The sequence below is a fragment of the Paenibacillus radicis (ex Xue et al. 2023) genome (genome assembly GCF_024722015.1).
Taxonomy (GTDB): domain Bacteria; phylum Bacillota; class Bacilli; order Paenibacillales; family NBRC-103111; genus Paenibacillus_S.
The window spans coordinates 1-43,277 of sequence record NZ_JANQBD010000045.1 but is presented as its reverse complement, the minus strand read 5'-3'; the positions used below and the strand labels follow the sequence as shown (position 1 = coordinate 43,277).

Here is a 43,277-nt window from a genome sequence, read left to right as displayed (position 1 = left end):
CAGCTCCCGCGCCTTCGCTTGGGCTACACCCTCATCCTTTGTAAAGTCTGAATATTCAATTAACTAATTTTTCTTATCGATCGTCCCGATGGATAAACCTGCCTTACACAAACTTCTTGACGCTACCGATATCAGCCAAAATACGTAGAATTAGCATGAGGAATTCCAGCTATAAGACTTGGAACGCTATGTTCGGAGTAACTAACTTGACATTTTCCTGATAATTGCACGGAGTGCGCCAGACTGCCATGCAATGCCGTAACCGAGCCCCGAGCCACGAACCCGATACCCGCGATGAGTACGCGCTGGAAAGCGACCTCATCTTATTCATCACTAAGAATATACAAGAATATGCAAAAAAGCCTTCAACTATTAAAGTGGAATTAAGGGCTCTTTTGCAACCATCTATTCAGGATAAAATGATGGAGGGGTTGTCTCAAAATGACTTTTGGGACAGCCCCTTTTTGTAATAAAGCAGGCATATATGAAATTAGGACAAGGACCCAAGACATAGCCTCAAGGCAGGTCCTTGTCCTTGAACTTCGCTCTGCTGGCGGCTGACTTAAGGTGTCGCGGTGGTTGCGGACGCCAGCCAATCCTGCAGCGTTGCTACAAGCTCAGGATGCTTGCGGCTTCTCGCCAAGAAGCCTGCCCCATGCTGCGGCATTGGATCTTGATCCGTAGGCTGATAGCGCAGATCGACACTCCAGCGCACCTCATTGGAGTTATTAGGCGTAGACATGTGAATACACCGGTCGTTAAACAAAATAGCGGAACCGGCTTTCACTGGCAGCGCAACAGTTGCTGTTGGCCCGAGCTGACTTTCCTGCAGTGCCGTATAACCGGTTCCTGTCGTAGTCTCCCGGTGCCATTCGAGCACTCGCTGCTTATGTGTCCTTGGCTTAATGTGTAAGCATCCGTTCTCGTGAGTGGAATCTACTAATGGAATCCAAACCGTGATTACAGGATTCGCATTGGCGTCAGGCCAATAGGATTTATCTTGATGCCATGGTACTGCGCCTGCGGCTACTCCTGGTACTTTGGGGCGAACGTTGTATACAGGATTGGAGAAGATTTCACCGCCGATTAAGGATTCTACCGCATCCAGAAGCTTGGAATTGCTCATCAGCTCAAAATAACCCGGAATACGGTCTCTCCAGCTGCGTCCATATTTCAAGAAATGCTCTTCAGTCAGTCCATTAAAAAGCTCGGCCAAACGATATTTAAAGGGGCGCTCCTCCAGCTTATCCTTGATTAACCCAGCCTCGTACAGGTTATCGGCAATTTGCGCCACTTTGGTACTCATCGCCTGCTTGGGACCTTCCAGCTCCTCCGCTGATAAATATTGGTCCAATACAAGATATCCTTCCTCATTATAAAATGCCATTTGTTCCGGTGTTAAGCTTCCTTGAGATCGTGTCATCCTTCGAATCACTCCTTAATAATAATGGTAATCGTTCATGATTTCATTATAAGAGGATTGGATGAGGAAGTATTTTGACAGTTGATCAATCATTTGTCATTTTTTCCGGTCATTGTGGCCGAGTCTGAAAGCTGTGGGGGAGATGCCATAGTAACTGGTAAAACGTTTGGAAAAATAATGGATTGAAGAAAATCCTAACAAGTCCGATATATCAGAAACGGAACGAGAGCTTTCCAACAGCTCGGCAGCGGCTTGCTTCATGATCGCTTTTTGAATAAAGCTTTTGGGAGACATCCCGCTCATTTTCTTGAACGATTCATGAAGCTGCGTTTTACGTATGCCCGATTGGCGCAAAATGTCGGTATAATTAATTGCAGGATTTTGCTCAATCAAGTCCATTAAACGTTGAATACGCGGGTTGAATGCATCCTGGCTCAGACAGTCTGAATAGAGCTTAAGCAACCACCCATGCAGCAGGCTTCGTGTAATTTGTTGTTTATAGGGATTAGCTGCTTGATTGTGGGAGGATACGATACAGGCGAACATTTCTTGCATAACAGGATACTGCTGGAGCTGCATGACACTAGGAATAACATCAAGCTCACTGCATGAATGAACAGGGGTCAACAAGGAAGAGTCGAAGTCAGCAGGATTCCAGGCCAAATGTTTGTTTGTTGCCAGCGCCGGTTCCTGCCATAGCTCGCAATAAATATTGTAGGAACGAAACGGCTGGACGGGATCGGGATAAAAAGAATGTACCTGCTCCGGACGAATAAAAAATAAGGAGCCTTTGTTAACTGAATACAGCTTGCCGTCTACCCGTACTTTACCACGTCCCCCGTCAAATAAATGAAAGGCGTAGCAATAGCCAATACGATTCTCCGAGAAGTGTTCGCCACTAAAAAACTTGTAATGATGAGCAACTCTAATGGAAGGCGTTATGTCCGACAGCTTGTTCAAACTATCACTTCTCCTAACGGGAGCTCCCTATTCTATTGATATTTGTTTGCGGTGCCATTTGAAATGAGGCTAGTTTACTACAATCAAGGTTAATTTTAAAGGATTTATGTAGAAAAGTCCCAATAAAACATTCAGCAAACATTCAGCTAGCGCTCAACTGGTATTAATGTCCTTTTAAGGAAAAGAGTCTATACTTCTAATTGTAGGTAAAATCCATATAAAGGTGGACATGACAATGAAACCATTCGAAAAGAAAATTTTAACAGGTGCTATTGCAGCTAGTTTATTATTGGGTGGAGCCGGATTGCTGAGCCAAGCGAATGCAGAGAATGCAACGACTGGCAGCACGGATAGCAAGATCGGAACGAAAGCAGCGGCTAAGGGTGAGCGTGGAGTTCATCAAGCACCAGGCTTCCGCGGAGGCAATATTTTAGATGAAACGGCAACGTTGTTGAGCTTGGATAAAAATGCGGTCTTCGATGCTCTGAAGGAAGGTAAATCCTTGCTGCAGCTTGCTGAAGCCAACGGCTTGACTAAGGAAGTTTACTTGCAAAAGCTGACTGATGCCGAAAAAACAGCGATAGCAGCGGCCGTTACTGCAGGCAAAATTACACAAGCACAAGCTGATAAAGAAACGGCTGCTTTGGCAGAACGTTTGCAAAAGGACATAGAACGCGCAGGCTTCGGCAAACCGGGAGAGGGACCAAAAGGAGGATTTCCTGGAGGGCCAGGAGGACCAGGAAGACCGGGCGGACCGGGTAAAGATGGTGGTTTCCACGGAAGCAATATTTTGAAGGAAACCGCAACCTTGCTGGGGGTTGAGCAAAGTGTCGTCAATGATGCATTGAAAGCCGGCAAAACTTTATCTCAATTTGCTCAGGAAAAAGGGGTAAGCGAGCCCGACTATCTGCAAAAGCTGACGGATGCTCAAAATAAAGCGATTGCTGATGCGGTTACCGCAGGCAAGCTTACACAAGAGCAAGCAGACAAAGTGAAAACAGGGATGGCAGATCGTTTGAAAAAAGAGGTTACTAGCACGAAACCTATGGGCGATGGTAAAGCAGGCTTTGGCGGCAAACCAGGCTTCGGAATGGGCGGTTTCGGCAATGCAGAAGCATTGGCCAAATCTCTAGGCCTCACAGAGCAAGAGCTGCAAACCGGCTTGAAAGCCGGCAAATCCTTAGTGGAAATCGCTCAGGAGAAGGGCATTACCGAGGATCAATTGATTACTAAAATTAAGGATGGCTTGACTGAACATATTAAGCAATTTGTTGAACAGAAGAGACAGCCGCGTAACGAAACAACTAAATAAATAGTAGGAGAAGCCGGTTGCTATAAGCAGCCGGCTTTTTTTGTAGTTGCTCTTGGAAGCGCGGAAATAGTAAAATACTGATGTTTGGGTGATTTAGTTTAATGCTCATAAATGTATATAATATGAGGTGAAGGGATTTGAGTTTGGTGAATCAGGGAATAAGCATGAACTTACTAGAATTCCCCTATTTATCGTTACGATTAGTAGTTTTATATAATAAAGTGGAGGTGTTAGTTAAATTTATCAAGGGAGGTAGTTAAAGTGAAGAAAATTTCTACTATTCTATCGGATAAAACTATACTAATCGTTCCTATTGATATGGGAAGTCTTTCGGGTGGAATCCTACAAGTTAATTATACTTATGAGGTTGAATGAAATCTCCCCGCAGCAAGCTGCGGGGAATTAGACACGTTGAGATTATGAAGTTAGGTGGATGTGAATACCTTGAAAAATAAACCTAAAAAAATTATACTATTCTCTATTTTATTTGTTATGATAATAATTTCATTTTATGCTATTGGAACTATAAGTAAGGTTAACACTCCTAAAGTCGAAGCATTAATGCTTGAGGAATTACCAAATGGACAAAGTAAAATAATAAATTCTTTAACTACAGAAAAGGGAACGCTTGAGTGGCTTAATAAAAAACAGTCTGAATTAGTATTATTAATAGCAAAACAAACGAAACTAGAAAGTAATGATGTTCTTATTGTTTTAGGCCCTATGTCAAATTTAAAAGATACTGGCAGTTATAATATAGCGTGTTCAGTCGTTCTGAAAACGGAGTCAACATTTGAAGACAAAATAATTAATAAAGTATTAGAAGATATAATTAGTACTATTACACAAGATTCGGTCGATGCGAAGATTAGCGAAGAGAATATTAGTATAGTAAATAGCAATGGTGTTAAGCTTCATTAATTAATTATTTTAATGCTCTTGATTTGATATTCAACTAACTACGTGCTTAAGTTAAGCAAGTAAAGATCGCCTATTGATGATCTTTTTTTGTTGCCTCTCACATAAAATGCTGGTGATTTTCTCACCGACAATGACGTGAGCGTTTGTGTGCCAACCGTGCCGTTCTGGTGAGCGGGCAAAAAGTTGGACCACCTAAGTGATGAGTCCAACTTTTGTCCTCATCCCCGATTGTAACGAGGAGAATCGGGATGGAATGAAGTCTCGATGGTTGTACCCCAAACACATAATAAAAGGTAAAGTTAAAAGATTTGATGAAGTAAACTTCTGGATTAAAATAGGGGAATTAGAAGTGCTCGAAGAACAAGTACAGTAATCTTATTAATAGAGCATTCGAATAAAGCATTTTTAATTTTTTGTTTTTGCAATTATTTTGATCAATGTATTCTGTGAATGGCTTGTGAAGGATTAATTCAATTCAAAATCACAATGCGACTAACTCTCGTGTTGTGGGTTCTTTTTGTTTTAGTCCTACACATTTCCGTGAATCAATCACGTTCAAAGTGCGATTCATGTAAAGTTGTATTATCTGCTAAAACGAAAACCAGCTGCAAAAGCTACGAATTCCGATACTCCGTAGGTGTCATTCCCTCCAGCTTTTTAAAGATCCGAGTGAAGAAGCCGGCATCGTCAAAACCAACATAGCCTGCAATCCACGCGATTGAAGCATGATTTTTACTTAGCAGAAGCTTAGCTTCCTTGATCCGCTGCCGTTGCTGAAACTCCGTCAAAGTCATGCCTGTTTCTTTTTTAAACTGTCTCGATAAATGGGCTGGGTGTACGTGGCAGGTTCGGGACAGATTTTTCAGGTTCAGGGGCTTGTTGAAATGTAAGGTTATGTATTCGGCAGCTTTATGAACAACCTGGGAGTAGCCAGATGTGGTATGACTGCTTACCAAATCGCAGTAATCATCGGACATGACAGCCATAAGGCTGTTAAGGGAATGGATCGTTTCGCAGCGCTCGATTTTTTTGGCGAACCGTTCGGAGATTTGATGAAGGAAGTAGGGTTGGACCTTTCCTTTTTCAGCTGCGACCCGAAAAAGTGTGTTCAAAATGACCAGGGCATTTTTCATGGCTCGTACAGGCTGATTCGGAAATCGCTCATGAAAATCAAATAAATTTTTAACCTTGGTATGGATGCTTCTTAACATCGCTTTATCGCCTTGCGCAACGGCTTGCATCATTTCTTTTTCTATTTGATAGCGGACGTCAATAATATCGATGAAGGTTTCATCCGGCTGCGCCTGAATTAGTTCCAATCCGTTTTTTGTAGAGGCACTATTCGACTCCTGCTGTGGATTGTCAACTACCTGGACGGTGGCCTGTTGAATGAAACCGGCTTGATCCAAAATATTGGCAATGCTTTGAATTTTAGAGCCGCTGATCAGCTTTAACCCCCGGTAAAAATCCTCTAATTGTATATGCTCCTTTTGATCGATCTTTAAATTGGAGTTATCAGGAAATTGCATTAAAAAAGGGCCGATAATCATTAGCTGAGCTTCATCTTTCCTCATTAAACGTGATAGATAGGTAAGTCCCCAAGGGTTGGTATATAAGTAACACAGCTTGGATTCAGGCTCAGACTTCTGGCTCAAGGCTGCAAAGTCTTGCTGCTGTACATCCGATAAAAACTCGGGCAAAGGATCATGTACATGAGCAATTAACACAGAAGGCTTCTTATCCAAAATATATGTATTTATATCGGTCAATTGAAAAATCGTCAAGCTGATGATGGTTAACTCTAGAGATATTGTTGTCAATTCAATCATTCCTTAATCAAGTTAAAATCATTATATAAATGCAAATATCATCCTATAATATATCTCGCTTTCCTTAGTATAATTCATCTTACAAACGCTTACAAATATGATTTATATAAAGGAGCAGACGAATATGTTATATCCCATTGTTACGGAAACAAGAGGAATTATTGATCTAAACGGAATTTGGAATTTTAAATTGGATGAGGGCAAAGGCTTTCAAGAAAAATGGTTCGAATCTTATCTTACCGATACAATAACTATGCCGGTACCTGCCTCCTATAATGATGTTGGAGTTAGCTCAGCTATTCGAAATCATATTGGGTGGGTATGGTACGAGAGAGATATTACAGTACCGAGCCTAATGCTCTCGGAACGTATAGTGCTGCGCTTTGGTTCGGCTACACATACAGCCAAGGTCTATATGAACGGAACGCTTATTCTTGAACATCAAGGAGGCTTTACTCCGTTTGAAGCGGAAATCAATGCCTACCTGCAAACTGGCAAAAACCGCTTGACCGTCACTGTGAACAATATCGTAGATGAGACCACTCTTCCTATCGGAAATTATAGCGAAAAGGAAGTTACGGGATTAGGCAAAATAGTCCGAAACAACCCCAACTTTGACTTCTTTAACTATGCCGGTATTCATAGACCTGTTAAGATCTACACGACACCGCATACTTACATTAAGGACGTCAGTATCGTTACGGAGCTTAATGAAACAACAGGAGCGGTTAACTATGCAGTGGACACGGTTGGTGAGGCTCAGATTAGAGTTGCCGTGATTGATGAATCTCATACGATTATAGAACAAGCAAGCGGCCAGTCAGGAACCATTTTCATAAAAGATGCTAAGCTTTGGGAGCCTCTACAGGCTTATCTGTATACGCTTAAGGTGGAACTAGTTAAGGACGGACAGGTAATCGACAGCTATGAGCAGCCTTTTGGAGTTCGAAGCATTGAAGTGAAGGATGGCAAGTTTCTGATTAATAACAAGCCCTTTTATTTCAAAGGATTCGGCAAACACGAAGATTCCCCGATACATGGTAGAGGTTTTGATGAAGCGGCTAATTCGATCGATTTCCGCTTAATGAAATGGATTGGCGCCAACTCATTTCGGACAGCTCATTATCCGTATTCGGAGGAATTGATGCGCTTGGCTGATAAGGAAGGGCTTGTTGTAATTGACGAAGTTCCGGCAGTAGGCTTGCATCTGAATTTCATGGCGACGTTGTTTGGAGGGGCGCCGCGGCGCAAAACATGGGAAGAGCTCCAAACTCAGGAGCAGCATCAACAAGTGATTCGGGAGCTGATTGCTCGGGATAAAAATCATCCTTGCGTAGTCATGTGGTCGATAGCGAATGAACCTGCATCCGAAGAAGAGGGCGCTGCTGAGTATTTCAAACCATTGGTGGATTTGGCCAAAGAGCTGGACCCGCAGAAAAGGCCTGTTACAATCGTCACTCATTTGTGGTCAACACCGGATAAATGCAAGGTGGCGGAGCTTGTCGATGTGCTTGCATTAAACCGTTATTACGGCTGGTATACCGAAGGTGGGGATTGGGAGGTTGCCAAGCACAAGCTTCGTGAAGAATTCAAAGGCTGGAATGAGCGATGCCCAGGCAAACCGATCATGATGACGGAGTACGGAGCCGATACGGTTGCGGGCTTGCATGATGTCGATCCTGTTATGTTTACCGAGGAGTTCCAAGTCGAGTATTTGAAGGCTAATCATGAGATATTCGATGAGTTCGATAACTTTGTTGGCGAGCAGGTGTGGAATTTTGCTGATTTCAGCACAAGCCAAGGTGTGCTTCGCGTTCAAGGAAACAAGAAAGGGATTTTTACAAGAGACCGGAAGCCGAAATATGCAGCACATGAATTACGGAAAAGATGGCTTGCGATTCCAGAATTCGGGTACAAACAGTAACTTATTTTGCAGAAAGAGGTTTGCTTTAAGGAAAGACTTAGGGACGATATGATGTCGTCCTTAAGCTCTCTGTATATTGAAAAGGGTTACAATGTTTCAAACGATAATTTTCATTAGTGACAATTCAATAGCGGCAACAGGAGGATGCACATGAGTCATATAGCCAATCTAAAAACTGCTGAAACAGTAGCTACAGCTATGCAAATTAGAAAATTCGGTATGAGAGACAAGCTTGGATATATGTTTGGTGATTTTGGAAACGATTTCTTTTTTATTCTGGTAAGTTCATTTCTAATGGTCTATTACACAGATATATTTCATATTAGTGCTGCCACTGTAGGTATACTTTTTCTAATCGCCCGATTATGGGATGCTTTTGCAGATGTGACTTGGGGTCGCTTCATAGATACGAGAAAACCCGGCAAGCACGGGAAGTTTAAACCTTGGATTTATAGAATGTCCTTCCCGCTTGTTGTTTCAGGTGTACTTATGTTCGTGAAAATTCCGGGTATGTCCGACGGTTTCTATTTGGCGTATGCGTTTGTCACTTATCTTGTTTGGGGAACTTTGTATAGTACTGTAAATATTCCTTATGGCTCTATGGCCTCAGTGATTACAAGCGATCCTGTTGAGCGTACAGCATTATCTACTTTCCGAACGATGGGGGCTATGTTAGCTAGTCTAGTCATTAATGTGGCAGGTCCGCTGCTTGTATTTAAAGACAATAAGGCTGATGCTAACGGCTTTCTAACGGCTTCGATTCTGTTTGGAATTCTTTCCATCTCTTGTTATATAGCTTGTTATAAATTATCTACGGAACGTATTACTGCTAATGTAGAAGAAGACAAGAAGTTTAGTATGACGACAACGTTGCGCGCATTTTTGAAAAATAAGCCTTTACTCTCGATCCTCTCGGCTTCTCTGATTTTTATGATGTGTACGATGCTAATTGGTGCTGTTAACGTGTATTTGTTCAAAGATTTTTTTGGCAGTGCAGCTGCGCTAAGCTTAGTAGGCATTGTTCAAGTGGCTGCTGCATTTATTGCAATTCCATTAGCCAAACCTTTGGTCGCCAAATTTGGGAAAAAAGAAACGGCTGCAGTAGGAATGTCGCTCGCCGCGGTTGTGTATATACTGTTGTATTTCTTCCCGCATTTGTCAGCTGCTCAATTTATTGCGGTTTCAGCAGTCGGCATGTTTGGATATGCTTTCTTCAATATTGTGGTTTGGGCATTCGTAACCGATGTTATCGACTACCATGAATATTTAACAGGATTGAGGGAAGACGGAACGGTTTATTCTATCTATGCATTTTCACGTAAAGTGGGACAAGCCATCGCGGGAGGAGTTGGTGGTGTTGCATTGGCGGCGGTTGGCTATGATGCGGCTCGTCATGTTCAGACACAAGGAGCGCTTGACGGCATCTATGCTTTAGGCACCTTGGTACCGGGGATTATTTATGGAGTTATTTTTTTAATTCTAGTGTTTCTGTATCCATTAACTAAACAACGTACGAATGAACTTGCTGATCAGTTGGCCGATAAAAGAATAGTTTAGAATTGTACCCATAAAAGTGCCTTCAAATCAGAGGGTGCTTTTTATTTGTGTGCCTGAAGACCTGGAGCCTACGTTGTTTACACAATCTAAGGGAGGCAAACGGCTGTGAGTGTATGATGTATTTTTGCGAAAAAGCATCCGCATTTAGTTAACTTTTCATTAAAAAAACGAATTATTGAAGAAAAAGTAGAATAATGACGAAAATGTTTAGTATTTGTTGAGAGGTAAACTTTAAAATAGGAAACATAATGGTTGTAAAGAACTAATATCAGTTGTGAGAGGGGTTAATGATGGTTCTTAAGGACTATAAGCTTGTAGAAATTTAGAAGGAGGTTGTATGGATGTTTAAAGGCAAGTTCATCAACAAGTGGATCGCAATAGCTCTTACGCTCAGTCTGCTTTTTTCGCTGCAGCCTAATTGGTTTGCGGGCGAGGCGAAGGCGGCAACAGTAGGTGAGGATAAGGAAGTACGCTTCGGTGCCGGTACAAGACTTGGAAATTTGTCGTATGATGCAGACAATGCATTTCTAAATTTTAATATCGGGACGGCTGGATTTACGAAAATAAGCTCTTCCGGAACTATCGATTGGGCTGATGGTGGCGTATATCCTAATGGTGACGACGGAGCTGGAGTCGATCTTACAATCAGAGTCCAAGACAATCCAACCCTGCTGGCCCTAGCCCAGAGTGAACATGCGGAAGCAGTTGTAGGTTGGAATAGGCTACTTTACAACGAATTTGATTGTGTTCTCTTTTGGTGTAAGACACGAGTTACATCAGCAACTATAGAGATTGATGGTGTGAAATTATCTGATAGCTCGCATCAAGGGACCACATCCGCGAAAAGCATGAAACGTATAATAACACCTACATCTGTTATTAAGGTAGGAGCTAGTGTTGAAGGACAAGGTGCTGGAGCAGTTGGAATGTATATCAAGTTTCAGGATAAAACCCGTCCGAGGCTGACTGGCTACACGTTTACGGGTAACGGGGCCGAGAGAGACAATACGAAAATCAATCAGAAAGAATTGTATGTGAAACAAAATGAGAACATTACCTTTGCCTATGAGTTCAGCGAGCCGGTCAAACCAACGACATTGGTTGCAGGCAATGCTGATTATTTTCTGCGTCATCCGTTGTTTGTCAATCCAGACGGGACAGGCTTGCCTACTGCTGGCGAGCAGCAATATTTGAAGAATGAAACCTATACGACAGCAAATTTAGGAACGCTTCATCCAAGCATTGTTTACCGCTACACAGGATCAAAGTATCACCATAGCGGGAATCTTCCCCTTGAGCCAAAAATGACAGGAACTACCTCTGGTGTAGCTCCTATCGATATGACCCTGGAGGAGAAATTGAGATCGGCGGATTTAACGGATGAAGCTGGTAATGCAGCTGTCATTGAATTAATCAACAAAGCAAATAGCTCTAGCAATAGTTATTTGAGAAGTAAAACAGTTGATCCTTTTGACTTCAATCATGAGGGGTATCGTGTCATTATAGATGCGGTTGCACCTAAGTATACGAAGGTCGGCAACGGGATTCAGCCGGAAATTCTCACTGGGGTGACGTTGAACAAGGATGATACCTTTGATTTCACGCTCCAACTAACCGAAGAGGCTGTGGTGAAAACTGGCTGGAAGGTTGAGGAAACGTTCCTTTATCTCAACAATGGCGAGAAAGCCTATTATGTATCTGGACAAGGAACAGCTAATTGGACGTTCAGAACCAAGATTCCCACAGGACTTAAGGTTGAGACCCCGCTGTTGAAGGTCATCGCTTTATCGCATAATGACAAGCCAGATTTAACTGACACGAACGTCATTCAAGACTACGCGGGCAATATGCTGATTCAACCAGCCAATTATTATGGCATCCATGAGGATGGAGACCGATCTAATGTCAATTCCAAAATTGATGAGGCCAAGCTTTCCATAGACAATACGAAACCGGACATTTCCTTCCATTATGAATCATGGAACGGACAGGGCGAGCAGAAATTCTTAAAGTTCGAAAAGGTCACTATAGACGCCAATGATCCGCCCTTACTTATACCTTTCTTAGATCCGAATGTTAGCGAACGCGGCAAGGAAAAGCCGAGCAATGGCATCTATCGTCCTTCCAATATGACGGGGCCTGCTTCTCCATCTGTAGGTCTAGTCTACTACTTCTGGAGTCAAAGCCCAGCAGATCCCTTTGCTTCGAAAAGCGGCGATAATTTTGCAGCGGTAAAAAGGTACACTCTCGCGGGGAAACAGCCAAGAGAGGAACTATACCCTGGTGATGAATTTGCAAAATTTAATTTTAGTGTTGTGAATAACAAAACCAACATGATTGCCCCTCCGGCTGAGGCTTTAACGGAAGAGAACAGCGGTTTATGGTATTTACACAGCTGGACAGCTGATATGACTTGGGATTCGGCAAGAGAACTGATGCAATATGATAAGAAGAAGAGCTATGTACAGAGCCACCCGAATGAATATGAGGCTTGGAAAGCCGAGGCAGCAGGCTCTGAAGCGGAGAAAGTGTTTTATGCGGACAATAAAGCACTTGCAAAAGTCGGGCAATATGGCGAATTAGATGTTTGGCCGCTTACTGATTACAAAAAAGAAGATTCAAACTGGTCCTATAATGTGGCAATGATCAAGCTGGACAATAAAGCTCCAAAGATTACCATAGATCCGGCTGTTGGTGACAACACGGCTGATGTTAAGGTGCAGGTAACCATCTCAGACGATCAAAGCGGAGTTAAGAGAAGCTTTTATCAATGGATTAAGGAAGGTCAGGAACCGACTGAGCAATGGAATTCCATAGCGTCGGCAGCAGGACAGGTACTTTCTACCTTGAATGAGGTAATTGAAGATGGAAAGTACTCGTTATATATCAAATCCGAGGACTTAGCAGGCAATGAACGGGTTACCAAATCCGCTAATGCTGTAACCATCAACTCTAATGTTCGTATCCCTGTAAGTTTTTCACCTGAAGCTAATCCAAACTATGTTAAAAGTCATGATATTGAATTCCACATCAGCGGTCTCGGATCCACACAGAGTGTTACAGGAGCAAGCTACGGAAATTCCGTTTCTAATTCGACCTATGGGTCGCAGTCAAATTCCGTTAGTTCAGTAACTTACTCCACTTATTCCAGCCTCATGGCTGGTGTGCCGACTGTTAGTTATGCTTTCAACGACAGCACATTACGCCCAGCTAAGAGTACGGACTTTACTACATATTCTGAGGCTAATGGAAACCGGACCTACGTTGTCCCGGCAGATGTGAAAATGGAAGGTGAGCAGTACATTCATATTAAGGTGAGGGAAGCCGATGGTCGTGAAAATTACTTCTATAAGAAGTATTACTTCGATAATACTCCACCCAAGGTTACTTTCAGCACGAATGGAGTTGCTTATCCACTCTCTTCTCATAAGGTAATCGTAAGTGTTGAAGATGCCGTCAGCAAAAACGTGACTCTTAAGAAATACAAGTGGGTTAAGAATGGAGAAGCACCTCCTTCAGAGGACCCAGACAAATGGACGGATTTGCCCGCTACAGGTGAAACCGAAATTACTAATTCAACTTTGGCAGTCGGGGAAACTAAAGATTTCCAATTATATGTTTGGGCTAGAGACATTGCTGGAAACAGCATAATAACAGGCACATCCGGGTTCTTCAAGGTTTCCAAGAACGGAGGAGTGGAAGTGCCGCCAGCTGAAGGGAAGTCTGATTTGATCTATGTGTATGGAGACAATGAAGATGGATATACCGCTATTGTGAAGCTGAGTCTCGACACATTGGATAAAAGCGGCTATGAATATTCCGTATCTCCGGATGGTGGTCAAAGATGGTTGAAATGGCGCCCTTATACGAACTTTGTCTCAATTAAGGTACCTACGAATAAGGTAACGGATCTCCATATTAAGGTGAAGTATAAAACACCTGGCGGAGCAATTGGAAAGGAAATAGATTTAACGAGCGGTTCGGTTCAAGCCGCAGAGCCTATATATGCCTTGGCAACTCAAAGCACTTTAACACCGGTAAACCCGACCAAAGGGGTAGATATTGACATCGCGGCTCCACTCGGGATTAAAGTAGTGGCCTCGGCTGTGAATCCATCCGTTCCGGTTCGTACAAGCAATAAATTCAACGTTAAGACTAATGGCTACTATTCCTTTGACCTTACAGATACATCTGACGCCAGCAGAAAAGATACGCTATATGTTGTAGTCAGCAATGTGGATGGGGAAGCGCCTGTTGGCAGCATTACCAAATTAATCACAGCCAAGACTAACGGCAACGTTTCGGTAAAGCTCGATGCTTCAGAGCCTATCCTGATTACGAATAATGATGGTAAAGCTGTTCACACCTTCACAGAAAACGGGTCGTTTGAGTTTGAGTTTATGGATGAAGCGGGCAATACGGCCAAAGCACCAGTCACAGTTGACAATATTTACAAGGAAGGACCGCAGGTCAAGGTTGTACGCTCCTATGCATATGGAGAAAATGGAAGCCAGACTTTTAAAACGATCAAGGATGGAAACGGGAATGTCCTTCTAGCCTCAGGTGTGACTCTTGAAGTGCAGAACGTAAATTCTAGTTCCCCAGCCTTTAGAGTGCCGGATGGAAAAAGAGTAGTTTCGTTGCAGCAAAATGGTGTGGCCTCCTTTACGGTGTACGATGATTACGGCAATATGACGACGATCAAAGAAGAAGTAAACAATATCGTCTCAGCCGTTCCGAAAGTGGATCAAATCATCTATACGTTCGTGGACGATGCGGGTAACGAACTGCCGGCAGACAAGCTGGTGAATATCAACGGTCAGCCTTATGCGAAGGGCAATGTGAAAGTGACACTGAGCGGGCATATGGATGCACCGAATAAATTGTTTATGGGTGTTGTTCCGGATTTGGACAATTATACGAATCAGATAAGTGGTCAGGATGGGAAGTTTACTGTGTCCAAAATTTATTCGGCACAAGGCTCAACGCTTATCGGGTTAGTGGACGCATTAGGGAATGTCAATAAAGTTCCTGTCACCATCAAGGGACTTGATAACAAAGCACCTGAACTCCAGCTGAAAATGGCTACCGTGGCTGTTGCACAAAACAAATCCAACTTTGATTTCCGGGTAGATTTGGGCGGGTTCACAGTAAGTGATAATATCTCCCAACCGGATCAGATTAATGTTGCGATCAGCGGATTGGATCTAACGAAGCTTGGACGCCAACGGGTCACTTATACAGCGAAGGATCAGGTTGGCAATACAACAGTCGCCTACCAGGATGTAGTCGTTGTCGGTTCGGATGGCATGCTGATCTTTGCTAATGACATCCTCATTTCCAGCTCCAGCGGAGAGACGGCACTATTTAACACCAATAAGCTGACCTTTGGCATTTCAAGATACAATTTGATGGAGGTTAACGGTCAGGAGCGGGTCAATGAATGGGGAACCTTCGATCTGCTGTACCAGCCTGGCTTATATCGCGAAGGACAAATGAAATATTTGGCAAGCAAAGTTTCCTACAAGGAACTGCTGAACGGCCATTATGAAGTCACTTTCCCACAGGTTGGCTGGTATACGCTGATTGTAAGAAACCAGGAACGTGAACGTGAGTATGCAACCTTCTTTATTGGAAAAACGGAATAAAAAGAATGGCGGCAAGAAGATGAAGGATGGGACATGGGAGTGTCCCTTCTTCACTTGCAGTTATTGTTTTCAGAATGAAAGGATTAGGAGGCGCTCAAGTGAAGTTATTAAAAAGAACGCTTGTGCTTGTATTGGCTTTTATACTATTTTTCAGTTCTTTGTCCGGGGTTACAACCGTTCTTGCAGCAGAGCTCACTACACCAAAAGTAACGGTTCTACAAAATGATTTTATAAAAATTACGGTTGACAACAATACAGGACGCTTTGGCATCAGAACGGTAGAGGGTCAGCCGATCAGGAAAAATGATCAGAATGTTAACATGCTTTTCCGGGGGGATGATCCGGAAACATCGTTTACGACCTTTCGAATCGATGGTACCGATTATATTTTTGGTAATCCTTACAAATTTGCGGTGGATTTCTTCTCAGAGGTCACGAAGCCCCAAATTGTAGTAAACAATAACGGCACCAAACAGATTGAGACTATCTGGAGCATTAAAGGTGTTGAGATCAAACAAATTTTAATGCTATATGCAAGTGCAGCAGATAAGAAAAATGCGGGGAATGTAAATATCCGTTATGAAGTCGTTAACCGAAGCGGCGCTGTGGTACAGATGGGAACGCGCCTATTGCTGGATACAATGGTTGCCGGCAAGGACGGACCTGAGTTTCAGATTGGTACGGCTTATAAAGCGCCTCTAATGGTAGAAAGAAAGCTGGTACATAACCCGGAGAACGATCCGACGATTTCCGAAGAGGACAGAGCTTTGTACAAGCTGCCTCCTTATTGGGTGATGAGGGATAAGCTGGATTTGACTAATCCCTTGGCTACTAATGTTATAGCCTATGGATTTAACAATTTTGCTGAAAAAAATATTAATATCGTCGATGAAATGATCGTTGGACATTGGAATGGGTTAGCGAACACCAAGTGGGATTACACACCTAACCCTAATCTTGATTTTACAAGAGATACCAATGATTATGGAACGGCTGACTCAGCAGTTGCCTTCTATTGGCAGCCGAAGGCGCTTGCCGACAAGGCTGCGCAATCGTTTGAAACGGTATATGGATTAGGGGAAATCATTGAACCGGATAAAATCTTTTCCATCCGTTACATGGATACGCCTCAGCAGTTGGCCACATTGAGCGATAACAGCAATTATGTGGGTGAAGGTATATTCGATATTATCGCGGAAGTAGAAAATTTGGCGATGTTCGGTATGGAGCATTCCAATATTACCGTCAATATGGAATTGGAAAGCGGACTTAATTTCGTCAAGCTCGATGAAGTGGGCAATATAGTTCGGGATGCTAATGGCAAACCGGTCACAGAGACTTTCCGCAGCAAGGAGCTCGAATTCAAGAAGACAGCAACGCCGGAAGAGGCGGCACAAGGGATCAAGCCTAAGTATAAGCCGGGCGATTCGATTACCGCTTCTTATAAAGTACAGGCCAAAGGCAAGGCATGGCCTACAACCAAACAGTATATGCTTACTGCGAGAAGCCCTGAAACGCGTGCCAAGATTGAAGGGGTTGAGGATGAGGGAATTAAAGCGCAATATGAGTCCAATAAGGCGAACTTTATGCTGCTGCCTGCAATCGGACAAGCTGCAGCGACCTATGCTTACGGGCTTTCTCCTAAAGAGCTGTACAGCAGTGACGTGAAATATCTTACGGTTAACCTGACGAACATTGAGGCGTACAATGCAGGCAATGACGTTGCGCCGCCGAATTTCGACTTGTTTTTGAAAGAAAAGGTGACGGGGAAGCGGTACAAGGTTCCTGTCAAGCAATCGGTTATACTCCAAGCAGCAGATGACGGCTTTTCAGGGGATATGCGGATAACCTACAGAGGCGGGGATCTTGTTGACCGTGTAGGGAATGTAATCCAAGCAGGTCTTGGACCCGAACTGCCTCTCGGAGACTATCAGGTCCAAATCGATTTTAAGGGTGATGCCGGAGGTGACGAGGAGCTTGCTGCACTGTTCGATATTACGACTGGACAAACCTTTTCGGTAACGGATAATCAGCAATCACGGGTCAGAGAGGCGAATATTCTCGCCGTTTATAAGAAAACGGTTGATTTAAGCCATGTTAGTCTTCCATTAAGTGACCGGCAGCTGGCAGAGATTAATGAGGCCTTTCCCGGCAAGCCGTTCAAAAAGGGAGACGATTTATTCTCGGCGGTGACCAACTTCAAGAAAGCCAAAATGTTTGTAGGTGCAGCCAATAAAGCTTTGGATCCAAAATTTGATCTTGCCGAATATACGGGCAACGAATCATTGGCCGAAGTACCTGCCTACAACTATCAAATGTTTGGGTCGGATGAAGAAATGGCGGAATTTTTCGAGGATGAGGGGAAAGAATCGCTAGTCACTATCCGCGGGATGATTAAAGAGGTAGGAACCGGCAATGACAAGCAGGTCATTGTTGATACGAAAACTGAGCCTGCCATTATTAATGATTCCGTTGCTTACAAAGGGAAAGATATGGTGTTTGTAAGAGGGAAGCTCGATGTTTTCGGAATCAAGAACAATGTTAACGGTTATGACAGCATGCCTTTCTTTGATACGCTGTTTGTTAAAGGGGATGGAAGGCTTAGCGTTGCTAACAGCGGCTTCGTGTTCCATCAAGGGGAATGGACCCTGGATTTCTTTAATGGCTTCGATAAATCTTTAGGTGAAGAGCTTGTTATCGATAATGCGACTTTTCCCGATAGCGGAGACAATGAGGAAGATGACAGTCTGAATGGCGCGCTGAGCTGGGCGTCCGGAGCGTTGGGTGACCGGCTGAATCCGTTCAAGCAGCTGATGATAAGCCAAATCTATTTTAACAAACATACTTTGTTTACAGGACCAAGCTTTTATATTTCGGGCTTCAGTTTTTCTTTTAATGACTTTATTTTAAGACATGGCGGCATTTCCTTTGGCGGCAAGCTTTCCATGAAGGTTATAGACGCAGAGGTTCGCAACGTTATTTTTAATGACAAAGGCTTTGTAGGGGTCGAGGCTGATCTTAAATTCGATCTTAATAAAGAATTGGGTTTGTTCGAGCCTAGTGATAAGAAGCCGAAAAAATCCGAAGAGGCCAAGGAACCAAAGAAGCCAAGTGGTGAAATCAATATCGTTCACTACGTACAGGATATGTCGGAGCATGATATTGCTAACCGCTACGGGATTAAGTTCGATGCTCAGCTGAAAAGCATGCTGGAAATCAAGGCGGAGCTTGCTTTTAAAAAGGTTGCGGATGGGCGGATTTTGCCGGATGTCGTTGCATTTGGTACAACGCTTGGCAAGCCGGGCGTGCTTATAACTGGAGCGACCTATTTAACGGCTGTACGTGGAGCCGTAAGAGAGCTTGCTGATACGATCGCTGGCGGCTCCAAAAACGACCCGTTCCCGCTTGTCGTGCAAGCAGGAGTAAGCGTGAGATTCGGTATAGCACCGGCTTATCACTTCGGCGACATTGATCTTACAGTTAAGCGGACTGGACTAGCCTTGCTAGGGAAACTGGATTTCTCCACAGTACCTGAACCTGAAGGCGATCAGCTTCTGCCAATGCTAACCAAAGCACTTCTTGAGGCCCAATGGGTAACTCCATGGTTTGTAAGACTCGAGGCCGAGGTGGATATTGGCGGATTTGATATCATTATCGGCAAAGCCGGGATTTTCGTAGGGCAAAATCTGGAGAAGCACAGAACCGACTTTGAAGGGTATATCGGAGCCAGGGTACAGATACCTAGCAGTGTGCCGGTGGTAGGCGGAATGCCTCTGTCGAGCGTATTCTTCGGAGTTAATAACGAAAAGATATGGGGCAGTGTGGGGATTCTCTTTATTTCACTAGGCCTTACTTATTACTGGGGAGGCGGGGTTGAATTCGGCACCTCCGGAGAGGGCTTGCCTGAAGGCTTTATCCATCTGCTCGTTCAAGATCCGGAACGAGGGCCAAGGCTGCTTGTCATCGGGCAAGGTGTAGAGACCTTGGCGACATCCAGGATAGATACAGAATCAGAGAAGCATGAGATTGTCTACCGCAAAATAACAGAAGACATCAGCCATCTGGATACAGATAGCATGAATGCGGGAATCGGCGGCATAACCGTAAAAAATAGCGGACGTGTGCACGAAATCCCTATGAATAGCGTCAGCGGAAATGCCATTATCGAAATGGAATATGTTGATGAGAAAATGCCTAACTTTACCTTGAAAGATGCAGAAGGAAAAGTGTATCCGATTGTATTTGACAACACGAACACCAATCCTGCAGCTAATGCTTTCACTCAATTTATTGCAGCGAGCAATTCCAAAGATAAAGTGGATGTAAGAAAAGCTTATATCATTCTGCCTCAGGATAAGTTGAAAAATGGCGGAACCTGGACTTTGACGGCCGAATCGGGTGTTGATACCAGACTGCTTAACGTACCGGTCGCTCCTGGACTTAAAGATATTAAGTTGAACAAAAATGGTGCAGATCCTAACAAATTTACTGCTGCCTGGAGCGTGGAAAATGCAAAGCAGGGTGATACGATCAACCTGTATTTGACGAAGGATGCTGAGTCTAACCAAACGACTAAAGTAACGAGTGAAAAAGGAACAGTACTGGAGGTATTGCAGCCTGGCGAGCCTGGCCTTCTGATTGCCAAGGATTTGCCGGTTAATAAAAATGGCGGCATTACCGGCTCAACGACTAATGGAAGTGAAGTCATTGATGTTACACAAGTAGGGCTACTGGGTGACAAGGAAGATATCCGCGGCTTGCTGCAGCAAGGGGAATACTATTTGCGTGCTGAGCTGAAGTCTAGCGTTGCCTTCGGCACCAAGACATCAGCTGAGAAGTTCGAAATTATTGATCCTCTGGCACCAGCGGAAGTAAGCGAGGTTGCAATAGAGCCTGCAGGTAATGGATACTTTAGTCTGTCCTTCAAGCCTGCTCCTACCAAAGCGGGGCACCAAGACTATGAGCAAAGCTATAGAATTGAAGCACTGCAGGAAAGCAGCGGGAAGCTGAACAAGTATCCAAGCTTTGCGGAAATGCTGCTTACGAAGGATGAACTGGCCAAATATCTGAATAAAGCAACAGGTAAATATGAAGGGATTCCTGTTGGTGGGTGGACTGCATTGTCTACTTCCGACAAAATTGATGATACGAAATTAAACGGAGCCGTTCTTGATTTAAAGGATGTTCATTATACGGGTCTCGAGGTTGGACAAAAGTATGTAGTCGGAGTATCGGCAGCCAACAAACCAACCAAAGCCGTAGATAAAAATGAAAATTATCATTTCGCAGGAAGAATCAATAGTACAAATGAGCTTCTGCCGATTCCTGTCAAACCTGTTTTGAAAGCACAAACAACAAGCAGTCAGCTGAAAGCGTCCGAGCACTTCATTGAGCTTGTGACCAATCAGACAACGCAAAGCTTCAATTTTGTGTCGGATCAGCAGGATCTCGAGGTAGAAGCGTTCTACTCCGAGAAATCAATCGGCAAAACTACAGCTGTAAACAACAGCCAAGGAAGCCAAGGTACGATTAGCTTTGATCAGTTCAAGACAGATGGAACCTATGCGATCGAGCTAATTGCAAAGAACAAGAAAACCAAAGACGTTTCGGCGACGATGCTTTACTTAACCTTAGATACCAGCCCGCCAGTCTTGTATTTGGATGAGCCGGTTAACGGAGCCAGAGCCAAGAATGGGCAAGTAACGGTATCGGGTACAACGTCCAAGGACACGATTCTTACCGTCAATGGTACCCAACTGGTTGTACAAACGAATGGAAAGTTTAGTGGAAAGGTGAATGTAACACCTGGAGTGCCTAACGAGGAGCTAGTTATTATAGCTAAGGATGCTGCGGGGAATGAGAACAAAGCTTCCGTTGTCATCACTAATGATGGATTTAAAGTGCCGGTGGCTCTTGTGTTGAAAACATTGCCTACTTTAAAACCAGGGGGAAGCCAGGAGATTGCAGCCTTCGTGAGAGTTCCTGACGGTAAAGATGCATCGGGTAAGCCTAAATTCAGAGAAGTGGAAGTAACGGGCGAAGACAAGAAACGGTTAAGCTATGCTGTAGCGATGGGCGAAGCTGTTAATGTCGGAGAGAATGGGACTGTATCCGGTGTTGCAGTCGGCGCTAGTCTTATTGAAGGAACGTATACCATTTCTGAAGGTGTGTCTCTTCAATCTATGGTAGTTGCCTCCGTGGCAATGCCTGCGGCAGACGGTCTGGAAACTATTAGTGCGTATACAAGCAGCATTGAAGGAAATAACATTGCCACAAAGGTAATTGTTAACTCTGCCGGTGACATGGCTGGGCAGCAGCTTGTGTATAAGGTTTATCCTAAATCGATGACAGTTACAGAGACCGTGAAATATAAGCAAAACTTGAGCAGCTGGAGCATTCTGCCTGACAATGGACAGATTCTTGCAAGCTCAGGCGATTCCATAGTGGTAGCTAAACGTACCATTGGTGAGAATTTGGCAACGGCGGCATCTGGCAAGCTGTCTGCAAATGTGTGGTCTTCCGCAAGTTCTGGCGGTGGTGGAGGCGGAGGCGGTGGTGGCGGAGTCTTCGTTGGATCATCAAGCAGTCCGATGACCATCAATAATCTCTCCATTAACGCAGATCGCAAAGACGATAAAGTAGAAGCTTATATTAAAGCCAGAGATGTTGAATCGGCCAAAGAAATTAAGATTGCTTCCCAGGATAAAACGGTTCAAGGCTTTACGTTCCATTTTGATAAGGGAGCTGTGGAGCAAGCTATCAGCAAGCAGCAAACGATCAGCATTGAAGTGCCGATGGGCAAGCTGATGTTGACTCCAAATATGCTGGCCGGTATGGATCAGGAGCTGGTGATCAAGATTAATTCAAATGGTGAAGCTGCAATAAGAGGTCTAGCCGGTATTGCTGCAGATGTTAACGGCAGCTTGCTCGCATCAGGACAAGGCGCTTCTATCGAGATGAATATCCCGGAAGCCGGTTGGAGCTCCTATGTGAAAACTCGGGTAGCCGTACCTGAAGGGATGCAAGCCGGGGATATTACGGCAGTTATACTGCAAGGACCAGATGGAAATTGGACAACGGTGCCTTGGAAGCTGGCTAATGAAGGCGGCGCGGCCTATGTCGATGTTAGCCTGACCGGTAACGGTAATCTGGCCTTTATCCGTAATAACAGAACCTTTAAGGACGTCAGTGATAGCCATTGGGGTAAAGGAAGCATTTCCGAAGCAGCATCCAGACTGTTTGCTTTAGGGAAAGATGCTGACCGGTTCGAGCCGGACAGCCGAATTTCCAGAGCCGAGTATCCTACTCTGCTGCTTCGCGTAGCTGGGCTGATGAATAAAAATGCGAACAATAGCTTCAAGGATGTCGCTAATGATGATTGGTATAATCGCAGCGTATCCATTGCAGCACAGCTCGGAATTGTGAACGGCTTGCAGGATGGCTCCTTCGCTCCTCAAGCAACATTGTCTAGAGTAGAGGCGATGACGATGGCAGGACGGACGCTGAACGCGCTCGGACTTGGCCAGGATTTGAAGGATGAGGAAGTAAACAGCATATTAAGCGCGTATAAAGACCGGGATTTAATTCCGGACTGGGCTAAAAAGCCGGTAGCGTTGAGTATCAAGAATGGCATTATTCAAGGTGAAGACGACCGTGTCAATCCTCAGGATGCACTGACTCGGGCACAAGCGGCAGCAATTGCAGTAAGACTTGACCGATGGATAAGCGGTAAATAATCATCGAGGAGGTACCCACACAATTCGTATGATTTGTGTGGGTAGATCCCGTTTAAGCGATCTAAATCAATTGAGGCGGTGCAAAGATGGCTCCAAAGCAAAAAGCAATCTTCGGTTCTGCATTTATTGCATTATTAATTGCAGTACTTACATTTTCACTAGTATTCATGGCGAATGCCAGCAGCGATAAATGGACCGATCATGCGGATACATTATGGTATGATCCCGTGTATAATACATTCAAAATCGATACATCAGCAAAGCTGGCTGGGGTTGCCAAGCTGGTCAATGACGGTCGTACTGCAGATGGGGCGCCGATATATGGTTTCAGCGGCAAGGTGCTGGAAATTGACCGTGACCTGGATTTGGCGGCTTACCAGTGGGTGCCTATTGGATCGAAGGCCGCTCCTTTTAAAGGAACGTTAATTGCCAAGGGTGGACAAACCTATAAAATTTCCGGAATGAAAGTGTCGGGGGATTTGAATTATGCGGGACTTGTAGGATATATGGATGGTGCCACCGTAGGCGGCTTTGAGTTTACAGCTACCGGAAGTATTGATGTTGTTACCGTTAGCAACAGCGTGTACAACAATGTCTACGGGGACAATGGCGTTTATGTTGGCTCTGCTGTCGGTAAAATGATTAACAACAGTACAGTCTATAATATTACTAATCAATTGAATGTAAAGGTCAGCACAACTATTACTAACGTTTTTGCCGGTGGTATTGTCGGGTCGGGTGAAGGAAGCATTTCCAACTCCAACAATAATAAACCGGTTACGGCCTCAGGTATGGATACCCATGCGGGGGGAATTGTCGGTTACGGGGATGATGATGGGCTTAAAATCAAGAAGGTCATGAATAATGGTCCCATAGATGCAACTGGTAGCGGTAAGCTGCATGCCGGAGGTATCGCGGGCTTCGCTTACGGGTTCATTAAGATGGATGAAGATGCAACACCGATAAGCAATTCGGCTTCGATTAAGGTAACAGGCGGAAGCGGCGGTTACGCCGGTGGAATAGTGGGGAGGGCAGGAGCAGACATTACTTTCTCCAACAACACAACCAACACCGGTGCAGTAAGTATAGATTCTCCGCAGGCTAGTGGCACTTATGCCGGCGGATTGGCAGGCGCTATTACAGCTGAGCAGACTCAGCCTACATTCTCCATAGTGTTTACGAATTCAGCGGCCATCACTAACAAGGGCGGGACGAATGTACATACCGGGGGGATTGCGGGATTTGTTGGCAGCACCTTCAAGTGGGATAAAAGCTTTACTAACAACGTAAGTATTACAGCGGCAGGAACACAGCAATTATATAGCGGCGGATTAATCGGCAAGGTTTCCGGCGACATCTATTTTAACAGCGCAGCCAAAAATACTGGAGTTATTTCAGTTTCCGGCAGAACAGTATCACAAAAACCGGATGAAGCTTTCACAGGCGGAATCATCGGTTTTGCAAACAAACGTGTACTATTTGAAAGCTCAACAAACCGGGCGTATGAAAATAGCGCAGAAATCACCGTAAATGGAGGCACCGGCCTATATACGGGAGGCATTGTATCCAATCGAGCCTATGCCAGAGCATCTGGGGCTGTCAGCAATAATGTATACAGCATTGCAAAAATTGCGGTCAATGGACAATCGAAGCTATATACAGGCGGTTTTATCGGATTAGTTCCTGATGAAGGCGTCGATAAAGTAATATCAGGTGCCGAGTTTGCGAGTGAGATCGCAGTAACGGGTGCAGCCTCAGACCCAAGCAACACGATTAGCACCGGGGGAATCGTCGGTTATTATGTCAACCGAAGCGGCGCGGGCAGCATAGATAAAACCAAGTTTCAAGGTGTGATTTCCGCTGTAGGCGGAGCTGAAACCTATACCGGAGGGATTGCCGGCTATATGGATGGCGGTACGCTTTCGCAAGCTACAGTTGGAAATACCGGAACTACGGAAATCCCATTCGCTGCAATTACAGCGGAAGGAACGATTGGCGGAGTTGCCGGATATTCAAAAGGAACTATTAGTGGTTCAACGGTTAAGTTCATAGCTTTAACCAATAAGCTGAGCGGTGGATTCACAGGTGGAGTAGCAGGTAAGGCACAAGGGACAATATCCAACGCAGCTGTTGGGGTCGAGAGCTATGCGGATGGTTATAGTGTAAAGCTGGAGTCGACAGCCGACACCGTTACAGCCGGGGGCATTGCAGGACATAACGACAATGCTTTGAACGTTACAGGCAGTGCGGTAACTAACATTGGCCTTATCAATGAATTAGGAAGAAACGGATATACGTTGGGCGGTGTAGCGGGCTTCCTTTCAGCAGATGCGATTATAGGTGAACCAGGAACCCCTATAAAAGTGAGCAAGCTGGCAATCGATATTAAGTCTGCGAATAGTCAGATCGGTGGAGCTATCGGGATCAATCATTCGCCAAAGGTTTATGTACAGTCGGAAAACCTGACCATCAACATAGCGGCTGTTCAAGCTAAGGTCGGTGGTATTTCAGGAATTCAAGAAGTAACTAAAGGCAGCATACCAAGCGATGTTAGCACTAATGCCGCGCATCCGCTTAAAGCGAAGGGAATTACTATAACGGCCCAAGGGAATAATGCCCGAATCGGAGGCTTGTTCGGTGAAAATCTTGGAGATACGCCAAGAGGCTTCGCACATAATGTGAGCATCACCACGGAAGGTGCTTCGAACCAAATCGGAGGTATCGCGGGAAGAAATACGGGTTCCATTACGAGCAATGAAGCTAGAAACATTATTATAGCATCCAAAGGTACAGGCGCCGAGGCAGGAGGGATTGCTGGTCGATCTGAAGCTGCAGATAGTACGGTAGCTCCAGCATTGATCGTTAATTCATCGGTATATGCCGAAGAAGAGCCACTTATCACTGCAACAGGAGCTAGTGCATTTATCGGCGGTATTGTCGGTATGGCTAAGAGCACAGAGATTACAAATCCTGTCTTACGCGCTGAAGCTCCGGATTATGCGATGCTGGTTGTAAAAGCGGAGCATGTGATAGCTGGAGGAATTGCCGGTCAAATCGAGCAAGGTAAAATTGTTGGCGACGCAACAATGACGAATGTGGAGAATCTGATGGTTTCCACCTCGACCGATGCTCCTAATGCTTATGTGGGCGGAATAAGCGGATATAATCTCAAATCGAGAATGGAAAGAATCGTCGCTATTAATGTCAATCTGATCATCAATGGCGAACAAGCTATTGTAGGTGGTATGGCCGGTTACAATCAAAGCACAGCAACAGCCATTCTTGTGAACAATTATATAGCTCAGCTTAATCTTAAAGTGAATGCATCGGCAGCAGCCTCAACCATCGGCGGCATTATCGGTGTCAACGATAAGCAGAGCGGCGATCCGAGCACAGCTCCGGGCATAGCGGTCAGTACGATTCAGAACAGCCGTTATGTAGGATCGATTCAAGCATTCTCACCTTCAACAGTAACAGGGGGAATGGTTGGCGAGAACAGAAGCTTGATTGCCAACAACAGCATCACCGATAAGATTCCGGTCTCCTCCAAAGGAAATGACAGCACACTCGGCGGTCTGGTCGGTCTGAACACGGAAACAGGTACACTTTATTACACTTACAGCAACGCAAACCTTACGATTGAAGGGGAGAACACATTAGCAGGCGGGCTTGTAGGCTACAATAAAGGCCAGGTCATTACATCCTATGTGGATATCGATATTGCAAGCCGCGCTTATGGTACAGACGGAAACTCCGTGTTCCTCGGCGGTTTGATTGGAAGAAACAGTGGAACTATTGAGAAGTCTTATTCAGCTTCCAAAGTAACAGCCGCTGGTGTATATACGAATGTAGGCGGTTTGATTGGTGATCATGTAGAAGGCTCCATCACCGATTCTTATGCAGCCAAAGAAGTTATCGCAAGTGCAAATGGCTCTTATGCCGGAGGACTTCTCGGCAGAATTGCCAATGGTAAAGTGACTACCAGTTATTCAGCCGGTCAGGTTACGGCGGGGAATGGTGCATATGCCGGTGGCTTTGCCGGACGTTATGATAATCCGAGCAAGGAATTGCTTTACAAGAACTACTATGTAAAAGATGAAAACGAGCAAATCAATAATGATTTGCCGGATTTCGCAGAAGGAGACCATCGCTGGCTGCTTGTGCACGTGCGATTGAGTACGATTTTATCGTCCACGCTTAAAGAAAGAGACATATTCCCGGGCTTGTCAGGATGGGATTTTACTCAAGCCTGGAAGTACGGTTCGCTGAATGCCGACTATAAATATCCGGAGCTGCACCGCAGTGCCAACACAGGCGGAGACGGTGGCAGCGGCAACGATGTGAATGCCAACATCAACTGGTACATGCGGGATAAAGGCGCTATTAATTTTGATATTAAAACAGAAGCAGAGCTTGCAGGACTTGCTGCGATTGTTAACGGAGCGGTCACAGGTGTTGAGAAATTTGCATTCGAAGGCAGAACGATTCGAGTGTTGAATCCTATCCACATTCAATCCAATCAGTGGGTGCCTATCGGTAATAATGAAGCGAATGCTTTCTTAGGAACATTTGAAGGCAATAATTATTTGATTGATGGGCTCAAGCTGCTGCCGGATCAATCGTATTCAGGCTTGTTCGGAGTTATTGGGCAAGGGGCAAAGGTTCAGCATATGCGTTTGGAGCCTTTATCCGTAGCGGGTAATCAATACACCGGTGTCCTGGCGGGACTCAATAAAGGGACTGTCTCTCAAATTGAGGTCAAGCTGTTAAATGCCGGGACTATTAGCGGAAATATCGTTGGTGGAATTATCGGTAAAAACGCAGGTGCTCTGGAAAAGCTGTCTATGACACTAGATGGCAACAGCCGAATTGAGGCAGTAGGCAATAATGCTGTTGCGGGCGGCATCATTGGCGATAACACGTTTGCTTTGAATCCTCAGGTTATTGATCTGAAAACGCCGAGCGGCAGCATCGGCAGCTCAGCTGCCAACGCTACTATCGGCGGAATCATCGGAAAGCAAACCGGAGATTTTAAAGGATTCCGTACTGCAATAACAGCTGCGTATCCGATTTCATCTACAGGAGCCAACAGTACAGTCGGTGGCTTAATTGGTAATCATGTGTCAGGTAAAGCTGATGATTTGATCGTTACCTTTACAGATGGAACATTGCAAGCGCTTGGCTTGGGATCAACTTTGGGCGGTGCGACCGGTCTGTCCGATGCGGGGAATCTGATCAGCAATGTCAACATAACAGCCAGTCAAGCGGGTCAGCATATGACCGGGAATGGCATCGTTGGAGGCGTTGTAGGGGTTAAAACAGGCAAGGGTACGAATGCTTTTGATATGGAAAATGTAAAAACGGATAAGGTTGTTCTATCTTCACTTGATGGCAGCACCAATTCGGTCATTGGCGGTATTGCAGGCAAGCTGTCTCAGACAGCGGTCCATCAGGCAGTTTTCTCAGCATTTATTAGAGGGAAAGGCGACAGAGTCACGGCTGGCGGTATTATCGGCTATGGTATGGATTCGATTCTTTATCAAGTAGATGTGCTGTCGGACATTACTTCGGTTTCGAGGGCAGGCGAAAGCGCCGTTGGCGGCGTTGCTGGTATTATGCAGTCAAGCAACGTAGATGCCGGTCTTGATTTCGGTAAGCTGATTCCTTTTTACAGAGGTATCTATGATGCAGTCGTTCACTCTAAGGCAATGGAAGTTAAAGGTGCAGATAACGGACCTGATCTTTACGTAGGTGGTGTTGTCGGCAAAAACATGGCGGCCTCAATCTATAATTCAAGATCAACTTCCGATCTTGCGGTCAATGGGGCGAAAATTGCTTCTGTCGGCGGCGTAGCGGGCTATAGCGATGGAATCATCGTCAGCTCTTCGGCGAGCAGTAATATCAACGCGGATGCAAGCACGATTTATGATGTGGGCGGCGTTGTAGGCTGGACAGCAGGCGGTGCGATTCACTATTCGAATATGAACGCATCAGGCGGGCAAAAGATCACTGTAGGCAGCGCCATTACGAAGCCAGGCGTCATGCCGGCTACTCGTGTCGGAGGGTTTGCAGGCAATGGAGATAATACGAATATTACTCACTCCTTTGCCAACATCCCGGTAATTGTCGTGTGCACGAATCAGGAAAATACGATTTATGCCGGCGGTTTTGCCGGACTGCTCGGTGATCTTAGCTCAGGCAGCGGACTTATCCAACAGGTCTATGCCAAGGGGATCGTTGATGTCAAAGGAATAACCGGCTCTTATGCAGGAGGTTTTGCCGGGTCTATAGATCATTACAGCATTACAGATGCATACGCTACAGGCAGCATAACCAATACAGGCTTTGATACAAGCAGCGGCGGCTTCGCGGGAGCGGTGGAAAGACGCGGAATCGTCAAAAATACTTATGCAATCCAGGATAAAGTTGCGACCATTGGAATTAATCATGCAACACGTTCTTATGGCGGCGGATTTGTCGGATATAACGACGGAACTTTAGATGGTGTGTTTGCCAAGGTTGCTGAGCTATCCATGAGTGTTAGCGGTGCTAATGCTTATAAAGGCTCGTTGGTCGGTTATAACTTCAGGGACGGCAAGATCGTTCAGTCCTCCTATGTAGGAGCTTTGAATGCGGTTGGATACAATCTGGGCAGCACGCCAGGAGTTGTCCAAGCGGATAGTACAAATTCCTACGCTTTCGGGAATTGGAATTTTGAGACCGATCCATCCTTTTTAAGCGGCAATGGTGCTTCAGATATAGTCATTAATAATGCCAAGCAGCTGACTGGCGCAATTACGCTTTATAATAATACAGGTCTTGATTATTATCGCTTGTTTAACAGAACTGCGACGCAAAAGCCGGCCATGGACAAGTTTACGCTTGGCGCGGATTTAGACCTGACTGGCATCTCGTGGACTTCGTTTGCAAGCTTCCAAGGGGAATTCGATGGTAAGGGCAAGAAAGTAAAGGGCCTCAAGCTTGTGGCCTCAGGCTCGGATTTGAATGGATTCGTGTCTGAAAACTACGGAAAAATTTCGAATTTGGTATTCGATGAGGCTGATATTACAGCAGGCTCCAAAACGGGCGTCGCAGCAGGGATCAACCATGCCGGAGCGACTATAAGCGACATCGTTATCCGTGGAAAAGTTAAGGGGAACGACTATGTCGGGGGAGCAGTCGGAGATAACAAAGGAACTGTTTCTAATGTAACTGTGGAAGTGTCAGGCATAGACGGTGTTAATTATGTAGGCGGCATAACTGGTGCCAATAGCGGTTCTATTTCAGGAGCTGCGGTTAAAGGAGCAATCACTGGTTCAGGCAGCATTGTGGGCGGGATTTCCGGCTCTAACGAAGGGCAACTGAGCAAGGCTTACTCCAGAGGAACTGTTCGTGCAACAACACCGGGTCTTACCGTTGCTGCAGGAGGAATAGCAGGTGAGAACAAGGGCAGCGGCTCTATTGCCCAGTCCTTCTCTTATTCCGATATCGATGCGGCTTCAAGCCTTGCACAAGCGGGCGGTATTACAGGTACAAATGAAGGGACTGTCAGCAATACCTACGCATCCGGCCGCGTTAAGGCGGAAGGTACGGTTCAGGCCAAAGCTGGAGGTATTGCAGGTTATGCAGTCAGCGGAACCATCAATTATTCTTTGAATTACGGAGAAGTTATTGCCGGAATTGAGGGGAAAATTATTCAAGGTAAAGTTTATTTCGGTGGAATTGCAGGTCACAAGGAAGATGCGGCAGTTGTTTCCCATACAGCGTTTAACAAACAAATGTTAAAGAGCAATTCCGCTTATTACAACACATCCGGCAATCGGGTTGCCGGCGATGATAAAGAAGCGTCAGGTATGCTCGCCACTGAGCTGACGAAGGGTACTCTGCCGGCAGGCTTCGAGCCTTCCCTATGGAAAGCGGATCAAGGCTTCTATCCTCAGCTATCTGCATTCAATGGAACCGCAGCTTCCAAGCTAAGTGCAGCGGCAGTTGTTTTAAGCAAAACGGATTTGATTAATCTCATTCGTACTGGTTTTGATTTAACGAAAGATGGAGCTGTAGTTTGGTCGGCTAATCCTAATGAAGCATCGATCAGCGATGAAGCTGGAAACGTGAAAGGCTCATTGAAGACAGCGGGTAGCGCAATTCTGACCGTCTCTTCCAATGGTGAGAGCAGAACTATTACCGTTAATGCCCCATCTATGAAATACAATGTTGCGGCATTAAAGCCTAAGTTCTCACCTAGTGAGCTTAACTTCACGGATCAGGTTACGGTTACTTTAAGTACAGATGAGCCTGGCGGAAAAATATATTATACTTTGGATGGCAGTCAGCCGGATGCTTATTCAACGTTGTATACAGGTCCAATCATAATAAGGATTACGACCAATTTCAAAGCTGTTACCGTTATTGATGAGAAGGAAAATAGCGAGATATTGTCCGGCATCTGGGTAAGAAGAGAAAGCAACGGCAGCGGTGGTGGAGGAGGCGGAGGCGGGGGCCTTATCACGCCAGCAGCCCCACAACCGACAGTAACTGCTCAAGTCGGCCAGACCACTGTGAAGGGTAACACTGACAGCAGCACCTCCGCAACCGTAGCAATGAACAGTAAATTAAAGCTGACAGCACCGGAAGGTCAAATTATTTATTATACAACCGATGGAAGCACTCCTACTACGAGCAGCGCTCAGTACATTGGAGAAATCATTATTACAGGCAATATGACGATCAAGCTAATTACCGATAAGGATGATCGGGTAATAACGATGAATTATCAGGCAGAAAATGCCAAATACGATCTGAAAAGCGATGCCGGTCAAATTAAATATATTTCCGGCTATGAAGACGGCCAATTTAAGCCGGATGCAGCGCTGACCCGATACGATCTTATCCACGTTCTTGCTCCTTTGCTAAACATGGAGGAAGTGAGCGTACAAAATCGATTTAAAGATGTGAAATCGGGAATTGAAGATTTAGTAGCATTCTTTACATCAGCCGGCATCGTAGACGGATATCCGGATGGAACCTTCGGCGGGGAGAAAGGCTTGTCGAGAGCTGAGTTTGTTGTACTGATGTCCAGAGTGCTTAAGCTGGACATTACAAGCAATGGGGAAACAAGTCTGTCTGATGTTAGAGGCCACTGGTCCGAGAAGTATGTGAATGCCTTTACGAAAGCTGGATATGTACAGGGCTTCCCTGACGGTACCTTTGAGCCGGATAGTCAAATTTCAAGAGCTCAAGCAATCGTGGTCATCAACAGAATCACGGGTGCGCAAAAACAAACTCTACCGTCTAAATTCAGCGATCTAACTCCTGATCATTGGGCATTCGATGATATCATGCCAGTTGTGAAGTAAGATTCGAAGATGTGGAAAGGCGGTTTGGTGCTTGAAGAGAAAACTAATTAATTTAAGTGCAATTGTACTGATTTCGTTATTGACCGGCATACTCTTTTTTGTGAATGTCAGTCTCAATGCCAAAGCGGATGCACCGGTTTTGCATAATGCGGAGGAGATCTATGAGCTCTCTGATGACGCTGTATTCTACATCCGGTCCATGAAAAGCGATGGTACTCTAATAGCCACCGGCACAGGCGTGCTGCTGTCCCCTAGCGGGACAGCAGCTTCTGCTTATCATGTGATAAAAGAGGCAGAGCGGATTGAGGCGACGTTTAATGATGGACGGGCAGTTGGTTCCATAGAGGTGCTTATTTTTGACGAGCTGACGGATATAGCAATTCTAAAGCTTCCTGATCCACAAGCTGTAATGGCGAGTGGAGAGTCATACCATTTTCTTCCAATGAGAGAAGCGGCTGTGAAACACGGGGAGAAAATATTTGCCGTAGGCTATCCTTTAAAAAACACTCCAATTATTACCGAGGGAATTATTAATACCCCCAAGGCGGAGATCAACGGCAGGAATCGAATTCTGACATCGGCCCAGATTGTTAGCGGGATGTCGGGGGGGCCAGTTATAGATCCATCTGGTCAATTGGTCGGGATTATATCGGGTTCCATGAGGACTATGAATAACATACATCTCGTGATTGATACCGGAGATATTCGAAGTGCACTGCAAACAATTCCAGTAAAGTGAGTTTAATGCGGATGCTTTCTAAATTATTAATTATTTGGATGAGAACATTTTAATGCTGCAAAGTTCAGCGGGGGTGTTGTACTAATGCATAAAAAAAGTGAATGAGCGCCCAGTCAAGATCTGCTATGATAAAGGAAGCAAATAGAAACCTTTCAATTGAGGCAGAGAAGATGAGAAAACCTGTTGCAACGATGTTTTGTATGATTGGCGTGTTTTCAATAATGGTGGCCATTATTATATATCATTGGCTTAATCCATCAGTAACCTATCCGGTAGCCCATAATGGAATATTGGATGCAAGGGAGTGGAATTTTTCTAATGATTCAGTCATTCCACTAAAAGGTGAGTGGGAGTTTTATGCAGGGAAGCTGCTGACTCCCACTGATTTTAAGAATCACCCCGAGCTTGTAGCACAACGACAGACTCTGAAGGTACCCGCTGGCTGGAAGGGGGTACTTGAAACTGACGGAAGAGATGGCTACGGTGTTGGGACATACCGATTGCTCGTTCAAGTAGACAAGACGGATATATATAGCTTGCGAGCCAAAAAAGTTCGGATGTCCAGCCACATTTATATGAACGGCACTGATCTTAAAGGCAATGGGAATCCATCGCTAAACGGAAATGATTTTGTAGCCAGCAATCTGCCCTTTTTTGGTACAGAGAAGGCTGAAGCAGGCTTCATTGAAATTATCATCCAGGTTGCTAGCTTCAAATATCTTGTTGGCGGGCTGGTGCAAGCTCCTGAGTTCGGCTCCTATCGGGCGGTTACGGATCGAATAGATAATTCCCAGCTGGCAGATATGGTTCAGATATCGACAATGCTGTTGTTCGGCTTATACTATGGCGGCATGTTCCGCCAATGGCGCAAAGAACGGCATCTTATGTATTTCAGTTTATTTTGCCTGGCAACCGGCGTTTTTTTTACCATCGACAACGAAATATTGTTATCGAGGTTAATTCCCTCGATCACCTTCGTAGTGATTCAAAAAATCATTTTTATTTGCACCTATTTTTCCTTTTTATTTTTTGCACTGTACATTTTTACCTACTTAGGTGAGCAAAACAATTTGTTGTTTCGCTGGATACTTCGGTTCATTTATGTTTATCTCGTAGTCATTGTGTTCATTCCCAATGAATATTTGGTGAATACCATGACACTGAATTTCCTGTTACAAGGAACCACATTTATATTTATTTTTTATATGCTGATCCGCAATAGCTATAAAGGAGTCTCGGGGACCGGCTTTCTTGCGGTAGGGGTGTTCTTCCTAATCGTCAACTCGATTATTGCCCAGCTTCGTTATGAGCTGGCACTCGACAATCCGTATTATATGATCGTTTCACCATTGCTTCTCGTGTTTTCCCAAGCTTTTCTAATGTCTAACCGTATTCAGCAGGCTTTTAATAAGAATGAACGACTATCCAAGCAGCTGCTTGCTTACGATCGGCAGAAGGATGAATTTCTGGCCAAAACCTCGCATGAGCTTCGCACACCGTTGCATGGTCTTATTAATTTATCACAGTCGCTGCTGGATGATCGCAAAACCGAGCTTAGTCCCCAGCACAAGGAAAATATCAGGCTTATGAACCTAGTTGGCCGACGGCTGGCTGGACTTATTCACGATATTCTCGATATGTCACGAATTAAGCATGGGCATATGCTTATTCATACAACCGCTGTGGATTTACGAATGAGCGTTAGCTTTGTGCTCGAGACGCTTTCCATCACGCCTATTAATAAGCAGGTTATCCTCATTAATGAACTTGATGCTGGGCTGCCTCTAATTTACGCGGATGAAAACCGGTTGAAGCAAATTTTATATAACTTATTGGAAAATGGGATGAAATTTACCGAGCATGGCTCGATTCGCATAAGCGCTGAAATAAGAGGGAAGGAACTCGCTGTTTCTATTACCGATACGGGCAGGGGAATTCCAGCAGGGCAGATCAAGCGTATCTTTCAGCCCTTCCAGCAGTATAACGAAATGGGCGTACAGTCGCCGAGTGGGATTGGTCTTGGACTCAGCATAACCAAGCAGCTTGTGGAGCTGCAGAATGGCAAGCTGGAGGTGGAATCAGAGGTTGGCAGAGGAACACGCTTTACCTTCACGCTGCCGATAGCCCCTGGTGAAGTGTCAGTAGACAAGACGACCTATGATACGGATTTTGTCGAGAGTTATGCTTTCGCAAACCAATTCCGGTCCGAAGAGCCGGCGGAATTTTCTATCCTCTTGGTGGATGATGAGCCTTCCAATGTAAAAATATTAATTGACGCAATCTCATCCTTGAATTATGACTACACGGCCGTATATAGCGGCAAGGAAGCTATTGAGCTGCTGCAACGCTCACCAAAGCCGGATTTGGTTCTGCTTGATTTGATGATGCCCGGTGTTTCAGGGGTAGATGTCTGTAAAGAAATTCGCAAATTGCATGGTTTGGCCGAGCTGCCGGTATTGATGCTGACAGCATCCGGTCAAACCGGTGATATGATTGCTGCGTTCGCAGCAGGAACTAACGATATTTTGCAAAAGCCGTTTGAGTTGACCGAACTTAAGGCCAGGGTACAATCACTGCTTTCCATGAAACGATCTTCAGAGTATGCGGTCCGTAGGGAGATCGATTTTTTGCAAGCGCAAATCACCCCTCATTTCCTGTACAACAGCTTGAATGCCCTTGTTGGGCTCAGCTACAAGAACACCGATAAGCTAAGAGAGACCATTCATCATTTGACGACCTATCTGAGAGCCAAGTTTACTTTCACCTTTCAAAGCCAGCTTGTATCGTTTGAAAGAGAGCTGGAGCTGGTGAAAGCCTATATGGCTATTGAACAGCTGCGGTTTGGCAGCAGGCTTCAGGTTCGTTATTTGATTGAAGAGGGCTTTCATTGTATGCTGCCGCCGCTGATGGTTCAGCCTCTCGTAGAAAATGCGGTGCGTCACGGGATTGGGCCGAAGCCTTCAGGAGGCACGGTGGTGATTCGTGCTTGCCGTGTGCACAAAGGGGTGGAAATTACTGTGGAGGATGACGGAATCGGGATGGATGAAGACATGCTCAATAAGCTGGATAAAGATGAGGGAAGCGGGGTCGGTACCGGGAATGTAAACCGGCGACTAAAAATGCTTTACGCCCAAACATTGGAGATACGCAGTGAGCCCAACCAAGGGACTTATGTAAAGTTTCACATACCGGAGGAACGTGATGCTTAAAGCTGTATTGATTGATGATGAAGAAATTGCTTTGGATGTACTGGAAATTGTGCTGCATGAAGTGGGCGGCGTATTTGTTGAACGCAAATTTCTTCAAGTGGATGAAGCGTTCGCTTATTTGGAGGATACGGAAGTGGACCTGATATTCCTGGATATTGAGATGCCGGGAATGAACGGGTTGATCGCTGCGGAGCGATTGTCTCTGAGTTGTCCGGGCAGTCAGATCATATTCGTTACCGCTTATCAGGAATATGCCGTGGAAGCCTTTGAGGTCAACGCTTTCGGATATTTGCTGAAGCCTGTTTCCAAAGAGCGGCTCGCTAAGACGCTGGAGCGATATCAGTTTCGATTCCGCCAACGGGAGCAAGTGCAGAGCAAGCCTATTCGATCTTCTGCCGAGGAGGAGTTGGAGCCTATCGGGGAAACGGAGGAAACCTCTCTACATTTGAATGTTCTTGGGAGTATGGAACTGTACGATTCAGATCATTCCTTGGTAACGTGGAGGACGAAGAAAGCGAAGGAAATGTTCGCTTATCTTTGGCATTATGATGGCAACCCTGTGCAGCGCAATCGCATTTTGGAGGATATGTGGCCCGAGCACACGCTCGATCGGGCGCAGGCTTTGTTTCACACGACGTTATACCATCTTCGCAATACGCTAAAAAACGCAGGGTTTCAGGACGCGGTTATGTTTGGCGATGAGAGATATTGGATGCGGTTAGAGGGAATTGTGAGTGATAAGTCACAGCTGGGCGCATTAATGCACTATAAAGATGGGGATCTGTCCGTGGTAGGGGAATTGGTTAAGCTTTATCGCGGCGACTATTTAGAGTCAGAGAATTATGCATGGGCAGCAGCTAGACGATACGAAATTCGTGCTGCCTATCTGCAATCCTTGCAACAGCTGCTTCCTCTAGCAGGCCGATTGGAAAGAGAATCTATTTTGCGAAAGCTTATTATGCTAGAGCCTTATACGGAAGTTCATTACAGACTCCTGCTGAAAGATTTGAAGGAAGCGGGAGAAGGCGCTGCGGCGCGGAATCTGCACAATCTAATGGTGGATAGATTTAGAAATGAGCTTGGGATTGAGATTTCGCTGGAATAACTTCTAATTCAAGCTGAATAAAGGAAATCGAAATTTCTTTATTTGTGCATATAACTGTACTAATGCGCAAAAAGAGAGAGAGAACGGAAGCATCTGCTTCCGCTGTCTCTCTCTTTTCTATAATTGCTATTTACTTGCACAAGGTCTCTCAGATCTAACTAAATTTCAAGGCGCAACCTCACTCATTAAACCTCCAATTCCTCGTATGTGGTAATATGTGGTAAAATGGATGAAAAGAATATAGAGGGGAGTGTGCTATAAGGTGGATTCCAAATGGGAACAAGCAACAGCTTTACTGGCACAGCATGGACAAGAGCAGCTGCTTCAGTTTTATCCTCAATTATCTGCAGCTTCACAGGCAAAACTGGTCGATACTATTCTTAACTTGGATTTTAACAAAATTAACAATATGCTGAATAACCGACCTACCGCTGCGGATCATATGGAAGCATTGGATTCCATACATGCTTGGGATTGGGACGAGTTTGACGTCCTAGAGCAGGAGCAATTTACGCAAAAGGGCTGGGAGCTGCTGCGGAAGGGGAAAGTTGGAGCATTGGTTGTTGCAGGCGGGCAAGGAAGCAGGCTGGGACATGAAGGTCCCAAAGGTACCTATGATATCGGATTGCCTTCGCATAAATCATTGTTTCAGCTGCAAGCGGAACGTCTGATCAACCTATCCAAACGGGCTGGTACTGCGATTCCATGGTATGTTATGACAAGCCCGGATAATCATAGAGAAACGGTCCACTTCTTTAATAATCATGATTTCTTTGGCTATGCTCAAGAAGACTGCTTCTTTTTTGAACAGGGAGTTATGCCTGCTTTAGATGAAAGCGGGAAAATACTGATGGCTGCCGAAGATGAGATTAGCCTGGCACCTAGCGGCAATGGGGATTGCTTCGCTGCACTTAAGCGCTCTGGCGCTTTGGATGATTTGAAGCGCCGCGGCGTGGAGTGGCTGTTCTATTACAATGTCGATAATGCGCTGATAAAGGTGGCTGATCCGGTATTTATTGGAGTGGCTTCGCATTTCAACAATCCTGTAGCGACTAAAGTGATTGAGAAGGTCGAACCAGAGGAAAAGGTTGGAGTAGTCTGCTTGAAGAATGGTCATCCAGCTGTAGTAGAATATAATGAATTGCCGGAATCTATTATGTATGATCGGGATGATCAGGGAAAGCTGAAATACCGTCTGGCAAATCTGTCCATTCAATTGTTTCGTACCGACTTTATTGAGAAGCATGCGCAAACCGAAATCCCCTACCATGTGGCCCACAAAAAGATTCCATATGTTAACAGCGAGGGTGCTTTAACGGCTCCGGACAAACCGAATGCTTATAAGTTTGAAAGGCATCATTTTGACTTTTTCCCGTTGGCTGATAACCTGACCGTACTATTAATGAAGCGAGATGCTGAGTTTGCCCCAGTGAAAAATAAAGAAGGTGTAGACAGTCCATTTACGGCAAGGAAGATGCTATTCGAATTGCATCGCAGCTGGCTTCTTGCGGCAGGTGTTCCTCCAGAAAGGCTAGCTACTCGGGAGATCGAAGTATCTCCATTGGTTTCATATGCCGGGGAAGGATTGGATCCGCTGGGGGTTAACTTCTAACATCATTCGAATTCAGCAATAAAATTTTTTTGCAGGCCTTATAGAAAAATCGATGGCAAATATGGTTTGCTTTTAATGGAAAACGCAATATTGGTTCTTTTAAGCTTAAAAAATTATGCTAGAATAGGTGGAGAACTTCAACTAACTCTAATACGAATATAAAGAGGGCCGCCATCTATGTTAAACCGACTGAATAAATTTTTGGAAAAAGTGATGCCGCTGCTGACTCCGCTAGGTGTTATTGTAGGCTTGTTGTGTGCGTCGTGGTTATCCTCCTACAGCTTTCTCGCGCCATGGATTTTTGCAGCGATGACCTTTGCTGGAAGTCTTGGATCTAATTTCAAGGATTTGGGCAAAGTAATCATGCATCCGTTTCCGCTTATTGTCATTTTCATTATTTTACATGTAGTGATGCCATTGATTGGGTGGGGAGCAGGTCAATTATTTTTCCCAGGCGACGATCTGACTCAGACGGGATTCATCCTGCTGTTCGTAATTCCAACCGGGGTCATAAGCTTGGTGTGGGTTACGATATACCGTGGCAATCTGGCGCTAACGTTAGCATTAATATTGCTCGATACGATGCTTTCCCCATTTATTGTGCCTTACAGCTTAACGTTGTTTGTAGGCGCCAAGGTAGAAATGAACACTTGGGACATCATGCAAGGACTGCTCTGGATGGTAGTTCTTCCATCATTGATAGGCATGGCGCTGAACCAGCTTACCAAAGGCAAAATCAAGTCACAGTGGGGCCCGAATTTAGCTCCATTTTCCAAAATCGGATTATTTATTGTTGTATCTCTTAATAGCTCTGTAATAGCTCCTTATCTTAAACAAATGAATTCTCAGCTGGCCGTCATTATATTGGTTGCATTTGTATGCGCTACATTAGGCTATGTGCTTGGATGGTTCGTAGCGAAAGCGATGGGTTGGGATCGTGAATTAACCATTGCTTTAACGTTCAACTCCGGTATGCGGAATTTAAGCGCGGGTGCGGTACTGGCTATCGCCTTTTTCCCGGCGCCGGTCGCGCTGCCTGTTATCGCGGGAATGCTGTTCCAGCAAATTCTCGCTGCATTGTTCGGTTACAGATTAGGCAAAAGCTTGGGCATGAATGGACAAACCGCAACCAAAGCAGCTTAAACAAGAGAAAGTATTCATGGGCTCAGTATAATGCCGTGGATACTTTTTTGTTGACCGCAGTGGTCTTTCTGTCTATTATTAAGTCTGTTTGGTCATTCTAGTAGAATAGATGATCAGGGATTAAATTACAGAGTATTTTGCAGAGGGGACAACCATGATGAAGGGGAAATCCAAATATACGGCGACGGTGTCGCTCGGAATAATGGCGGCGGGGTTTGTGGGAACATTGTTTGTAGATGGGCCTTGGGTGCGTTTTTTACAAAGTGGCTTTGAAGCAGGGCTCGTAGGAGGGTTGGCGGATTGGTTTGCTGTTACTGCGCTGTTCCGGCATCCACTTGGTATTCCGATACCACATACGGCTCTTTTGCCGAAAAATCGGGCTAAGGTTTCGCAAGCTTTTATTACTACGATCCAGGAGGATCTCCTGAGTAAGAAGAGCATTATGGATAAGCTGGCTCAGGTGCCCATTATTATAAGGCTTTTGCGTGGGGCTGAGCAGCAATTGGCGACAGACGGCGCTAAAGCGGGAATAGCGAAAATAAGCGAGTTTGCGATTCAACAAATTCCATTGGAGAAGCTCGCTGCCTACGGGGAAAAAGAAATCATTCGTCTTTTAGGAACGTTGGATTTGCGCAGCTTGATTGATAAAACACTTGGACAAGCTTATGCAAGAGGTTATGATGAGAAAGCTTTCGATTTTGTGCTGGATATGGCAGAAAAGCTGGTCAGAAAGAATGAAATTCGGGATCGCATGGGTGTGATGGCTGTACAAGCTTTGGCCCATCTGAAAACAAACGGACTCATGCAGTTTGCATTGAATGCGTTCGTTGGATTTTTTAATGAAGAAAAGCTTGGCAGCTTGATTCAGCAGTTTATGCTTACAGGTATAGAGGGCTTGAGGTCTAAAGAAAATGCAAATCGCCAAGCTGTGATGGAAGCATTGAGAGATTGGTTGAATAAGCCTGAGCATCAGGAGAATATTGCGTTGGAGCTGGAGAAATGGAAAGAGCAGCTGGCAACCGAATGGAAGCTTGGCGATAAGCTACTCGTGCTGCTGCAGCGGCTGCAAACACAGGCGCTCGAATGGGTGCGTGAGGAGCAGTTTGCCGAGAATCATGTGATTCCATTCCTTTCACGTATGATCAAGCAGATTGAAGAAAATGAAGATCTACTAAATCGGATGGAGCTTGGGCTGAGGGAGCAAATTGCTCGTTTAATTGAAGCTAACCATCATAAGATTGGGGCGTTGATCAAGGAAAATATCGACCGCTTTGACGATGCTACGCTTATTGAACTTATGGAAGATAAAATTGGCGGGGATTTGCAATGGATTCGTGTGAACGGTGCGATTTGCGGGTTTTTGATCGGGCTTGTGTTGGCTGGGGTACATGCGATTGTACAATAATGCCATTTGCCTGTTAGTTTAATAAAAAATTATGGACAAGCCCCAATTTTGTAGACATAGAAAAAAGCCCTAGGCAAAAAGCTGGCGACGGTACTCAACCGGAGTCAGCTTGTTTAGTTTCTTCTGGATTCGTTCTTCATTATAAAAACGGATATAATCTTCAATACTTCGGCTATATCTCGTATGTCATAAAAAGCGAGCGTACCATACTTATCCCGCAGGACAAGCTGCCTTTAAGCTTGAGATATATCCTCAATGAAAGTGTTTCGATTAGAAAGCTTTTCGAAGGAATGAAGAAATGAGCGAGTAACCTGCCTAACTTGCTTAGTTTAGAGCTGCATTTGAGCTTAAGATCTTTAATGCACTCCATGATCAAGGGGGATTTTTATAGAAATAGTGGGGGGTGAGCCCTGGAGGATTTTGTACGGAACGGAGAGTTCCGTTATTCCATCAGCCGCCTCCAATCTGGGGCAATAGCGGAAGTGGTAATTCCGTTATGTTGGCTGAATGGAGCATTTATGCACAAAAACAGAGCGATAACGGAACTAGTTGTTCCCTTATCACTCTGATTTTTGGAGTTTTCAGGTGATAACGGAACAATTACTTCCGCATTGCCCTTCACTTCCGTGAATGCAGTACTGGCGTGTTGTTTAAGGCTATGTGCGGGTGGATCTCTTCGCTAAAAGTATAGTGAAGCTAACTGTATGTACTTGGAACATTGCAGAGGAGTTCATGGCTATTAATAACAGTTCGAACACCGGCTTAGAGGAGTAAGGAAGGGCGCAAAGCACGAAGTAGAACAAAAGAGGGAACGAATGTAGGGTGTAGAAGCGTAAGCGCCGCCCTGGTCGTCACCTCCGGTGACTGCTCGAGTAAGCAGCTTACCTTTGAAGCTACTGTTCCGACCGCTGCAAGCCTACCAATCAAGGAACACGAGTTCAACAGCTGCCGTAATCCCACACCCATCCCTCCAAAGCGCACAAATGTAGATCGTACACGAAGGACGCCGTAAGGCTTTTTTTGTAGAATTTATATGTTTTGGAGAGAACGAAGCTTACTCTGATTTTTGGTCTCTCTCTTGCGGGGGTGGGAATCCATCCTATTATGCTATGTCTTTACCATGAGTCCAGCTGACTAACGGATCGTCGATCCTCTATGGGTTGAAAACCTATCCCATTTCATGAAGTAGAGGAACTACTAGATCTAGAATAAAAAGTGGACACCTCATAAGAGAATGCAGATAATTAAATTACAAAGAGGAAGAGGTGTCCGGTGTGGGTGAGATGAGACAGAGGTTCAGTGATGAGTTTAAAGAAAAGACAGTAAAGTACATTCAAGAACAGACAAAGAGCGTTCCGCAGATTGCAGAAGAGTTAAACATCCCAGCAGGAACGTTAC

18 protein-coding genes are annotated in these 43,277 nt (G+C 45.0%); 14 read left to right on the top strand and 4 right to left on the bottom strand.

Going from position 1 to position 43,277, the window contains the following annotated elements:
* Positions 1-562: 562 nt before the first annotated feature.
* Positions 563-1,423, bottom strand: a complete 861-nt coding sequence (locus tag NV381_RS35640) for a phytanoyl-CoA dioxygenase family protein (protein WP_258218025.1) — start codon at positions 1,421-1,423, stop codon at positions 563-565.
* Positions 1,424-1,519: 96 nt separating this feature from the next.
* Positions 1,520-2,383 (bottom strand): AraC family transcriptional regulator, encoded by an 864-nt coding sequence (locus tag NV381_RS35635; RefSeq protein ID WP_258218024.1) that lies wholly within the window; start codon positions 2,381-2,383, stop codon positions 1,520-1,522.
* Positions 2,384-2,618: 235 nt separating this feature from the next.
* On the opposite strand from NV381_RS35635, the gene NV381_RS35630 reads away from it, so the two are divergent.
* Together NV381_RS35630 and NV381_RS35625 are read left to right on the top strand one after the other, a co-directional pair.
* Positions 2,619-3,695, top strand: a complete 1,077-nt coding sequence (locus tag NV381_RS35630) for a hypothetical protein (protein ID WP_258218023.1) — start codon at positions 2,619-2,621, stop codon at positions 3,693-3,695.
* A 444-nt stretch (positions 3,696-4,139) separates the two neighbouring features.
* Positions 4,140-4,616, top strand: coding sequence for a hypothetical protein (locus NV381_RS35625; RefSeq protein ID WP_258218022.1), 477 nt, complete (start codon positions 4,140-4,142; stop codon positions 4,614-4,616).
* A 614-nt stretch (positions 4,617-5,230) separates the two neighbouring features.
* On the opposite strand, the gene NV381_RS35620 is transcribed toward NV381_RS35625, so the two are convergent.
* A complete protein-coding gene (locus NV381_RS35620; protein WP_258218021.1) occupies positions 5,231-6,436 on the bottom strand; it encodes an AraC family transcriptional regulator in 1,206 nt (401 codons plus the stop codon).
* A 133-nt stretch (positions 6,437-6,569) separates the two neighbouring features.
* Here NV381_RS35620 and uidA point away from each other — a divergent pair, with 133 nt between their 5' ends.
* The 11 genes from uidA (at position 6,570) to NV381_RS35565 (ending at position 41,879) form a co-directional block, all read left to right on the top strand.
* Entirely contained in the window at positions 6,570-8,369 is a 1,800-nt protein-coding gene (uidA, locus tag NV381_RS35615; RefSeq protein ID WP_258218020.1) for a beta-glucuronidase, read from the top strand.
* 150 nt (positions 8,370-8,519) lie between these two features.
* Positions 8,520-9,926, top strand: a complete 1,407-nt coding sequence (locus tag NV381_RS35610; RefSeq protein ID WP_258218019.1) for an MFS transporter — start codon at positions 8,520-8,522, stop codon at positions 9,924-9,926.
* Between the two features lie 341 nt (positions 9,927-10,267).
* Positions 10,268-15,574, top strand: coding sequence for a hypothetical protein (locus NV381_RS35605; RefSeq protein WP_258218018.1), 5,307 nt, complete (start codon positions 10,268-10,270; stop codon positions 15,572-15,574).
* A gap of 98 nt (positions 15,575-15,672) precedes the next feature.
* A complete protein-coding gene (locus NV381_RS35600; RefSeq protein ID WP_258218017.1) occupies positions 15,673-23,310 on the top strand; it encodes an S-layer homology domain-containing protein in 7,638 nt (2,545 codons plus the stop codon).
* Between the two features lie 86 nt (positions 23,311-23,396).
* Positions 23,397-32,666, top strand: coding sequence for a chitobiase/beta-hexosaminidase C-terminal domain-containing protein (locus NV381_RS35595; protein WP_258218016.1), 9,270 nt, complete (start codon positions 23,397-23,399; stop codon positions 32,664-32,666).
* 31 nt (positions 32,667-32,697) lie between these two features.
* The gene (locus tag NV381_RS35590) at positions 32,698-33,405 is read left to right on the top strand and encodes a S1 family peptidase (RefSeq protein WP_258218015.1); all 708 of its coding nucleotides are present in this window, start codon (positions 32,698-32,700) and stop codon (positions 33,403-33,405) included.
* 170 nt (positions 33,406-33,575) lie between these two features.
* Positions 33,576-36,614: an ATP-binding protein gene (locus NV381_RS35585; protein WP_258218014.1), complete on the top strand. Its 3,039-nt coding sequence runs from the start codon at positions 33,576-33,578 to the stop codon at positions 36,612-36,614.
* Positions 36,607-37,719, top strand: coding sequence for a response regulator (locus tag NV381_RS35580; RefSeq protein WP_258218013.1), 1,113 nt, complete (start codon positions 36,607-36,609; stop codon positions 37,717-37,719). The genes NV381_RS35585 and NV381_RS35580 overlap by 8 nt, the downstream gene beginning before the upstream one ends.
* Before the next feature lie 262 nt (positions 37,720-37,981).
* Positions 37,982-39,331: a UDPGP type 1 family protein gene (locus tag NV381_RS35575; RefSeq protein WP_258218012.1), complete on the top strand. Its 1,350-nt coding sequence runs from the start codon at positions 37,982-37,984 to the stop codon at positions 39,329-39,331.
* 177 nt (positions 39,332-39,508) lie between these two features.
* Positions 39,509-40,474, top strand: coding sequence for a bile acid:sodium symporter family protein (locus NV381_RS35570; RefSeq protein ID WP_258218011.1), 966 nt, complete (start codon positions 39,509-39,511; stop codon positions 40,472-40,474).
* 154 nt (positions 40,475-40,628) lie between these two features.
* A complete protein-coding gene (locus NV381_RS35565) occupies positions 40,629-41,879 on the top strand; it encodes a DUF445 domain-containing protein (RefSeq protein ID WP_258218010.1) in 1,251 nt (416 codons plus the stop codon).
* 69 nt (positions 41,880-41,948) lie between these two features.
* Here the strand turns inward: NV381_RS35565 and NV381_RS38570 are convergent, their stop codons facing one another.
* The gene (locus NV381_RS38570; RefSeq protein ID WP_419182332.1) at positions 41,949-42,044 is read right to left on the bottom strand and encodes an IS3 family transposase; all 96 of its coding nucleotides are present in this window, start codon (positions 42,042-42,044) and stop codon (positions 41,949-41,951) included.
* 1,118 nt (positions 42,045-43,162) lie between these two features.
* Between NV381_RS38570 and NV381_RS35560 the strand changes: the two genes are divergently transcribed.
* On the top strand, positions 43,163-43,277 hold a 115-nt coding region (locus tag NV381_RS35560), incomplete at its 3' end, for a transposase (protein ID WP_258212789.1).

Excerpts from the sequence above, each read along its gene's own strand:
- NV381_RS35595 (WP_258218016.1), top strand. The coding sequence starts at position 23,397 with ATGGCTCCAAAGCAAAAAGCAATCTTCGGTTCTGCATTTATTGCATTA.
- NV381_RS35580 (WP_258218013.1), top strand. The coding sequence starts at position 36,607 with ATGCTTAAAGCTGTATTGATTGATGATGAAGAAATTGCTTTGGATGTA.
- NV381_RS35570 (WP_258218011.1), top strand. The coding sequence starts at position 39,509 with ATGTTAAACCGACTGAATAAATTTTTGGAAAAAGTGATGCCGCTGCTG.
- NV381_RS35585 (WP_258218014.1), top strand. The coding sequence starts at position 33,576 with ATGAGAAAACCTGTTGCAACGATGTTTTGTATGATTGGCGTGTTTTCA.
- NV381_RS35630 (WP_258218023.1), top strand. The coding sequence starts at position 2,619 with ATGAAACCATTCGAAAAGAAAATTTTAACAGGTGCTATTGCAGCTAGT.
- NV381_RS35610 (WP_258218019.1), top strand. The coding sequence starts at position 8,520 with ATGAGTCATATAGCCAATCTAAAAACTGCTGAAACAGTAGCTACAGCT.
- NV381_RS35605 (WP_258218018.1), top strand. The coding sequence starts at position 10,268 with ATGTTTAAAGGCAAGTTCATCAACAAGTGGATCGCAATAGCTCTTACG.
- uidA (WP_258218020.1), top strand. The coding sequence starts at position 6,570 with ATGTTATATCCCATTGTTACGGAAACAAGAGGAATTATTGATCTAAAC.
- NV381_RS35640 (WP_258218025.1), bottom strand. The coding sequence starts at position 1,423 with ATGACACGATCTCAAGGAAGCTTAACACCGGAACAAATGGCATTTTAT.
- NV381_RS35565 (WP_258218010.1), top strand. The coding sequence starts at position 40,629 with ATGATGAAGGGGAAATCCAAATATACGGCGACGGTGTCGCTCGGAATA.